Here is a 57671-nt window from a genome sequence, read left to right as displayed (position 1 = left end):
CTGGAGCTGCTGGAGCTGGTGGGCATCCCTGAGCCGCTCAAGCGCCTTAAAGCCCTGCCCCACGAACTCTCGGGTGGCCAGCGCCAGCGGGTGATGATCGCCATGGCCCTGGCCAACGAGCCGGAACTGCTGATCGCCGACGAGCCAACCACCGCGCTGGACGTCACGGTGCAGCTGAAAATCCTCGAACTGCTCAAGGATTTGCAGGCCCGTTTGGGTATGGCATTGCTGTTGATCAGTCACGACTTGAACGTGGTTCGACAAATTGCCAACCGAGTATGTGTCATGCAGCGCGGATGCATCGTCGAACAGGCATCGTGCGAAGAACTGTTCCGTGCGCCGCAGCATTCGTACACCATCGAACTGCTCAGTGCCGAGCCAAAAGGCGGTCCGGCGAGCAATGCTCCGGGCGCGCCAATGCTGGAAGTCGAAGACCTGCGAGTCTGGTTTCCGATCAAGAAAGGCGTGTTCAAGCGTACCGTCGATTACGTCAAGGCTGTGGACGGCATCCACTTCAGTTTGCCCAAGGGACAGACGCTGGGGATTGTCGGCGAAAGCGGATCGGGCAAATCGACGTTGGGCCTGGCGATTCTCAGGTTGATTCGCAGCGAAGGCGAGATACGCTTTCAGGGCCATTCGCTGGCGGCGCTGAAGGAGGATCAGGTGCGGCCTTTAAGGCGTCAGATGCAGGTGGTGTTTCAGGATCCCTTCGGCAGCCTGAGCCCGCGTATGTCGGTGTGCGATATCGTTGGCGAAGGTTTACGCATCCATAAGATCGGAACAACCGTAGAACAGGAAGCTGCAGTGATCGAAGCGCTCAAGGAGGTAGGCCTGGACCCGGAGACCCGGCACCGCTATCCCCATGAATTTTCCGGCGGACAGCGGCAAAGGATCGCCATCGCACGGGCATTAGTGTTAAAACCGGCGCTGATTTTACTGGACGAGCCCACTTCGGCACTCGACCGGACCGTTCAGCGTCAAGTGGTGGAGCTTTTGCGCTCCCTGCAAATCAAGTACAACCTCACGTATTTGTTTATCAGCCATGACCTGGCGGTAGTCAAAGCGCTTAGCCACCAACTGATGGTGGTCAAGCAAGGCCAAGTGGTCGAACAGGGTGTGGCAGAAGACATCTTTGCCGCGCCGCAACATCCTTATACACAGCAGCTGCTGGAGGCCGCTTTTCTGGCACCAGCCGCTGTCGATTAACCTGAAGAGGAACAAACCATGGGTTTTCTCGCCGGTAAGCGCGTCCTGATCGTCGGTGTCGCCAGTAAATTGTCCATCGCATCCGGTATCGCTGCCGCCATGCACCGCGAGGGCGCGGAGCTTGCCTTCACCTACCAGAACGAAAAACTTAAAGGTCGCGTCGAAGAATTCGCTGCCGGCTGGGGTTCGAGCGCTGATCTGTGCTTCCCTTGCGACGTCGCCAGCGACGAAGAAATCGCCAAGGTCTTCGAACAGCTGAGCCAGAAGTGGAATGGCCTGGACTGCATCGTACACTCCGTGGGCTTCGCGCCTGGCGACCAGTTGGACGGCGACTTCACCCAGGCCACCACCCGTGAAGGTTTCCGCATCGCTCACGACATCAGCGCCTACAGCTTCGTGGCTCTGGCCAAGGCCGGTCGCGAGATGATGAAAGGCCGCAACGGCAGCCTGCTGACCCTGTCGTACCTGGGTGCTGAACGCACCATGCCCAACTACAACGTGATGGGCATGGCCAAGGCCAGCCTGGAAGCCGGCGTACGTTACCTGGCTGGCAGCCTGGGCCCGGAAGGCACCCGCGTCAACGCCGTGTCGGCAGGCCCCATCCGCACCCTGGCCGCTTCCGGCATCAAGAACTTCCGCAAGATGCTGGCCGCTAACGAAGCTCAGACTCCATTGCGTCGCAACGTGACCATCGACGAAGTCGGCAATGCCGGGGCCTTCCTGTGCTCCGATCTGGCTTCGGGCGTGAGCGGTGAGATCATGTATGTCGACGGTGGCTTCAACACCACGGCAATGGGTGATCTGGAAGATTGATTCCTTAAACCTCCGTGCACTATCTGTAGCAGCCGGCTTGCTGGCGAATGCGGTGGGTCAGGCAGCCAGGTGCTGAATGACCTGCCGTTTTTTTGCGCTGGGTTTTGGATGTACATGCGAGTTCCCACGCAGAGCATGCGAACGATCAGGATGTGCATAGGCAGAACAGCGGTGCGCAGCGCGACCTTGTGGGACAAGCCGGAGTTACGACGGCCGCGAACCCGGTAGGCTATTGACAGCCAGGTTGCCTGCCACTGCGCCTTCCCCCGAGCGCGGTCCGCACGCCAGAAGCTCTGACCACCCGCTGCCAGTGCCAGACCTAAAAACCAAAAAGCCCCGACTCTCACGAGCCGGGGCTTTTCGTTTTCAGCATTTAGCCAGGATCAATACTTCTCGATCTTCGCCTTCGCTTGCAGCTGCGCCTGATACGACTCAAAGTCCTGACGCCCCTCACGCGATGCCAGGAAACGACGATACTGAGTCTTCTCCGCATCCGTGGCCGGCGCGGCCTGATTCACGCCATTGAGACGCACAATCACAAAGCTGCCGTCAGCTGCAGTGAGGCTGGAGTAAGCCGGCTTGTCCTTGCCTTCAGGTTTAGGCATACGGAACAGCGCCTGCAGAACCTGAGGATCGACACCCTCCTGACCTCGGGCCGCCGCTTCCACCAGCTTCCAGTTCTGCCCGTCTTGCTTGGTGGCAGCGTAAGGCACCTTGCCATCGCGCAAGCCGGCCAACAGAGCCTCCCCCTTGACTTTCACGGCATCACTGGCGCGTTCCTTGACCAGTTGCGCTCGAATGGCATCGGAAACGGCTTCCAGAGGCAATTGCTCGGGCTGACGATGTTCCTTCACGTGCACGACCACCACCGTCTCAGGATCGAGCTCCAGTGCCGAACTGTTGGAGCCCTCTTCCATCACTTCCGGGCTGAACGCAGCCTGGATCACGGCACGGTTGGCCGCGATGCCTTCGCCGCCTTCACGACCGAATGGGGCGGCAGTCTGCACCTTCAGGCCCAGATCCTGCGCAGGTTGAACCAGGTCCGAAGCTTCGTACGCTGCATCTTGCAGCTTTTTGCCGGCATCGACGTACATCTGCTCTACCTGCTGCGACTTCAGCTCGTGGGTGAGCTTGCCTTTCAGGCTGGCAAGGGTCGGAACCGACGGGGCTTCAACGCCCAGTAGCTTGATCAGGTGCCAGCCAAACTGGCTGCGAACCGGAGCCGATACCTGATCCTTGTTCAACGCATACAGCGCGTCTTCGAAGGCCGGGTCGTAAACGCCCTTGCCGGCGTAGCCCAGATCCCCGCCCTTGCTCGCGGAACCCGGGTCCTGCGACAGTTCCTTGGCCAGGGCTGCGAAGTCTTCGCCTTTAGCCACACGCTGCTGGATCTCTTCGATCTTCGCCTTGGCCTGGGCATCGGTGGTCTTGTCGTTGATTTCGATCAGGATGTGCGCAGCCCGACGCTGCTCGGCCAGGTTGGCAATCTCTTTCTGATAGGCAGCCTGCAGGTCTTCATCCTTGACCGACACTTTGTCGAAGAACGAGGATTTCTTCAGTTCGATGTAATCCAGCACAACCTGCTCAGGACTAAGGAATTCCTTGCCGTGCTGATCATAGTGCGCCTTGATTTCGTCGTCGGTCACTTTCACGTTGGACGGATCGGCCGGCAGGGTCAACGTTGCGAAATCGCGGGTCTGTTTTTCCAGACGAGCGAACGCATCGACCTGCGCGTCGGTGACAAACGCACTGCCGCCAATGCCCGCACGGATCTGGCCGATCAGCATTTCCTGACCAAGGATCTGACGGAACTGAAGACGGCTGTAGCCGAGCTGGCGAACAACCTGGTCGAAACGGTCGGCATTGAATTTGCCGTCCACTTGAAACTCAGGCGTCAGGAGGATTTGCTGATCAAGCGCTGCTTCGGAGAAGCCGAATTTGGCGTCCGCCGCACCTTGCAGCAGCAGTTTGCGACCGATCAGACCTTTGAGAGCAGAATCGCGCAGCATCTTTTCATCAAGCATCGACGGATCGAAATCCTTGCCCAATTGCTGCGCAAGCTGACGGCGTTGCGCTTCAACGGCCTGGCCCAGTTCTGTCTGAGTGATCTCGTCACCGTTGACCTTGGCAGCATCCTGGCTGTGGCTGGTGGCCCTGAAAATGGCATCGAAGCCGGTCAGGGCCATCAGCGCCATGACAACGCCGATGATGGTTTTGGCAATCCAGCCTTGTGAATTGTCCCTGATATTCTGCAGCATGCGTCCCCCAGAGGGTTGTACTCAACTCACAAAGCTGCGACACACGGAGCGGAGCGTGGATGAAATCCGGATAGAAGAAAGGCGCATCCGAGGATGCGCCTTCTCGTAACGTTCAAAGCGGACAGGGTTCGGACGTGCGTCCCCCCAGGTGACAGGCCAGCGCTTGCCCAACCGCACTTGCCGCTTTACACCTGGGCAGAGGCAACGCTGTCCCAGGCGAGTAAACATAAATAAGAAACTTAGTTGACTGCTTCTTTCAGCGCTTTACCGGCTTTGAAGCCTGGTTTTTTTGCAGCTGCGATCTCCAGTGTTTTACCGGTCTGAGGGTTGCGGCCGATACGAGCAGGACGATCGGTCACGGAGAAGGTGCCGAAGCCCACCAGTACAACGGAGTCGCCGGCCTTCAGAGCGCCAGTGACGGATTCGATTACTGCGTCCAGCGCACGGCCAGCAGCAGCTTTCGGGATGTCAGCGGATGCGGCGATAGCATCAATCAGTTCCGACTTGTTCACTCTAAGTCCCCTTATATCTATCTATATTGAGTATATTTTCTAAGTTTTTGGTAAAGCCAAACAAACGCTGAATGGCCTTCTGACACTGGAAAGAGCCGCTTTATAACAAGGGCTCTAAAAAGCTGTCAAGGAAGGCCCCCCAGACTAATGCGTGCTAATTCTTTCCTTGGAGTCAGACTCGCGTTTTTCATCCTTTGCAACCATCTCGGGAGCCACATCCGGCAAGGGCTCCGGCGCGTATTGCAGCGCAATTTGCAGGACTTCGTCAATCCATTTAACAGGTTTGATCTGCAGATCCTGCTTGATGTTGTCAGGGATTTCCTTCAAGTCACGTACGTTCTCTTCAGGAATGATCACCGTTTTAATACCACCACGGTGTGCGGCCAGCAATTTTTCCTTCAAGCCGCCGATTGCCAGCACCTGGCCACGAAGGGTGATTTCACCCGTCATTGCGACGTCCGCGCGCACCGGAATCTGGGTCAGCGCCGAAACCAGCGCCGTGCACATGCCTACGCCCGCGCTGGGGCCGTCTTTTGGCGTCGCCCCTTCCGGCATATGGATGTGCGTGTCGCGCTTCTCGTGGAAGTCCAGAGGGATGCCCAGGCTCTTGGCGCGGCTACGAACCACGGTGAGGGCGGCAGTGATCGATTCGACCATCACATCACCCAACGAACCGGTCTTGATCAGCTGCCCCTTGCCCGGCACTACGGCCGCTTCGATGGTCAGCAATTCACCACCGACCTGCGTCCACGCAAGACCGGTCACCTGACCGATCTGATCCTGCTGCTCGGCAAGGCCGTAGCGGAATTTGCGCACGCCGAGATAATTTTCCAGCATCGCGGCAGTAACCACCATGGAAAAACGTTTCTCGGCCGCGTGCTCCTTGACTGCCTTGCGGCACACTTTGGCGATCTGACGCTCCAGGCTCCGTACACCCGCTTCGCGCGTGTAGTACCGGATGATGTCGCGTATGGCCTCTTGCTCGAACTCGATTTCGCCTTTTTTCAGGCCATTGGCAGCAATTTGCTTGGGCGAGAGATACTTGGTGGCGATGTTGATCTTCTCGTCTTCGGTGTAACCCGGCAGACGAATGACTTCCATACGGTCCAGAAGGGCCGCAGGGATGTTCATCGAGTTAGCGGTGCAGAGGAACATGACGTCCGAGAGGTCGTAATCGACCTCAAGGTAATGGTCATTGAAATTGTGGTTCTGCTCGGGATCGAGCACTTCCAGCAACGCCGATGCCGGGTCGCCGCGCATGTCGCTGCCCATCTTGTCGATTTCGTCGAGCAGGAACAGCGGGTTACGCACGCCAACCTTGGTCATTTTCTGGATCAGCCGACCCGGCATTGAGCCGATGTAGGTGCGGCGGTGGCCACGAATTTCAGCTTCATCGCGCACACCGCCCAAGGCCATGCGTACGAACTTGCGATTGGTAGCATTAGCGATGGACTCGGCCAGCGAGGTTTTACCCACGCCAGGAGGTCCGACCAGACACAGTACCGGACCACGAATCTTCTTCACGCGTTTTTGCACAGCGAGGTATTCAAGAATCCGCTCCTTGACTTCCTCAAGGCCGTAGTGATCAGCGTCAAGGATATCCTCGGCACGTGCCAGATCCAGCCGAACCTTGCTCTGAGCCTTCCACGGCACCTGAACCAGCCAGTCGATGTAGGAACGCACCACGGTAGCTTCAGCAGACATCGGCGACATCTGCTTGAGCTTGTTCAACTCGGCAGTGGCCTTGGTCATGGCATCTTTTGGCAGGCCAGCAGCATCGATGCGCTTTTTCAGCTCCTCGATTTCATTGTGGCCTTCGTCACCGTCGCCGAGCTCTTTCTGAATGGCCTTCATTTGCTCATTCAGGTAGTACTCGCGCTGGCTGCGCTCCATCTGCTTTTTGACGCGGCCGCGAATACGCTTCTCGACCTGCAGCAAATCGATTTCGGCATCCAGCAAAGCCAGCACGTGCTCAACGCGAGCACCCAGATCGATGATCTCGAGAATTTCCTGTTTCTGCTCGATCTTCAGCGCCATATGCGCAGCCATGGTGTCGACTAGGCGGCCCGGCTCGTCGATGCTGTTAAGCGAGGACAGGACTTCAGCCGGGACTTTCTTGCCCAGCTGCACGTATTGCTCGAACTGCGCCAGCAGGCTACGTACGAACACCTCGGACTCGCGATCGGGAGCATCGACCTCATCGATCAACGCCACTTCGGCGCGGTAATGGCCATCCACCTCGATGAAACGTTCGACGGAACCGCGCTGCTCGCCCTCGACCAGCACCTTGACAGTACCGTCCGGCAACTTGAGCAACTGCAATACGGTTGCAACCGTACCTACGCTATAAAGAGCGTCTTCACCAGGATCATCGTCTGCGGGATTTCTTTGCGCCAGAAGCAGGATCTGCTTGTCACCGGTCATCGCAGCTTCAAGGGCTTCGATGGACTTCTCGCGACCCACAAACAGTGGGATAACCATATGCGGATACACCACAACATCGCGCAATGGCAAAAGAGGCAATTCAATGGTCGTCTTCATGATTTCGCCTCTACAGCGGCCTTCAGGCCATGGACAGATAAAGTAAGCTGAAAACCAAGATGGGGGTAGGCACCCAAAAAAACAAGCATAGGTTGGTGTTAATACGAAAGAGGGATAAATGCAAAAAGGGCCCGAGGGCCCCTTTCGTTTTCCAGTCGCCCGGTACGAAGCCCTCAGGCTTACGCGTCGGGAGCCGCCTTGGCAGGTGGCTCGCTGTTTTCGTAGATCAACAGCGGCTTGGAGGTTCCTTCGATCACGCTCTCGTCGATCACCACTTTGCTCACGTCCGATTGCGACGGGATTTCATACATGGTGTCGAGCAGGACGCCTTCGAGAATGGACCGCAGACCACGGGCACCGGTCTTGCGCTCCAACGCACGACGGGCAACCGACTTGAGTGCGTCAGCGCGGAACTCCAGATCCACACCTTCCATTTCGAACAGCTTGGCGTACTGCTTGGTCAGCGCATTCTTCGGCTCGGTGAGAATCTGCATCAGCGCAGCTTCGTCGAGCTCGTCAAGGGTCGCCAGGACCGGCAGACGGCCTACGAACTCGGGGATCAGACCGAACTTGACCAGATCGTCAGGTTCGACTTCACGCAGGGACTCGCCAACCTTCTTGCCCTCTTCCTTGCTGCGAACTTCGGCGTTGAAGCCGATGCCACCTTTGGTAGAGCGATTCTGGATGACCTTTTCGAGCCCGGAGAACGCACCGCCACAGATGAACAGGATGTTGCGCGTATCCACTTGCAGGAATTCCTGCTGCGGGTGTTTACGACCACCCTGCGGCGGAACCGACGCTACAGTCCCCTCGATCAGCTTCAGCAAGGCTTGCTGCACGCCCTCGCCGGAAACGTCACGAGTAATGGAAGGGTTGTCGGATTTGCGCGAAATCTTGTCGATTTCGTCAATGTAGACAATGCCCATCTGGGCCTTCTCGACATCGTAATCGCATTTCTGCAACAGCTTCTGGATGATGTTTTCCACATCCTCACCCACATAACCAGCTTCGGTCAGGGTAGTGGCGTCGGCGATGGTGAATGGTACGTTGAGCAAACGTGCCAGCGTTTCAGCCAGCAGGGTCTTGCCGGAGCCCGTCGGGCCGATCAGCAGGATGTTGCTCTTACCCAGTTCAACGTCGTCATTTTTCTTGTCACGCTGGTTCAGACGCTTGTAGTGGTTGTACACCGCTACTGCGAGAACCTTCTTGGCACGCTCCTGACCAATGACGTACTGGTCAAGGATGCCGCTGATTTCTTTTGGCGATGGCAATTTATGCGCGCTGCTTTCTGCCTGTGCTTCCTGCACCTCCTCGCGGATGATGTCATTGCACAGGTCGACGCACTCGTCACAGATAAATACCGAGGGGCCGGCAATCAACTTGCGCACTTCATGCTGGCTTTTGCCGCAGAAGGAGCAATAAAGCAGTTTGCCGTTGTCCTCGCCGTTGCGGGTGTCAGTCATTCGATCGATCCAATCCGGTAGGCTTGCAACACAAGATGAAGGCAATTGCGGGCTTTTTCAAGTCCGCAGGTGGCGCGCAGATCGCGACCACCCGGGATTACTGCCTATCTAGCAATCATTTGATCATTTGACGTTTGTCGAGCACCGCGTCTACCAGACCGTATTCAGCAGCGCGCTCGGCGCTCATGAAGTTGTCGCGGTTGGTATCGCGTTCGATAGCCTCCAGCGACTGACCGGTATGGTGAGCCAGCAGCTCGTTCAGACGCTGGCGAATGTACAGGATTTCCTTGGCGTGAATATCGATGTCCGACGCCTGCCCCTGGAAACCGCCCAGTGGCTGGTGAATCATCACGCGGGAATTCGGCAGGGCGAAACGCTTGCCCTTGGCACCGCCTGCCAGCAGGAACGCGCCCATGCTGCAAGCCTGACCCATTACAGTGGTCGACACGTCGGGTTTGATGAACTGCATGGTGTCGTAAATCGCCATGCCAGCCGTCACCGAACCGCCTGGAGAGTTGATGTAGAGATGGATGTCCTTGTCCGGGTTTTCCGCTTCAAGGAAGAGCAACTGCGCCGAGATGAGGTTGGCCATGTAGTCTTCAACCGGCCCGACCAGGAATATGACGCGTTCCTTGAGCAGGCGGGAATAGATGTCATAGGCGCGTTCGCCACGGGCGGACTGCTCGATAACCATCGGGACCAGACCGCCAGCGGCCTGGATGTCAGAGTTCTGCTGAATATAAGAATTGCGGGACATGTCTCGCATTCACTCCCAAATAGTCATGTCTTGAATACGCATAAGCCAGCGCGAAGGCTGGCTCATGGTGTTTTCGAACGAGAGAAGGAATCAGTCGGCTTGTGGAGCTTCTACCGGCTTGACTGCCTCTTCGTACGAGACCGCTTTATCGGTCACGCTCGCTTTCTGCAAAACAGTATCCACAACTTGTTCTTCAAGCACAACCGAACGCACTTCGTTCATCTGCTGTTCGTTCTTGTAGTACCAGGCAACAACCTGCTCCGGCTCCTGATAAGCGGACGCCATTTCCTGGATCATTTCACGAACGCGGGCGTCGTCAGGCTTGAGGTCGAACTGCTTGACCACTTCAGCAACGATCAGGCCCAGCTCGACGCGGCGCTTGGCCTGCTCTTCGAACAGCTCGGCTGGCAGTTGATCAGGCTTGATGTTGCCGCCGAACTGTTGAACTGCCTGAACGCGCAGACGGTTCACTTCGTTTTCCAGCAGAGCCTTGGGCACTTCGATCGGGTTGGCGGCCAGCAGACCGTCCATTACCTGATTCTTGAGCTTGGACTTGATGGCCTGACGCAGTTCGCGCTGCATGTTCTTGCGAACTTCGGTGCGGAAGCCTTCGATACCGGTTTCCTTGATGCCGAACTGGTTGAAGAAAGCTTCGTTCAGCTCTGGCAGGGTCGGTGCCGATACGGTGTTGACGGTGACGGTGAACTCGGCGATTTTGCCAGCCAGTTCCAGATTCTGATAGTCCTCGGGGAAAGTCAGATTCAGAACGCGCTCTTCACCGGCCTTGGCGCCAACCAGACCGTCTTCGAAACCAGGGATCATACGGCCCGAACCCAGCACCAGCTGAGTGCCGGTCGCCGAACCGCCAGCGAATGCTTCACCGTCGATCTTGCCCACGAAGTCGATGTTCAACTGATCTTCGTTGGCAGCGGCACGGTCGGCCACTTCGAAACGGACGTTCTGCTTGCGCAGGATTTCCAGCATGTTGTCCAGGTCGGAATCAGCAACGTCAGCGGAAAGACGCTCAACGGAAACGGATTCGAAACCTGCGACGGAGAATTCAGGGAACACCTCGAAAGTAGCGATGTACTCCAGGTCCTTGCCTTTTTCGAAGGTTTTTGGCTCGACGGAAGGTGCGCCAGCCGGGTTCAGCTTTTGCTCTACGACAGCTTCGTAGAAGGTCGCCTGGATCAGATCGCCCAGTGCTTCCTGACGGGCACCGTCTTCATAACGCTGGCGGATCACGCTCATAGGCACTTTGCCAGGGCGGAAGCCCGGGATCTTGGCTTTACGTGCGGTCTGCTGCAGACGCTTGTTGACTTCAGTCTCGATGCGCTCAGCTGGCACGCCGATGGTCATGCGGCGCTCGAGAGCGGAAGTGTTTTCAACAGAAACTTGCATGGATATTCCTCGTTGCACAGACGTTAGCCGGCCGTTTCCGACCCCAGAATCAAGGGCAAGCATTCTAGTGGGTCAAACTCAAGAAGTCACCCTGCCGAAGCAGGGTAAGTACAGTGGAGTGCAACCAGTGCCGCGAGGAAGAACAGTCAGACCAGCGCGAGCGGTCTGGGACGCACCTTGCGCGCACCTATATAAGGAAGCGAGGTACAACCGAACATCAATCCCGCCCCTGGAAGCACCCCGGAAAAGATCACCATGAAAAACATGACGAGCTTCTGCCCAGCGCGAAACCGATACTCTGAAACAAAAAAAGCCGCACTAGGCGGCTTTTCGATCCCCGGGAAGGCGCGAGGCACCTCTCAGGGTTTGTAGCTGGTGCGGACGAAGAGACTCGAACTCTTACACCTCGCGGCGCTGGAACCTAAATCCAGTGTGTCTACCAATTCCACCACGTCCGCATTTGAAACGCTTAAAGCAAAGGCGCCAGACTATGAATCTGGCGCCTTTTCGAATATGGGGTGGACGAAGGGGATCGAACCCTCGACAACGGGAGTCACAATCCCGTGCTCTACCAACTGAGCTACGCCCACCATATTGCGTTGTAACCGACGCACTCAAATTGAATGCTACTTGTGCCAAAGCTGCCGTAATGGCGCACCCGGCAGGACTCGAACCTGCGACCATCCGCTTAGAAGGCGGATGCTCTATCCAGCTGAGCTACGGGCGCTTGATTAATTTGTATTCTTGCGACTACAAATCAAGAGCTTTCAATCACGCTGAGCCGTTCTAAACTCTACCTGACTTAATCAACCTTTCGACTTGATATTCCGTTTCCGGCCTATCCTGTGTGGGGTAGTGCCCGACAAGTGCGACGAATCTTATAGACCGCCTTTAAAGTCGTCAACACTTTTTTCTAAAAAATTCAGTTAATTAAAGGGCTTAGCTTATTAAGCGGACCAATCGCCTTTGCCCTTGCGTCTGGTCATGCGAGAATGCGCGCTCTTTTTTCCTCCCTTCCGATGGTTAATCACGCGTAATGACTGCAAAACTAATAGACGGCAAAGCGATCGCAGCCAACCTGCGCCAGCAGATCGCCAAACGAGTCGCTGAACGTCGCGAGCAAGGGCTACGCACGCCGGGCCTCGCGGTGATTCTGGTCGGTAGCGACCCGGCCTCTCAGGTTTACGTCTCGCACAAACGCAAAGACTGTGAAGAGGTCGGCTTCATCTCCCGGGCCTACGACCTGCCCAGCGAAACCACCCAGACCCAACTGACCGATCTGATCGACAGCCTCAACGACGATCCGGTCATCGATGGCATCCTGCTGCAGTTGCCTCTGCCCGCGCATCTGGAGTCTTCCAGACTGCTGGAGCGCATTCGTCCAGACAAGGATGTCGATGGCTTCCATCCTTATAACGTCGGTCGTCTGGCCCAGCGCATTCCGCTGCTGCGCCCCTGCACCCCGAAAGGCATCATGACCCTGCTGGAAAGCACCGGCGTCGACCTGTACGGCAAGGATGCAGTGGTTGTGGGCGCTTCCAACATTGTCGGCCGCCCGATGGCCATGGAGCTTCTGCTGGCGGGCTGTACTGTCACCGTGACTCACCGCTTCACGCAGGATCTGGCAGGCCATGTCGGCCGTGCCGATCTAGTGGTCGTGGCGGCGGGCAAACCGGGGCTGGTCAAGGGTGAGTGGATCAAGGAAGGCGCGATCGTCATCGATGTCGGCATCAATCGTCAGGACGACGGCAAACTCGTCGGCGACGTGGTTTACGAGACTGCCCTGCCCCGCGCTGGCTGGATCACGCCGGTGCCAGGCGGCGTAGGGCCAATGACCCGCGCCTGCCTGCTGGAAAATACGCTGTACGCGGCTGAGACGCTGCACGGTTGATCGAGAGGCGTATCCATGAAAAACAGCACCCGAGGTTCCGTTTTTTGTGCGCGGCATTAGTCAAATCCGTGAGTAACCAGCGGGAGCGAATTTATTCACGTCTAGGGGTACATCCAGCACCTTCTCCGCGGATGTACCCTTTTTCGCGTAGGCATTCGCTCCCACAGGTTTAGTTCGTGATCGCCCCCAAAGGGCAGGAGCGATCAGCGCATTATTTCCTGGCGTCCTCCCAGCTTTTCAGCAGGTCCGAGTAAGCGATGGTTTCGCCCTTCGGTTTCTCGTTGGCCAATTTGCGTTGTGGCGCAACGAACGCACCGTTGCTCTTCTCGGCCTTGGCGTACCACTCCTCAGCCGAGGTTTCCGGGTTCATCTTCGGTGCACAACCGCTGGCTTCCTGGACCTTGGAGCGCTCGATCCGCGTCATGATCGCGTCCTGATCCTTGGCCAGCCCGTCCAGCGCCGCTTGCGCGGTTTTCTCGCCGGTCACTGCCTCAGCCACATGGCTCCACCACAGCTGTGCCAGTTTCGGGTAGTCCGGAACGTTGGTGCCGGTTGGAGACCACTGGACCCGGGCCGGGCTGCGATAGAACTCCACCAGACCACCGAGTTTGGGGGCCAGCGCAGTCATCTCCTTGGAGTTGATATCCGACTCGCGAATCGGCGTCAGACCGACGATGGTTTTCTTCAGCGATACCGATTTTGACGTCACGAACTGCGCATAAAGCCAGGCGGCATTGCGACGTTTTTCGTCAGAGGACTTGAGGAAGGTCCACGACCCCACGTCCTGATAGCCCAGCTTCATCCCCTCTTTCCAGTAAGGTCCTTTGGGCGACGGCGCCATCCGCCATTTCGGCGTGCCGTCGGCATTCATTACCGGCAGACCTGCTTTGGTCATGTCGGCAGTGAAGGCGGTGTACCAGAAAATCTGCTGCGCGACGTTGCCTTGCGCCGGCACAGGCCCCGACTCAGAGAACGTCATGCCCGCAGCCTCCGGCGGCGCGTAGGCTTTAAGCCAGTCGATGTACTTCTGGGTTGCGTAAACAGCGGCCGGGCCGTTGGTATCGCCGCCACGGGTAATGCTCGATCCGACCGGGTGGCAGTCCTCGACTCGAATCCCCCACTCGTCCACCGGCAGACCATTTGGCAGTCCCTTGTCGCCGCTGCCTGCCATGGAAAACCAGGCATCGGTAAAGCGCCAGCCCAGGGAGGGGTCTTTCTTGCCGTAGTCCATGTGACCGTAGACTTTCTTGCCGTCGATTTCCTTGACGTCTTCGCTGAAGAATTGGGCGATGTCTTCATATGCCGACCAGTTCACCGGCACGCCCAGCTCATAGCCGTACCTGGCCTTGAACTTCTGTTTCAGGTCCGCACGTTCGAACCAGTCGGCGCGGAACCAGTAAAGGTTGGCGAACTGCTGGTCGGGCAACTGATAAAGCTTGCCATCGGGTGCGGTGGTGAACGACGTGCCGATGAAGTCCTTGATATCCAGCGTAGGAGACGTAACCTTCGCGCCTTCCGGGCTGGCCATCAGGTCTGTCAGGGACAGCGCCTTTCCGTAGCGGAAGTGCGTACCGATCAGGTCGGAGTCGTTAACCCAACCGTCATAGATACTCTTGTCGGACTGCATGGCCGTCTGCAGTTTCTCGATGACGTCGCCCTCCTGAAGCAGGTCGTGCGTCACCTTGATGCCAGTGATTTCGGTAAAAGCCTTGGCCAGCGTCTTAGACTCGTATTCGTGGGTGGTCAGGGTTTCCGAAACCACCTTGATGTCCATGCCGCGAAACGGCTCAGCTGCCTTGATAAACCACTCCAGTTCCTTGAGCTGGTCCGCGTCGGACAGGGTGGTCGGCTTGAATTCGCTGGCCGCCCATTTCTTTGCCGCGTCCTCGTACTGATCAGCCCACGCGGTAATGCTCAAACCGCTGAGCATTACCATGGTCGCTACCGTCACACTATGTCGCAGCTTGTTTTTCTTATTGAACATAGACACCTCCAGTGTTGATTCTTATGTAGTCCCGCGTTTCAACCCATTTGCATTTTGTTGGCAGGAGCGTGTTTGCCTTCCTGCCGCCAACGCCTTTCACCCCCATCGCATCACCACCAACAGCCAGACCAGAGACAGCCCGGAGGCGACCCAGATGTTCCAGTCGGTCGCCCCAACCACCAGCAGATGCAGGTAGGCGCTGCCGAGAAGACCGATAAACAGCCGGTCGCCGCGGGTGGTGGAAATCGGCAGAAAACCACGACGTTCGATACTCGCCGAGCGCAGCTCCCAGACGGTCATTGCCACCAGAATGGCGGCAATGGACGCAAAGAAAATCGCGGTCGGTAATGTCCAGGACATCCACTCCATTTTTCGACTCCTCAGACACGACCAAGGGCAAAACCCTTGACCACGTGATTGCGAACGAACCAGATCACCAGCATGCCCGGCAGGATCGTCAACACCCCCGCCGCCGCCAGCACGCCCCAATCGATCCCCGATGCCGATACCGTGCGCGTCATGACCGCGGCAATCGGCTTGGCGTTGACCGATGTCAGGGTCCGCGCCAGCAACAGCTCTACCCAGGAAAACATGAAGCAGAAGAACGCCGTCACACCGATGCCCGAGCCAATCAGCGGAATGAAAATCTTGCCGAAGAATTTGGGAAAGCTGTAACCGTCGATGTAGGCCGTTTCGTCGATTTCCTTCGGCACCCCGGACATGAAGCCTTCGAGAATCCACACCGCCAGCGGTACGTTAAACAGGCAGTGCGCCAGTGCCACCGCAATGTGGGTATCGAACAGTCCGATGGACGAATAAAGCTGGAAAAACGGCAGCAAGAACACCGCAGGTGGCGCCATGCGGTTGGTCAGCAGCCAGAAGAACAGGTGCTTATCGCCGAGAAAACGATAGCGGGAAAACGCGTAAGCCGCGGGCAGTGCCACGCTCAGCGAAATCACGGTGTTCAGGCAAACGTAGTACAGCGAGTTGATGTAACCGCTGTACCAGCTCTCATCGGTGAAGATGACCTTGTAGTTGGCGAGGGTAAAGTCCTGTGGGAACAGCGTCAGGCCGCCGAGGATTTCAGTGTTGGTCTTGAACGACATGTTCACCAGCCAGTAGATCGGCACCAGCAGAAACAACAGGTAAATCCACAACGGCACGATCTTTTTCAACGACAGTTTTTCGCGCTTGCTCATGGGCCGCTCCTCAGTTCTTTTCGCCGTGGGTCATGGCGGTGTAAAACACCCACGACACCAGCAGGATGATCAGGAAATACACCAGCGAGAATGCCGCCGCCGGGCCCAGGTCGAACTGGCCGAGGGCCATGGTAGTCAGGGTCTGGCTGAGGAAGGTCGTTGAATTGCCCGGCCCGCCGCCGGTTAATACGAACGGCTCGGTGTAAATCATGAAGCTGTCCATGAAGCGCAACATCACCGCGATCAGCAGCACGCTCTTCATCTTGGGCAACTGGATATGTCGGAACACCGCCCAGCTGGATGCCCGATCAATGCGTGCGGCCTGGTAGTACACGTCCGGAATTGCCCGCAGACCCGAATAGCAAAGCAGCGCCACCAACGAGGTCCAGTGCCAGACATCGATCACCAACACAGTCACCCAAGCGTCCGATGCATTGGCGGCGTAGTTGTAGTTGATGTGCAAGACATTGTTCAGCGCATAACCGAGCAGGCCGATGTCGCCACGGCCGAAAATCTGCCAGATGGTGCCGACTACGTTCCAGGGGATCAGCAGCGGGATGGTCATCACGATCAGGCACAATGAAGACCAGCGGCCCTTGGTCGGCATGGTCAGGGCGATACCGATACCCAGCGGAATCTCGATCAGCAACACGCAGAACGAATAGATGAACTGGCGTAACAGCGAGTCATGCAGGCGCGGGTCCTGCAACACCTGCCTGAACCAGTCGGCGCCCACGAAGTAACGGCTGGACTGGTCGAAGATGTCCTGCACCGAGTAATTGACTACGGTCATCATCGGAATGATGGCGCTGAACGCCACCAGCAGAAACACCGGCAATACCAACCACCAGGCCTTGTTGTTCTGCACCTTAGTCATGGGGCACCTCATTGGCGGGCGTGTGATTGGCGGCTTCCAGCAGAAATTCATCGGCGTAGAGCATCAGCCACTGCGCCGGGAAACTGATCCAGGCCTGGCCCTGAGGCACAGGTTTGTCTTCCTGCAGGCGAACCTTGAGCGACTGGCCGGCCAGGTTCAGGGTAAGGATCTTGTAGGTCCCCAGATCCTCGACATAGGTCACGTCGGCGCACATGGCTTCGCCGAAAGAGCCGTCCCAGACATGCACGAACTCCGGTCGAATCCCGACTTTCAGCGTGCTCCATTGCGTTGCCGCCAGGCGCTGTTGCAAGGCTTCGGGCAAAGGCAGATGGATGCCCCCAAAACCAACGCCGCCTGCCTCGGGCCTGACCTCGATGAGGTTCATGCCGGGGCTGCCGATAAAGTAGCCGACGAAGGTGTGATGAGGTTTTTCGAACAGCTCTCGCGGGGTGCCGAACTGCACGATCTGGCCGCCGTACATCACTGCGATCTTGTCGGCGAAGGTCGAAGCCTCCAGCTGATCGTGGGTGACGTAGACCATGGTGATGTTGAACTGCTCGTGGATCTGCTTGAGCTTGCGTCGCAGTTTCCACTTCAGGTGAGGGTCGATCACGGTCAGTGGCTCATCGAACAGAATCGCCGACACGTCGTCGCGTACCAGCCCGCGCCCCATCGAAACCTTCTGTTTCTCGTCGGCAGTGAGGTTTTTGGCTTTCTTCTTCAGCAGCGGCTGCAGGTCCAGCACATCGGCAATTTCCTGCACCTTGGTCTGAACCTTCGCTTCGCTCATGCCTTGGTTACGCAGGGGAAACGCCAGGTTGTCGAACACCGTCATGGTGTCGTAGACCACCGGAAACTGAAAAACCTGAGCAATGTTGCGCTGCTCCGGTGACAGGTCGTTGACCACTGTGGAATCAAACATCACCTTGCCTTCCGACGGGCTGAGCAGGCCGGAAATGATGTTGAGCAAGGTCGATTTGCCGCAGCCGGACGGCCCGAGCAAGGCATACGCCCCTCCCTGCTCCCAGATGTGGGTCATCTCGCGGATCGCGTAGTCCTCAGGGCCACTGGGGCTTGCGCTGTAGCTATGCGCGAGGTGTTGCAAGCGAATCTCAGCCATCAGGCAACCCTCGCCATGCGCAGGCCCGGCGCCTGGATAAGGCCGCCCTGCTGATCGAATACAAACAATTTGTGAGTCGGGATGTACACGCGGATCGGCGTATCGACGTCGTACTCGTGAACGCCCGGCAAATGCAGCACTAGCGCGAAATGTTCGTTGCGCACATGCAGGAAGGTTTCCGAGCCGCTGATTTCCGCCAGCTCCACGGTCACCGCCAGTTCCAGATCGTCGTCGTTGGACGGCACCAGGCTCAAATGACTGGGACGTACGCCGAAACCGTACTCGCCATCGCCGATCTTGCGCAGATCAACGTTGAGCGGGAAATGCACGAAGTTGGCAAAACTCACTTCGTTGCCGTCGATGCGGCCCGGCATCAGATTGATCGGCGGCTCGGAGAACAACTCGGCGGCCAGCACGGTTTTGGGCTGGTGATAGACCTCGGGGGTCCTGCCGCTCTGGATAAGTCGGCCCTCGTGCAGGATCGTTGTGGTCCCGCCCAGGGCCAACGCTTCGTTGGGCTCGGTGGTTGCGTACACCGCAATGGTGTTACGGGTCTCGAACAACTGGCGCATTTCCTGGCGCAGTTCTTCGCGCAACTTGTAATCGAGATTGACCAGCGGCTCGTCGAACAGGATCAGTTCGGCATCCTTGACCAATGCGCGAGCCATGGCCGTGCGTTGCTGCTGACCGCCGGAAAGTTCAAGCGGGTGGCGAGTGAGGAATGTTTCGATGCGCAGCATCCTGGCGGTCTCACGCACGCGGCTTTCGACTTCTTCCCTGGACATCTTCGCCTGACGCAGCGGCGAGGCGATATTGTCGAAAACGGTCATGCTCGGGTAATTGATGAACTGCTGATAAACCATGGAAACGTTGCGATGACGAACCGCAACCTGGGTGACATCTTTGCCATTCATCAGTACCCGACCGCTGTCTGGCTTGTCCAGACCGGCCATCAAGCGCATCAGGCTGGTCTTGCCTGATAAGGTGCGCCCCAGCAATACGTTGAATGAGCCAGGTTCGAAGCTCAGTGAAACATCGTCGATCCAGATCTGACCGTCGACGGCTCGGCTGACGTGCTCAAGCGTGAGAGACATGGCGTGCCCTTTTTATTTGTCTTGTTCGGGGTGTTGCACTGGGTCGGGATATTCATCGACCGCCTGTTGGATAGCGAAAATCGTGCCAGTCGACATTCGTTAGCGAACAATCACCCTTAAGGCCCAGCCTAGAGTGCTCGAACCAACATGCAGGATGAACTGATCTTCGATGATGAACAAAAATGAACAGTAAAGACTGAACACCTGAACACATTGAACGTTGACTTTGAACAATCCTCAACAACAATGGATGGACGCTTCGAGCACGGATGCTCCGCCGAAAAGCTGTATCCCAATAACAATAAAAGCTCGCGCACGGAATACCGCCATGGCCATACACGCCGCATCCCTCGCTCACGACACCATCATTCAGGACTCTTGGGCACGCTGCCGTGAATTCGGCCTCGATCACCAGTCCAGCCCGGCCTATGGCCGCTTGCCCGAGCAGCAGGTTGCACTCTTGCTGGAGCGCCATCACGCACTGGTGCAGACCACCCATCAACAAGTCCTGCCGTTCTACGAAAATATTCTCAGCAACTCCAATTGCCTGATTCTGCTGGCCGACCAACAGGGCCAGGTGCTCAATTCCTGGGGCACCAAGCGCTTCATCGAGCCGGCTCAGCAAAAGGGCTTCGTCGCCGGAGCCAACTGGCTCGAACAGGGGGTCGGCACCAACGCCATCGGCACTGCGCTGGCTTGTGAACAGGCCGTTCACATCGAGCACCACGAACACTTTCTCAAGGCCAACCGCTTCATGACCGGCTCTGCGGCACCGATCTTCGATGCCTCGCGGCGGATGGTTGCGGTGCTCGATGTGTCCAGCGACAGCTTCCTGCCACCCTCCCACACCCTGGGGATGGTGAAGATGATGAGCCAGACCATCGAAAACCGGCTGATCCTCGACCAGTTCCAGAACGGCTACTTTCAGCTGATTTTCAACACGGGTCTGAACAACCTCGACAGTCAGTGGGCCGGACTGTTGGTGTTCGATGAGAGCGGCCGCATCCTCTGCGCCAATCGCCGCGCCGACACGCTACTGGGCGTGAGTCTGCTGCACGTGAATATCGAGAACCTGTTCAAGGCACCGGTCGCGCATTTGCTTGATCAACAGGAGGGCCTGCCCTTTCCTCTGCAGGCCTCGGGGCATAACCGTTTTCACTGTCTGATCAAACGACCGAAAGCGGCAGTGCTGAAATTTAGAACGGTGTCCGCGCCGGGGAAAGCCCAATGTCAGGTATCCACAGCCTTGGGCACTGGCGATGAGAAGGTCGCCAAAGCCTCGCGTCAGGCCCAGCGTCTGCTGGAGAAAAACGTTCCGCTGTTGATTCTCGGCGAGACCGGCGCGGGCAAAGAGGTCTTCGTCCGAAACCTGCATCAGGCCAGTTCTCGGGCCGACCAGCCGTTTATCGCGGTGAACTGTGCAGCGATCCCTTCGGAACTGGTCGAGGCCCAATTGTTCGGTTATGAAAAGGGCGCGTTCACTGGCGCGCACCACAAAGGCAGCATCGGCCTGATTCGCAAAGCCGACAAAGGCACCTTGTTCCTCGACGAAATCGGCGACATGCCGCTGACCGTTCAGGCGCGGCTGCTGCGGGTTTTGCAGGAGCGCTGTGTACAGCCGCTGGGCAGCAGCGAACTGTTCCCCGTGGATATCCGTGTCATCTCGGCCACCCATTGCTCATTACGCGAACAGGTGCAAAACGGGCGGTTTCGCCAAGACCTGTATTACCGCATCAGTGGCCTGAACCTCGAACTGCCAGCGCTGCGCGAGCGCACCGATAAGGCAGAACTGGTGCAGGCAATTTGGCAACAGCATCGCGAACCCCAGCAGACGGCAGGGTTCGACGCCTCAGTCCTGGCGCTGTTCGACAGGCACCCCTGGCCCGGTAATTTGCGTCAGTTGAGCAACGTGATTCAGGTGGCCCTGGCGCTGGCCGACGAGCAGCCGATTTCCATTGAGCACCTGCCAGCAGATTTCTTCGCCGATCTGGACATAGACAACGACAACGGCCAACCGCAAATCGCCTTTAACCCCAAGGCTGCGCTGGAGACACCTGAGGAGTTGAACGAGTTGCTGCAGGCCGCTGGCGGCAACATCTCCCAGTTGGCCAAGAGGCTGGGGGTCAGTCGTAATACGCTTTATAAGCGCCTAAGAGAGCAAGGTTTCTAGTCAAAAGCGATGATCGTTCCCACGCTGCGCGTGGTAACGATCAGGACGCCATCCCCTCAAGAACGCGCTTGCGGGGATAGCGACCCATCAGGCACAGACGGTCAGTCCGCCAATCGCCAGGTGGTGCCGCCTTTGCCATCCTCCAGCACCACACCCAAGGCCGTAAGCTGGTCGCGAATGCGGTCGGATTCGGCCCAGTTCTTGTCGGCTCGGGCCTGTAGGCGCGCAGCGATCAGCGCTTCCACTTCTGCCGCATCAACACGGCCTTCGGCGCCTGCGCGCAGGAAGTCGTCGGCTTTGAGCTGCAACACACCCAGCACGCAGGCCAGTTGCTTCAAGCGCGCCGCCAAACCTGCGGCTGCCGTGACATCGCTGTCACGCAGACGATTGATTTCGCGCACCATCTCGAACAGCACCGCGCAGGCTTCCGGGGTGCCGAAGTCGTCGTTCATGGCCGCGGAGAACCGCTCGACGAATGCGTCGCCACCCGCAGGCGCGGCGGCTGGCAGGCCTTTGAGCGCGTGGTAGAAACGCTCCAGCGCGCCCTTCGATTCTTTCAGGCTGTCTTCGGAATAGTTGATCGCGCTGCGGTAGTGGCTCGACACCAGCAGATAACGCACCACCTCCGGATGGTATTTATCCAGCACGTCGCGGATGGTGAAGAAGTTGTTCAAAGACTTGGACATCTTCTCGCCGTTGATGCGAATCATGCCGCAATGCATCCAGGCATTGGCGTAGGTCTTGCCGGTGGCGGCTTCGCTCTGGGCGATCTCGTTTTCGTGGTGCGGGAACTCCAGATCACTGCCGCCGCCATGAATGTCGAAGGTCTCGCCCAGGCAGCAGGTGGACATCACCGAGCATTCAATGTGCCAGCCTGGACGACCTGCGCCCCACGGCGAGTCCCAACTCGGCTCGCCCGGCTTGACGCCTTTCCACAGTACGAAGTCCAGTGGGTCTTCCTTGGCTTCGTCGACCTCAATCCGCGCACCAATGCGCAAATCTTCGATCTTCTTGCGCGACAGTTTGCCGTAGCCCAGGAATTTGCCGACACGGTAGTACACGTCGCCATTGCCGGGTGCGTAGGCGTAACCCTTGTCTATCAGGGCCTGGATCATGTCGTGCATGCCGCCGATATAGTCGGTGGCGCGCGGTTCGATGTCCGGCTTGAGAATGTTCAGGCGCGCTTCGTCTTCGTGCATCGCGTCGATCATTCGCGCGGTCAGGGCATCGTAAGGCTCGCCATTCTGGCGGGCGCGGTTGATGATCTTATCGTCGATGTCGGTAATGTTGCGCACGTAGGTCAGGTCATAGCCGCTAAAACGCAGCCAGCGGGTCACCAGATCAAAGGCGACCATGCTGCGGCCGTGGCCAATGTGGCAGTAGTCATACACGGTCATGCCGCAGACGTACATGCGCACCTTGTTGCCATCCAGCGGTTTGAAGACTTCTTTGCTCTTGGTGAGCGTGTTGTAGATAGAAAGCACGACGATTGCCTATTTATCAGAGCCGGTCAGGCCCGTACTCACTGGCCCCACGAATCGCGCAGGGTGACAGTGCGGTTGAATACCGGTTTACCGGGTTTCGAGTCCTTGATGTCCGCGCAGAAATAACCTTCGCGTTCGAACTGGAAACGGTCTTCCGGCGCAGCTTCGGCCAACGACGGTTCAGCCCGACAACCGGTCAGCACCTGCAGCGAATCCGGGTTGATGTTGTCCAGGAAGGTGGTGCCCTCTTCGGCTTTCTCAGGATTGGCCGAGCGGAACAGACGATCGTACAGACGCACTTCGCATTCGATGCTTTCAGCAGCCGGCACCCAGTGGATCACACCCTTGACCTTGCGCCCTTCGGGGTTCTTGCCCAGGGTTTGCGGATCGTAGGAGCAACGCAGCTCGACGATATTGCCGTCGGCATCCTTGATCGCCTCATCGGCACGAATCACGTAGCTGCCACGCAGGCGCACTTCGCCATTTGGCTCCAGACGCTTGTAGCCCTTTGGCGGCTCTTCCATGAAGTCATCGCGATCGATGTAGATCTCACGGGAGAACGGCAGCTTGCGTACGCCCAGTTCTTCTTTCTGCGGATGACGTGGCAGTTCGAGTTGATCGACCCTGTCTTGCGGGTAGTTGGTGATGACCACTTTCAACGGGCGCAGCACGCACATGGCGCGCGGTGCATTGTGGTCCAGGTCCTGACGGATGCTGAATTCGAGCATGCCGAAGTCGACCACGCCGTCGGAACGGTTGGTGCCGATCATTTCGCAGAAACTGCGGATCGACGCCGGGGTGTAGCCGCGACGACGGAAGCCCGACAGAGTCGACATGCGCGGGTCGTCCCAACCATGAACGTGCTTCTCATCGACCAGTTGCTTGAGCTTGCGCTTGCTGGTGATGGTGTAGTTCAGGTTCAGACGGGAAAACTCGTACTGACGCGGCTTGCTCGGCACAGACAGGTTGTCGAGGAACCACTCATACAGAGGACGATGGCTTTCGAATTCCAGGGTGCAGATCGAATGGGTAATGCCTTCGATGGCGTCCGACTGCCCGTGGGTGAAGTCATAGATCGGGTAGATGCACCAGGTGTCGCCGGTCTGATGGTGATGGGCGTGGCGGATGCGGTACAGGATCGGGTCGCGCAGGTTCATGTTCGGCGAGGCCATGTCGATCTTGGCGCGCAGCACGCGGGCGCCGTCTTCGAACTCACCGGCCTTCATGCGGGCGAACAGGTCCAGGTTTTCCTCGACGCTGCGCTCGCGGAACGGGCTGTTCTTGCCCGGTTCGGTCAGGGTGCCACGGTATTCGCGGGCCTGCTCGGGGGTCAGGTCATCGACATAGGCCTTGCCCGCCTTGATCAGCTCGACCGCCCAGTCGTGCAGTTGATCGAAATACTGCGAGGCGTAACGCACTTCACCGGACCACTCAAAGCCCAGCCATTTGACGTCGCTTTCGATGGCGTCGATGTATTCCTGGTCTTCCTTGGCCGGGTTGGTGTCGTCGAAGCGCAGATGCGTGACGCCACCGAACTCCTGAGCCAGACCAAAGTTGACGCAGATCGACTTGGCATGACCGATGTGCAGGTAGCCGTTGGGCTCCGGCGGAAAACGGGTCACGATCTTGGTGTGCTTACCCGAATCCAGGTCTGCCTGCACGATCGGGCGCAGAAAGTTGGTTGGAATTGCAGGGCCTGCCTTTGAATTCGCAGCGGCGTCTTGAGTGGGCTTGCTCATAGGATCCTTGAAAACCTAACTGTCTTGGCCAAGGTAGGCCGAATAAATCAAAGCGCCTATCATAGCCGAACCTGTCAAGCCCCTGACAGCGCGCAGTGACAAAACTGCCGAGATACGCCTTCCGTCATTTGCACCACGGGTATTGATCGCAACTTCCCGTTGCACGTCTAGCCTCTGTAAACTGCGCGCCAGGGTGAAATCGCCAGCCTCTATACGCTGCACGCTGCGATCGACACGTCCAACTTCGAATTCCCTATAAGAGTAGCCAAGATGACTCATGTAAAACTGACCACCAACCACGGCGACATCGTCCTGCAACTGGACGCTGAAAAAGCGCCGATCACCGTCGCCAACTTCATCGAATATGTGAAGGCGGGCCACTACGAGAACACCGTATTCCACCGCGTCATCGGCAACTTCATGGTTCAGGGCGGCGGTTTCGAGCCAGGCATGAAGGAGAAGAAAGACAAGCGCCCAAGCATCCAGAACGAAGCCGACAACGGCCTGCCGAACAACAAATACAGCGTCGCCATGGCCCGCACCATGGAGCCGCATTCAGCTTCGGCGCAGTTCTTCATCAACGTCGCTGACAACGGCTTCCTCAACCACAGCGCCAAGACCGTGCAGGGCTGGGGCTACGCAGTGTTCGGTGAAGTGGTCGAAGGTATGGACGTCGTTGACAGGATCAAAGGCGTTGCTACAACTTCCAAGGCTGGCCACCAGGATGTTCCGGCTGAAGACGTCATCATCGAGAAAGCAGAGATCGTTGAGTGATACTGCTGATCTCCGATCTGCATCTGGAAGAAGATCGCCCGGACATCACCCGGGCGTTTCTGGATCTGCTGAGTGACCGGGCGCGTGACGCCGAGTCGCTGTATATCCTCGGGGATTTTTTCGAAGCCTGGATCGGTGATGACGCGATGTCGCCGTTCCAGCGCTTGATCTGCCAAGCCCTGCGCGCGCTGAGCGACAGTGGCACGCAGGTATTTCTGATGCACGGCAATCGCGACTTCATGATTGGCAAAGCCTTTTGCACGGCGGCGGGTTGCACCCTGCTCCGCGACCCCAGTGTCGTGCAGTTCAACGGTGAGCCGGTGTTGCTGATGCACGGCGACAGCCTGTGTACCCGTGACGAAGCCTACATGCGCATGCGCCGCTATCTGCGCAATCCACTGACTTTATGGGTCCTGCGTCATCTGCCCTTGAGCACCCGGCACAAGCTGGCGCGCAAGCTGCGCAGCGAAAGCCGTGCGCAGACCCGCATGAAAGCCAATGCCATCGTCGATGTGACCCCCGAAGAAGTACCGCGAATCATGTCCGAGTACGGGGTAAAAACCCTGATTCACGGCCACACCCACCGCCCCGCCATTCATAAGCTGCAGATCGGCGACGACACCGCGCAGCGGATCGTACTTGGGGACTGGGACCGCGAGGGCTGGGCGTTACAAATCGACGAACAGGGCTTTCAACTGACATCTTTCGCGTTTGTGCCGCAGCAGCCGTTGGCGATTGGGCATACCCAAAGCCAGGGCTGAATACGATCAATCATCTGGGACTCTGTGGGGTTGAGCGTGTTCGTCAATGCTGAGCGCCAGGCGCGGCAGTTGATCGTTCCCACGCTGCGTGGGAACGGCGGGCAAAGCGCTCTGCGTCCAGGACCAGAAACGCAGAGCGTCGATCATCGCGCTACCACGCAGAGCGTGGGAGCAATCGCTATCGTCGCCCGAGTGGGTGCGCAATCATGCCTCTGACATGACCGCCCATCTAGTGCCCTGCCCCGGGTCCGGGCTTGGCCGAAAACGGTGGCTTGGCCATCCAGATCACCAGAATCAACGCAAAGAACAGCCAGCCCATCATGTAGAAATAATCCACCGTCGACATCATGTAGGCCTGACTGCTCACCATGCTGTCGAGCTGTGCATAGGCCTGATTGCTTGCCCCGCCGAGGGTTTCCAGTGCCTGGCGTGTGGTGGGCTCGTAGTTGTTCACACTTTCACTGAGATACGCGTGATGCATGTTGGCCCGACGAATCCAGATCCACGTAGTCAGCGACGCCGCGAAACTGCCGCCCAGATTACGCAGAAATGTCGCAAGCCCCGAACCATCGGCGATCTGCGAAGGTGGCAGGTCCGACAGCAGGATGCTCAGGGTCGGCATGAAGAACAGCGCAATCCCTGCCCCCATAAACAGCTGCACCAGGGCGATGTGTTCGAAGTCCACCTGACTGGTGAAGTTCGCACGCATGAAGCAGCTCAGCCCGATGCCGAAAAATGCCAGGCCCGCCAGCACCCGCAAGTCGAATTTGGGCGCGTACTTGCCCACCAACGGTGACAGCAATACCGGCAGCACGCCGATCGGGGCCACTGCAAGCCCGGCGTAGGTGGGGGTATACCCCATCTGCGTTTGCAACCACTGAGGGAGGATCAGGTTGATACCGAAGAATCCTGCGTAACCCAGTACCAGACAAATCGTCCCGGCCCGGAAGTTACGGAAGGCAAACAACCGCAGGTTGACCACCGGATGCTCGTCGGTCATCTCCCAGATCACGAACGCTGCCAGGCCGATCACCGAAATCACCGTGCCGATAATAATGAAGTTCGACGAGAACCAATCCAGGTCATTGCCTTTGTCGAGCACGATCTGCAGCGCGCCCACGCCGATGATCAAGGTTATGAGCCCCACGTAATCCATGGGTTGTCGGCTGGTGGTCACCGGCCGTGCGGCCATTTGCGTGCGCACCACAAAGGCTGCGAACAGACCGATCGGCACGTTAATGAAGAAGATCCAGGGCCAGGTGTAACTGTCAGTGATCCAACCTCCCAGAATCGGCCCGGCGATGGGCGCCACCACCGTCACCATCGCCAGCAATGCCAATGCCATCCCCCTTTTCGCCGGAGGGTAAACGGCAATCAGCAGCGTCTGGGTCATCGGGTAAAGCGGACCGGCAACCACACCCTGCAACACACGAAAGCCCACCAGCTCAGGCATGGACCTGGAAATACCGCAGAGAAACGAAGCCATCACGAACAGCACGGTGGCCCAGATGAACAGCTTCACCTCGCCGAAACGCCGACTTAGCCAGCCCGTCAGCGGCAGCGCGATCGCATTACTGACGGCAAACGAGGTAATCACCCACGTGCCCTGTTCGGAGCTCACCCCCAGGTTGCCGGAAATCGTCGGCAATGCGACGTTGGCAATGGTGGTGTCGAGCACCTGCATGAACGTCGCCAGCGACAGGCCAATGGTGGTCAACACCAGGCTTGGCGGCGTAAACGAAGCGGCAGCGTTGTTACTCATCGCGAATCCTTTGACACTCAGAAAGCGTTCCGGCCGGTCAGCCGGAACGAATGGATTGGCGGGTCAGCGCTGTGCCGCTTTGCTCGGCCCGGATGCGCTGTTTTCGTGGATGACGCGAGTGATCAGTGCGTCGGCCTCGGCTAGCTGTGTGCTGTACACATCAGTGGTGTACGAGGCCTGCTTGGGCGGCTGTTGCGCCAGCACCGGGCCGCTCTGGTCGTGCAGGTTGACGTCGACCACCGTCGAAAGACCGATACGCAGTGGATTCTTCGTCAGTTCATCGGCATTGATGTGGATCCGCACGGGCACCCGTTGCACGATCTTGATCCAGTTACCGGTCGCATTCTGCGCAGGCAGCAACGCGAACGCACTGCCCGTACCGGCGCCTACGCTGTCGACGGTGCCGCTGTACTTCACGTCGCCGCCGTACAGGTCGGCCTCGATATCCACCGGCTGACCGATGCGCATCTTGCCCAACTGGGTTTCCTTGAAGTTGGCGTCGATCCACAGCTGATTCAGCGGGATCACGGCCATCAGCGCAGTACCCGGCTGCACGCGTTGCCCCAGTTGCACCGTGCGCTTGGCGACGTAGCCGGTGACGGGCGCGATCAGTGTGCTTCGGGCACTGGACAGGTAAGCCTGACGCAGCTGAGCGGCGGCCGCTTTCACATCCGGGTGCGAGGACACTTGCGTGTCGTCGACCAATGCCGTGCTGGTCACCAATTGCTGCTGGACATTGGCCAGGGCACTTTGCGCGCTGGTCAGGTCATCCTTGGCGTGGGACAGCTCTTCCTGGGAAATCGCACCACCGGCGGCCAGATTACGCCGACGGTTGTAGTTGTCCTGAGCCCGTTGCACTTCGGCGCGCTGGGCCGCCAGTTGCGCCTTGAGGCCATCGACATTGCTGTACAAGCCACGCACCTGACGCACCACCTTGCCCAGATTGGCCTCGGCGCTTTGCTGCGCGACTTCGGCGTCGTTGGGGTCGAACTGCACCAGTACCTGGCCTTCGCGGACCAGATCACCATCGTCGGCACCAATGCTGACGACCGTTCCCGTCACTTGCGGAGTGATTTCCACCACGTTGCCATTGACGTAGGCATCGTCGGTGCTCTCGCTCCACTGCCCCCAGATTTCATACCAGGCCCAGACGCCCAGGCCCGCAAGAATCACGACGATCGCCAGACCGATCAGCAGCAGCTTGCGCTTGCGCGGATTTTTCTGCGGCTGACCCGGCTTGCCATCCTGCTGTTTGGCGTCCTGGGCGTCCTTTTGTTCGTTTGCAGCGTTGTTTTCGCTAGTGGCAGTAGCCATGACGATTACCTTAATGAGTCAGCGAAGCAGTTGACGGGACGGCCGGGGCGGAATTTTCGCCGGGTTTGCTCTCTTCGAAGCCTCCCCCCAGGGCCTGCATCAACTGGATCGAAAGATCGATTCGTTCCGCGTTGAGATCAGCCAGTTGGCGTTGTGACTGCAGCAATTGCTGCTCCACGGACAGCACGTCCAGGTAGTTACCGATTCCCGATGAATAGCGCTGAACCGCGGTGTTATAGGATTTCTGAATGACATCGGTTGCCTGCTGACGGGCATCGAGCTGCCCACCAATGGCCTGCAACTGACCGATGTTGTCGCTGACATCGCCCAAGGCCCGAACCAGGCTTTTGTTGTACTGCGCGACTGCCAGGTCATAGTCGGCATCGCGGGCATCCAGGTCGGCGCGACGACGGCCGCCATCGAAGAGCGGCAGCGAGACCGTTGGCGCTACATTGAAGAAGCGGCTGGCCGAGCCAAACATCGCGTCACCGAGCAACGACTCCACGCCCGCCGAAGCGCTGAGGTTCAGGTTGGGATAGAAGTTGGTCTTGCTGGCCGAGATGTCCTTGTTGGCCGCCTCGACCCGCCAGCGCGCCGCGACCAGATCAGGGCGGCGACCGAGCAGTTCGGCGGGCACCACCGAAGGCAAGGCCACTACGGCAGGCTTGAGCGCATTTGGCCGCTCCAGTGCCTCGCCGCGATCAGGGCCTTTGCCCATCAAAACAGCGAGGCTGATCTTCGCCGTACGCATGCGCCTGTCGGCGTCGACCAATGCTTCGCGGGAGCCCGCTTCCAGGCTTTCGGTCTGCTGATACTGGTACTCGCTGTCGATGCCGGACCTGAAGCGCTGCGCGCCCAGTTCCAGCAACTGCCGGGTACGCTTGAGGTCGTCGGCCGCCAGATCACGGATGACATAGGCTTGGCCGAGATCGCTGTAGGCGCGGGCGACATCGGCCGCCAGGGTCAACCGAGCGGCGCGCTGATCGATTTCATAGGCACGCACCTGCCCCACTGCTGCTTCCCAGGCCGCACGCTGGCCGCCCCACAGGTCGAAGTTGTAATTGAAGCTGGCACCCAGGCTGCGCAAGGTGCTGTAGCGGCCACCCTGGCCCGTCGGATCCTGATCCTTGGCCAGACGCGAACGGCTGACGCTGGCGTCGGCATCGACGGTCGGCATGCGATCGGCGTCAGCAGCATAGGCGGTAGCGGTGGCCTGATGCGTACGCGCGGCGGCGATCTGCATATCCGGGCTGTCACGCAGCGCTTCGCTGATCAGCGCGTTGAGCTGAGGGTCGCCAAGGCTGGTCCACCAGTCAGGTTTGGGCCAGGCGACCGGAGACAGGTTGATACCCTTGAGGCTTTGTCCGGCTTGCAGGCTGTTGGCATCGATACCGACGCCCTCGGTGTTCAGGCCCCTGGAACTGGCGCAGCCAGCCATGACCAGGGCGAAAAATACCAGACTTAAGGAAGTGCGCAGGGCAGGGCCCTGCTTGGGTCGAATGTTCATTGTCGTGCAATCCGGGCGAGCGTGATGGGGTCCGCTGAAGCAACCAGAATCTTGGTGAGGATCTTCTCGAGCGTAAGCAGCTCACTGTGTTCGAGCACACCGACCATTTCGTTCATCGCCTGAGCGCCGATCAGCGGCAACAGATCCGATAGTGCTTGACCGGCCCGCGTCAACGCCAAGCGCACTTGACGACGATCCGACTCGGATCGCGCACGGCTCAGCAAGCCTTTCTGTTCCAGCCGGTCGAGCATGCGAGTCATGGAGCCGCTGTCAAGCGACAGCATGCGACACAGGTCCGCCGGCGTCTCAGCGCAGAACCTGGCGATCATGATCAGCACCTTAAACTGCTGGGCAGTGACCCCCTGCGGCTCCAGATGCTTGTCGAGGATGCGGTTTTTCAGGTTTTCTGTACGGCCGAGCAGCATGCCAAACAGGCTTTCATTAAACGTCTCGGAAGTGAAATGCGCCATGGATTGCCACCCAATATCTGCCTAGGCAGTGAATTGGGGGCGATGTTACTGCCTAGGCAGCAAACACACAATGAAACATTTTTTAAGATGTGCTTTTACGGCCGGGTGTGCTTATCGGTGGCCGAATTTGTGGAGCGTTCAATCCCGCAGCGTTCAGATCACCCACCCGCAAACGAGGAAGCTCCATAATTTTCCTTTCCGGTTTTGGCGCCTATCATCGACCGGTCGCCGGTCGTGGCGACAATCCGGCGTGCCCGTGGCGCACGTATGCACTTTCATTTGAAGCAGGCAAACAGATGATCACTCTCCAAGACCTCAACGATTTCATCGGCAAGCCGGATCTCAGCGAAAGCGTGACGCAGGTCTGGGACTTGATCGGTGCGCGTTTCGAGCAAGCACAGGCCATGCTTGCCCCTGAACATGCTATGCCTCGCCGCGAGCTGTCATTCCACGATCATGTACGACTGCTGGGTTATCTCGCATTGCTCATCGAAGGGATACCCGGTGACGTGGTAGAAATTGGTGTCTGGAAAGGTAAATCGCTGGTTCTGATGAACGAGGTCTGCAATCACAAGCGCCGTGTCATTGGCATTGACCCGTTCGAACTCCCCAACCAGTTCGAAGAATTCAGCCACTACAAGGACGCATTTCTCCCAAACGCACACATACTCAGAGGTTATTCGGAGTTATGTGCCGAACGTTTCTACCGCCTCTCGCCCAAGGTTGCGTTGCTGCATATCGACGGCGGTCACACCGGGCGCAACGTTCTGCTCGATTTCCTGCTGTATTCCCCGACCGTGGTGACGGAGGGATTCATCGTATTCGACGACTACAGTGATTACCTGCACTCGCCCGAAGTAGGGCCAGCGGTCGACTTGCTCAGGGCCACCGGTTACTTCAAAGGTTTTCACGTGCTGGGCTGCGTACGCGGTTTCGAGAGCAGCTATGTCATCCAGCGCGTGAGCTGACTGCTAATTCGCAGGTCTGCACAAAGCCTTGCCGATCGTCGTTCCGAAGCCTATTGCGCGGGCACACCGCTGTGAAACCGGAAATCCTCGTCCGGGCTTTCGATCAACTCACGCTCGGCCAGACGGACTTCTTCGATCTTGGCGCCCACATCCGCCTGTTCTCCGTAGAGATAGGCCAGTTTCAGGTAGTCCTGAAAATGTCGGGCTTCGGATTTGAGCAGGCTGGCGTAGAACTTCGACAGGTCGGCGTCCAGATGGGGGACCAGCGCGGCGAAGCGCTCACACGACCTTGCCTCGACGATGGCACCAATGATCAGCGCATCGGTCAGGCGATAAGGGTTGTGATTGCGCACGAGTTTGCGCAGCGATCCGGCATAGCGAGCCGAACTGATGTTGGCCATCGGAATGCCGCGCTTTTTGATAATGCCGATCACCTGCTCGAAATGGCGCAGTTCCTCACGAGCCAGGCGGGACATCTTGGCCAGCAGGTCGAACTTGTCGTTGTACTGGAACATGAACTGAAACGCCGCGCCGGCGGCTTTCTTCTCATTGTTCGCGTGGTCGATCAGGAGAATATCCAGATTCTGCAAGGCCGCCTGAACCCATGCGTCCGGGGTCGGGCAAAGCAGGAAAGCGTCGATTTCTGGATAGATGTGCATGAGTTTCACGAATGGATGGCTAGGCAAGGCGCAGCATTATACGGACCTCGCAACGCAGAATCAGCCTCTTGCCGGGTAAAATCCAAGACGCCAGGCACTTTTTGATGCGCAGCGCGCACAGAGTCGCGAAGTCAGCGACATGGATGAGCACAATCGAAACTTCCTACAACATTTTCGGAAGCAGTCCGCTGGAAGGCCCACAGCGATTACAAGGATAATGCGCGCCCGCAAAAACTCCCGGAGCCGTCCCATGCGCTCACTTCAAAACGCCAGCCTTTGGATTGCCGTCGCCCTGCTCGCCTGCCTTACGATTTTGGTGAGTCATGCAGCGGACGATAATGTACCCCGGGTACAGGCCATCGTGGACTCGGCGTTGCGGCCGGTAATGGAAAAGTACGCGATTGCCGGGATGTCCGTCGGCTTGGTGGTCGCGGGCGAGCCTCACTTTTTCAATTATGGAATAGCATCGAAGGAAACCGGCCAGCCTGTCAGCCAGGACACCTTGTTCGAGCTAGGGTCCATCAGCAAGACCTTCACGGCAACTGCCGCTGCTTATGCTCAACTCAAAGGCCAACTGTCTTTGGCCGACCCGATCAGCAAATACCTGCCCTCGCTGACCCACCATCCGTTCGGCGACGTCAAGCTGCTCAGCCTCGGCACCCACACACCTGGCGGACTGCCGCTGCAGGTGCCGGACAACATCCGCAACGAGCAGCAACTGATGAACTATTTTCGGGAATGGCAACCGACTTGCGCGCAAGGAACGTGCCGCACCTATGCCAACCCGGGAATCGGCACCCTGGGCCTGATCACCGCCAAGGCTGCCGGCATGGATTTTCCAACCCTGATGGAGCAGCACCTGTTTCCGGCACTGGGTCTGGAAAACAGCTATATACATGTACCCGAAGCCAAACGTCCTCTTTACGCTCAGGGCTACACAGCAGAAGACGAGCCTGCACGCATGACAGCGGCCGTTTTGTCCTCGCAGGCCTATGGGGTCAAATCCAGTGCCACTGATCTGACACATTTCATGCAGGCCAACATGCGGCAGATAAAGATGGCCCAGAAGCTGCAACAGGCGATTACTGACACCCACACAGGTTATTTTCAGGCAGGAGGCATGACTCAGGACCTGATCTGGGAGCAATATCCAATGCCCGTCACACTGGATGCCCTGCAAGCGGGCAACTCATCGTCCATGATCTACAATGCCATCCCTGTGACTGCTCTCTTGCCGCCGCAGAAACCGCGCGCTGACGTGTGGATCAACAAGACCGGCGGCACTCGAGGGTTCGGAAGCTATATGGCTTTCATACCGCAAAGGCAGCTCGGGATCGTCATATTGGCCAACAAGAACTACCCCAACGCAGCACGCATAGACGCGGCCTACCGGATTCTCATGGCACTCGCCAAGGACTGATCACGGCGTCGAAGGCTGCAAGGCATCCTGCAAAAAGCCGGGGGCGATGTAACGCTCGTAGTGCGCTTCGGACAAAAGGAAGAATTCCCGATCAATGGCATCGCGTAATTCGGGCAGTCCCCAGTCGCGAAATTCGGGTAACAGGACCATCCCATAGGCTTCAAGGTTGCTGATTACTCGTGCGCCCCGCGCAATTAGCTGGTAAGCCCAGCAATATTCCGACTGCCGCGGCACGAAACGGATCTTGCGTTGTTCCAGCTGTTGGCGCAGCTTGTCTGCATCAAAGACTTCGACCTTCGCCGTCATCACCTGCACCAGCAATTGTTCAAGGCGCAGCCAGACCGCACGTTTTTCGTCTTCGTTGTAGCCATTCCAGTGAATCACCTCATGGTGAAAACGCTTGCACCCGCGGCACACAAGATCGCCGTAGACGGTGGAACACAAGCCCACGCAGGGCGTCTTGATGATGTGATTGGGCATGGCGGGACAACACGGCAGCAGACGAAACGAGGTCGCATGTTAGCCCTTTGTCTAACGGGGTACACCCCTGAAGATGTAGGGGCTAACTTACCTTTACCTTTTTTTTGCCGTAGAATCACCGGGCCTTTTAAGGCGCCAATGTCCGTTGGAAGCTGTTTTCAAAGCGTCACGAGCACAGTCAGGGCTCTCTAACGAGAGCCTACCCCGCAGTACGGTTCTAGACGCAGGCTGCGTCCCCTCCTTCAGAACCGCCCACGCAGGCGTAAAACTTTGAAAACAGCTTCTGTTGGAAATCGTCAGCTGCCTGCCATAAGACTCAAAAAGCTTTAACGCGCCAGGCTGCGGACTTTTTCTGGATGAGCGTCCCGGACACCCATTTGGGACCACTGATGAGGGTAATACTGTGCTTGAAGCCTACCGTAAACACATCGAAGAGCGTGCCGCCCAGGGTATCGTGCCCCAGCCGCTTAACGCCGAACAAACCGCAGGGCTGGTCGAGCTGCTGAAAAACCCACCGGCTGGCGAAGAAGCTTTCCTGCTTGATCTGATCACCAACCGCGTTCCGCCTGGCGTTGACGAAGCTGCCTACGTCAAGGCCGCTTTCCTCTCCGCTCTGGCCAAGGGCGAAATCTCCTCCCCCCTGCTGGACAGCAAGCGCGCGGTAGAACTGCTCGGCACCATGCAGGGCGGTTACAACATCGTGACCATGGTTGATCTGCTGGACGATGCCGAACTGGCACCGGTCGCCGCAGTACAACTGAAGCACACCCTGCTGATGTTCGACGCCTTCCATGACGTCGCTGAAAAAGCCAGGAACGGCAATGCACTCGCTCAAGCGGTCATGCAGTCCTGGGCTGATGGCGAGTGGTTCCAGAAGCGTGCGACCCTGGCCGACAAGATCAGCCTGCGCGTATACAAAGTCACCGGCGAAACCAACACCGATGACCTGTCGCCCGCGACCGATGCATGGTCCCGTCCTGACATCCCGCTGCACGCCCTGGCCATGCTGAAAATGGCCCGTGAGGGCATCGTGCCTGATATACAAGGCTCCATCGGTCCGATGAAGCAGATCGAAGAAATGCGCGGTCAGGGCTTTCCTATCGCCTACGTCGGCGACGTGGTCGGTACCGGTTCCTCGCGCAAATCGGCAACCAACTCGGTGCTGTGGTTCTTCGGCGACGACATCCCTAACGTGCCGAACAAGCGCGCTGGCGGCTTCTGCTTCGGCAGCAAGATCGCTCCGATCTTCTACAACACCATGGAAGATGCGGGCGCACTGCCGATCGAATTCGATGTCTCGAACATCAACATGGGCGACGTCATCGACGTTTATCCCTATGAAGGCAAAGTCACCAAGCACGACAGCGACGAAGTGATCACTACTTTCGAACTGAAGACCCCGGTGCTGCTGGACGAAGTCCGCGCTGGCGGTCGTATTCCACTGATCGTGGGCCGCGGCCTGACCAGCAAGGCGCGCGCCGAACTGGGTCTGCCACCTTCGACGCTGTTCAAACTGCCTGAAGTACCGGCTGCCAGCACCAAGGGTTTCACCCTGGCGCAGAAGATGGTCGGCAAGGCATGCGGCACCGAAGGCATCCGTCCGGGCACCTACTGCGAACCGAAGATGACTACCGTAGGTTCTCAGGACACCACCGGGCCAATGACCCGTGATGAACTCAAAGACCTGGCGTGCCTGGGCTTCTCCGCCGATCTGGTAATGCAGTCGTTCTGCCACACCGCTGCTTATCCGAAGCCGATCGACGTCAAGACCCACCACACCCTGCCTGACTTCATCATGACCCGCGGCGGCGTTTCGCTGCGTCCGGGCGACGGCATCATCCACAGCTGGCTGAACCGCATGCTGCTGCCGGACACCGTCGGTACCGGTGGTGACTCGCACACCCGTTTCCCGATCGGTATCTCATTCCCGGCCGGTTCCGGTCTGGTCGCGTTCGCCGCAGCCACCGGCGTCATGCCGCTGGACATGCCGGAGTCGATCCTGGTTCGTTTCAAAGGCAAGCTGCAACCGGGCGTCACCCTGCGTGACCTGGTTCACGCGATTCCTTACTACGCGATCCAGAAAGGCCTGCTGACGGTCGAGAAGAAAGGCAAGAAAAACGCCTTCTCCGGTCGCATCCTGGAAATCGAAGGTCTGGAAACCCTGACCGTCGAGCAAGCCTTCGAATTGTCCGATGCCTCGGCAGAACGTTCGGCCGCCGGTTGCACCATCAAACTGTCGAAAGAGTCGATCACCGAGTACCTGAACTCCAACATCACCCTGCTGCGCTGGATGATCGCGCAAGGCTACGGTGACCCACGTACGCTGGAACGCCGCGCTCAAGCGATGGAAGCCTGGGTTGCCAACCCTGAACTGCTGGTAGCCGATGCCGACGCCGAATACGCTGAAATCATCGAGATCGACCTGGCCGACGTCAAAGAGCCTGTGCTCTGCGCGCCGAACGACCCGGACGACGCCCGTCTGCTGTCCAGCGTTGCTGGCCAGAAGATCGACGAAGTGTTCATCGGCTCGTGCATGACCAACATCGGTCACTTCCGCGCGGCGGGTAAGTTGCTGGATCAGGTCAAGGGCCAGCTTCCAACTCGTCTGTGGCTGTCGCCTCCAACCAAGATGGATGCTCACCAACTGACCGAGGAAGGCTACTACGGTATTTACGGCAAGGCCGGCGCACGCATGGAAATGCCGGGTTGCTCGCTGTGCATGGGTAACCAGGCACGTGTCGAGCCGAACGCAACCGTGGTTTCGACCTCTACCCGTAACTTCCCGAACCGTCTGGGTGATGGCGCGAACGTTTATCTGGCTTCGGCTGAGCTGGCGTCCGTGGCGTCGATCCTGGGCCGTCTGCCGACGGTCGAGGAGTACATGGAGTACGCGGGCAAGATCGACAGCATGTCTGCTGATGTGTATCGGTACCTGAGCTTCGATCAGATTGCCGAGTTCCGTGAGTCCGCTGCGAACGCCAATATTCCGGTCGTTCAAGCGTAAGATCGAAACAGGCGTTGAAAGAACCCCGCTTCGGCGGGGTTTTTTTATGGCTGGATTAGTCGTTTGGCCCTACTTCGTCGGGCTCCCTCACGCAGGCGACGCTCCGTGAGACTGTATCCAAGTCGCGATTGGGTCGTCTGGACAAGCAAAAGCAACAGCTGGAGCATAAGAGCTCCGAGAGCTGGGGCGATCACTGTGGGACTGTTATTGAAGCTATACGGGATAAGTCACCTCTTCAGGGCGGACCGTCTAAACTCAATCCACTCTCGAAAGCTGATGCGTTAGTGGCTACACAGGCAGCCCGACATTACACTGGCACGCCATCTGTTTTCAAAGGACGAATACAGTGAATCCCGCATCTACTCAGATCGTGATCCAACGCTTCACCGAAATTCATATCGAAGGCGTTAACGCGCTTTATAGCGACCCGGAAGTCTGCCGTCAGGTGTTGCAGATGCCCTATCAGTCTGCGGAGGTCTGGCGCAAGCGACTGGCGGCCAGCGATGAGCGGGCCGTCAAGCTGGTCGCCCTGCACGAGGGTGAGGTGATCGGCAACATTGGGCTTGAGCAGTATTCACGCATCCGACAACGCCACGTTGGCTCCATCGGCATGGGCATTGCGGTGCAATGGCAAGGCAGAGGGGTTGGATCGAAACTGATGGCGGCTGTGCTTGAAGTGGCGGACAACTGGATGAATTTGCACAGGGTGGAACTGACCGTCTTTTCCGACAACGAAGCCGCGCTGGGCTTATACCGCAAGTTCGGCTTCGAAACAGAAGGTCGTCTGCGCAACTACGCAGTGCGCGACGGCGTATACGTCGACGCCATCAGCATGGCCCGGCTGCGCTGATGGCAAGCCCTGAGCCTATCTGGATCCGGAACATAATCATCGAGCCACGCACAATCCACGGTCGGAGCGCATTCATTCACGATAAGCCCTTACAGCCCCGCTGACTGCATCGCGGTCGCGCGAATGAATTCGCAGAAAAACCCAGTCACGGCGCAGAATCGTGCTCATCTTAAAAAGCGCGTAGCGCTTCGCTGTTGCTTTTCATACGCAATAGACCAGACGACACAAATCGCGACTTGGGTGCAGGCCAAACGCAGGCGGCGCGCAGTGGGCCGAGCGGCATGGATGGCCGATGGCGGCGGGCCCCCGGAGCGTCGCCTGCGTGAGGGAACTCCGACGCAGGAGGTGCCAAGCCAGGAGCAAATGGTTTTGGTTACTTTTCCCGAAAGAAAAGTGACCCGCCGTAAGGGCAGAACGGTGAATAAGCGGCACCCCAGATACGGGATATACACACAAAACCCAGCGCCCCAACACCCATAAAAAAGCCCCGCATCTTTCAATGCGGGGCTTCTTCTTACCACTCAAGCAAACCCATCAAACCACAGCAGTCTGCCCACTCATGGCCAGATCCAGCAGCTCCCGGTTGGCAACCGCATACATCGCATAATCATTGCCACTCGCCGCCCGCAGCTCCACCAGCATCGCGCGCCAGCGCTCAACCATTGGCAGGTGTTGCTCAAGCCACAGATTCAAACGCTCCTCCACATCCGCAGGACCATTGGCCATCTGCAGCACAGAAACGGTAATCGCCCGTTGCTGCCAGTCGATATCATCACGGAACGCCTCGCGGGCCAGGGCCTGCCAATTGTTCTCCACCGGCAGCGCACTGATCTGCTGCAGGTACCAGGTCACATCCAGCGAACTGCCCACGGCGAAGTACACCTTGGCCACGTCCGCCGCATTCTGACCGGTAACATCAGACGCTTCGATGATCGGCAGCAGCGTGTACAAGTGCGTCGTGCCCGCCACCATACGCGCCAGCAACTCAGGCACGCCCGCCTCGACATACTCCTGATAACGCGCCTGCCAGACGTCGCGGGTCGCGCCTTCCAGCAACTCGTCCAGTTTCAGACCCAGTGCAGCGATGTGCGGACCGAAATGCGCTACGTCACGCCCTGCGTCCAGTTCATTGCGGCGGCTGCGCAGGAACCAGCGTGTGGCACGACGGCCAAGGCGCATCAGTTCATCCATCAGCGCCAGCTGTATTTCAGCCGGGACCTTGTGATCCAGCGCCTCGATCTGCCGGAACCAGTGCGGCAGGTGGAAGATGTCCCGCACGATGACGTACGCACCGGCCACGTTGGCCGCACTCATGCCCGTCGACTCTTTGAGACGCTGGACGAAGGTGATGCCCATGTGATTCACCAGGTCGTTGGCGATCTGGGTGCTGACGATTTCACGCTTCAGACGGTGGCGACGCATGGACTCCGAGAACTTCGCAGCCAGCGAAGGCGGGAAGGCGGTTTCCATGTCGCGCACCAGATAGTCGTCATCCGGTACGCGGGATTCGAGCAGCGCTTCCTTGAGATCGATCTTGCTGTAGGAGATCAGCACCGACAGCTCGGCACGGGTCAAGCCCTTCTTCTCGGCAACACGTTCGGCGATCTGATCCTCGGCCGGCAGGAACTCGATGGCACGGTCCAGCTTGCCACGGGCTTCGAGGTCACTCATCAGACGCTTGTATTCGGCAATCCGCTCGTAGGCACGGCGGGCCGCCAGCGACAGCGCCTGGGTCTGCTTGTAGTTGTTGCCAAGTACCAGATTGCCCACTTCGTCGGTCATGCTTTCGAGCAGCAGGTTGCGCTGCTTCTCGGTCATGTCGCCGGCCTGCACCACTTCGTTGAGCAGGATCTTGATGTTCACTTCGTGGTCGGAGCAGTCAACACCACCGGCATTGTCGATGAAGTCGGTGTTGGTTGCGCCGCCCAGCAGGCCGAATTCGACGCGGCCCAGTTGGGTCATGCCCAGGTTGCCGCCCTCGCCCACCACCTTGCAGCGCAGCTGGTTGCCGTTGACGCGCAAGGCGTCGTTGGCCTTGTCGCCGACGTCGGCGTGGCTTTCGGAGCTGGCCTTGACGTACGTACCGATACCGCCGTTCCACAACAGATCCACAGGCGCCTTGAGCAAGGCGTGCATCAGTTCGGTCGGGGTCAGTTTGTCGGCGCTGATGTCAAAGCGCTCTTTCATCTGCGGGGAAATGGCGATGCTCTTCGCGCTACGCGGAAAGATCCCACCGCCTGCGGACATGATGCTGGTGTCGTAATCGGTCCAGGCCGAACGCGGCAGATCAAACAGACGCTGACGCTCGGCAAAGCTGGTGGCCGGATCCGGATTCGGGTCGATGAAAATATGCAGGTGGTTGAAGGCCGCCACCAGTTGCAACTGATCGGACATCAGCAAGCCGTTACCGAACACGTCACCGGCCATGTCACCGACGCCGATCACACTAATGCTGTCCTGCTGAACATCGATGCCGCGCTCGCGGAAGTGGCGCTGCACGCCGACCCATGCGCCTTTGGCGGTGATGCCCATTTTCTTGTGATCGTAGCCAGCCGAGCCACCGGAGGCGAACGCATCGCCCAGCCAGAAGCCGTAGTCGATGGCAATGCCGTTGGCGATGTCGGAGAACGTCGCGGTGCCTTTGTCCGCGGCCACCACCAGATACGGGTCATCGTCGTCATGGCGCACGACGTTGACCGGCGGCACCAGCGCGCCCTCTTTCAGGTTGTCGGTGATGTCCAGCAAGCCGGAAATGAAGATGCGATAGCAGGCGATGGCTTCGGCCTGAATCTCATCGCGGGTGCCGGTGGTCGGCAGACGACGAGGCAGGAAGCCGCCCTTGGCGCCCACCGGCACGATGACCGAGTTCTTCACTTGCTGGGCTTTTACCAGACCCAGCACTTCAGTGCGGAAGTCTTCTTCCCGGTCAGACCAGCGCAGCCCGCCGCGAGCGACGTTGCCGAAGCGCAGGTGCACACCTTCGACCCGTGGCGAGTAGACGAAGATTTCGAACTTCGGCACCGGCTTGGGCAGTTCAGGGATCAAACGCGGGTTGAACTTGAAGCTGAAATAGCTCTTGCTCTGGCCGTTGGCATCAGTCTGGTAGAAGTTGGTGCGCATGGTCGCCTTGATCAGATCAAGGTAGCGACGCAGGATGCGGTCTTCGTTGAGCACCTGAACGTCGTCCAGGGCCGAAAGAATGGCCGTTTCCAGACGCTGTTGCATGTCGTCCAGATCGCCGCCAGACAGCTTGCGCGCCAGATAGAAGCGGGTTTTGAACAGACGGGTCAGTTCACGGGCGATGTCGGCGTGATTGTTGAGGGTGCTGGCGATGTAGCCCAGGTCGAAGCCCAGACGGATCTGTTTCAGGTAGCGCGCATAGGCACGCAGCAGCGCCACATCACGCCATGGCAGACCGGCAGTCAGTACCAGACGGTTGAACGCGTCGTTTTCGGCCTCGCCCCGCACGATGTGCACGAAAGCGTCCTGCAGCGTGTCGTTGAGCTGCTGCAGGTCGAGCTTCAGACCTTCGCCGTAGGTGAAGGCGAAGTCGTGAATCCAGAACTCGCGGCCCTTGGTGTGACGCAGGCGGTACGGGAATTCGCCCAGCACCCGCAGACCGAGGTTTTCCAGAATCGGCAGTACGTCGGACAACGCCAGTGGGGTGTCGGCGTGGTACAGCTTGCAGTGCAACTGCGCCTTATCGCCCGACAATGGCTGATAGAAGCTCATGACCAGCGGATTGGCTTCGGACAGGCTCAGTACGTGTTGCATGTCGACGACGGCCGAGTGAGCGGCGAAACGCTCGCGGTAACCGGCCGGGAAGCCTTTGGGGAAGTCGGCCAGCACATTGGTGCCCTGTGCCTCGCCAAAACTGTCAATCACCAGACTCGCGTAATCGTCCTTCCACGAGCGGCAGGCCTGGATGACTTCGTTTTCCAGTTGCTGCGGGTCGATGTCGAGGGCGACTTTCGGGTCCACACGCAGGATCAGCTGCACCCGGGCCAGCACCGACTCGGAGAAGAAGGTCCAGAACTCGCAGTCGCTGGCCTTCAGGCGCTCCATCAGCACATGCTGGATTTTCTGGCGCACTTCGGTGGAGTAGACATCGCGTGGCACGTACGCCAGGCAGTAGCAGAACCGACCGTACGGATCCTTGCGCAGGAACACGCGAATCTTGTTGCGCTCCTGGATCTGCACGATGGACATGACGGTGGTGAACAACTCGTCCACCGGGGTCTGGAACAGGTCGTCACGGGGCAGCACTTCGACGACTTGCGCCAGCTCCTTGCCCAGGTGCGCCTTGGCGTCGAAACCGGAACGGCGCTCGACTTCAGCGACCTTGCGGCGAATATACGGGATCGCCCGCACGCTTTCGCCATACACCGAGGAGGTGTACAGGCCCATGAAGCGCGATTCCTTGATGACCTTGCCGCTGGCATCGATCTGGCGGATCGATACGTAGTCCGGGTATGCCGGACGGTGCACGCGACTGGGGTGCGCAGCCTTGGCGAACGACAGCAGGGTCGGCTCCTGCAGATAATTCACCGCATAGCCTTCGATGTGCAGGTCTTCGACCGTCAGGCCGGCACGCAACAGCTTGGTCAAGCCCAGGAACGAGGACTGATCGTAATTCAGCTGGCCGCCATCAGCGCCGGCATCAACGGTGAACTCTTCATAGCCCAGGAAGGTAAAGTGGTTGTCCACCAACCACTCCAGGAACACTTTGACTTCGGCCTTTTCGTCCGGGTCGACGTTGTATTCGACCGCATCGACGCCGGCCAGCAGATCATGCAGCTTGGCTTTCATCGGTTCGAAATCTTCAACCGCCACACGCACTTCACCTAGCACCTGTTCCAGCTCGCGGGCCAGCACGTTCAGCTCGGCAGCGTTGGCACAACGGTCGATTTCCAGGTACATCAGCGATTCTTGCAGCACGCCATCGCCGCTGGTGCCTTTTGACAGCAGCTCGACCAACTGACCCTTCTGGTCGCGACGCACACTCAATACGGTGGTTTGCAAGGTGTGGATGCTGTAGCCGCGGCGGTTCAGCTCGGTGCGGACCGAGTCCACCAGGAACGGCAGGTCGTGGTGCAACACTTCAACGGCGGTATGGGTGGATTGCCAGCCATGACGCTCGTAATCAGGGTTGTAGACCCGCACCTGCGGTGCGCTGTGCTCGAAACGCTCCAGCAGACGCCAGGCTGACAGGGTGCAACCGGCAAGGTCGGATAGCCTGCGCTGGGTCAGTTCATCGAGGGAAATGATGCCGAAGAATTGATCGGCGAACAGCGCCACTTGTGGCAGTGCCTGTTCACTGATGTGCTGAGCCAGTGCCGCTCGCAGTTGATGCTGAAAGTCGGACTTGCTGGCTGCGGTGAAGAACGCCATCTGTGGTACTCCGCTTGGCTTGGCTTTTATATAGGAGAGATGCGTGTTTCGGGGTGGTGCAGCATGTGTGCTCTGCGTTGCGCCTGTCCGATGATAGTCGGCAGATCGTGACAGGACGCCGTAGCGCTGCGCATGCCTTAGTAGTAACGCTCGTCGTGTGTGCGTCGTCACATTCGAGTGAGCCGAATGAAGACCGCAAAGGCGTCTGCCCTGGCAGGCTCGGCTTCACGTCCGTTCATCTGCTGCGCAGCTTAACGAGAGCAGCCACGCGCCTGCTTGCGACGCTGCGACATATTCGGACATCGGCTTGTAGCCTAATGTTTCGTCAAGCTACGGAATGGGCTGAAGGCCAGCATGGGGGAGGGTGAATTTGCTGCCGCAGGTCTGTGGGAACCCGCAGGTCGGTTCATGCAATGACAGGGTGTCGCTCGTCAGGCAGGCAAAATTTGTTCAGGACTGGCAAAATCCCACCCTGCCCCGAGCCCCACCACAGGAACCCCGCCATGCACATGACCACTGACAGTTTCATCTACAACCCCTGCGATGAGGAAGAGGATGACATGGCGCTGGCGTGCTGCCATGCCAGCAATGGCGACCTCTTCCTCCTGGCGCGCTTCCCGGATGAGGACGAGGTCGATATCACCTTCCGCGACGACACCATTCATGTCGGTGCCGACCTGAAAGTCACCCTGAGCGCTACCGGCCTGCTAGTGGAAATCGCTGCAACAGATGCCAAACCGCTCGGTGGCGACACCACCTACGAAATCAGCCACAGCACCCCATCTAGCGAACTCAAAGAGCTGGACGACACGTTGCGCATCATCCTCACCGGGGTGGGCAGCTACGTCAGCGAGCTCTGAGCGGCAGCCCATCCAAACGAGGGCGCCACCGAGGCGTCCATCGCCGGCGTGCAGCTGCCGCTAAGCCAGAACAGCGAGAAACCTGCACCTTGTCCGACAAATCTGCGGTTTTGCCCGGTAAACGCCGCAAAACACTGAAAAAACCACCTGCTCGTTAGTCGTCGCCCCCTCTGATGCATTAAAGTGACGCCCCCTGCTTCAGTACCATTCTGGTGCTGCGCTCACCCTGCCAGGAATCGTCATCGATGGAACATCGTGAAGCGTTGATCGCGCTGCGAACCTTTCTCTCAACACAGATTCTCGGGCAGGAGAAACTGGTCGAGCGCCTGCTGATCGCGCTGCTTGCCGATGGCCACATGCTGGTCGAAGGCGCGCCGGGCCTGGCCAAGACCAAGGCGATCAAAGAGCTGGCCGAAGGCATCGAAGCCCAGTTCCATCGCATCCAGTTCACCCCGGACCTGTTACCCGCCGACATCACCGGCACCGAGATCTACCGGCCGGAAACCGGCAGCTTCGTGTTCCAGCAGGGGCCGATTTTTCACAACCTTGTGCTGGCGGATGAAATCAACCGCGCCCCGGCCAAGGTGCAATCGGCGCTGCTGGAGGCCATGGCCGAGCGCCAGGTCAGCGTGGGGCGCAGCACCTACGATCTGTCGCCATTGTTTCTGGTGATGGCCACGCAGAACCCCATCGAGCAGGAAGGCACCTATCCGCTGCCCGAAGCCCAGCTCGACCGTTTCCTGATGCACGTGAAAATCGGCTTCCCGGATGCCAACGTCGAACGCAAGATCCTGCAGCAGGCCCGTGGCGAGGCGTTGAATGGCGAGACCAAGCCGGAGCGGCGGGTCACTCAGCAGGCTATCTTTGCCGCGCGCAAGGAAATACTTGGGTTGTACATGGCCGATGCCGTGGAGGAATACTTGGTGCAACTGGTGATGGCCACCCGCACTCCGGCCAAGTTCGACGCCGAGCTGGCCGAGTGGATCGGTTATGGCGCCAGTCCCCGGGGGTCGATTTCGCTGGACCGTTGCGCCCGCGCCCATGCGTGGCTGGCCGGTCGCGACTTCGTCAGCCCGGAAGACATTCAGGCAATGGTCTTCGATGTGTTGCGCCATCGCATCATTCTGTCGTTCGAAGCCGAAGCAGCGGGCATCGATCAGGACCGCGTAATCCAGCGCATTCTCGACGTTGTTGCCGTCGCCTGAGCCCATGCAGCCCTATCTGATCTCCCAACCGGGCATCCGTATCAGCCTTGCCGAGCTGATCGAGATGCGTCATCGCGTGCGGGAAGTGCAGCTGTTTTCATCCCCCGGTCGGCGCAGCCCGTTGATCGGCCTGCACCACTCCAAGTTGCGCGGTCGCGGCATGGATTTCGATCAGGTGCGGGTGTATCAAGCGGGCGACGATGTACGCACCATCGATTGGCGCGTCACGGCGCGAACCCAGGAGCCGCACACCAAGCTGTTTCATGAGGAACGCGAGCGGCCGATTTTCATCATGGTCGAGCAAAGCCGTCGGCTGTTCTTCGGCTCGGGCGTGATGTTCAAGTCAGTGCTGGCCGCGCAGGCTGCAGCCCTGATCGGGTGGGCGGCATTGGGCCACAACGACCGCGTGGGCGGGTTGGTGTTCGGCGATAACGAGCACTACGAAATCAAACCGCGACGCAGCAAGCAGAGCCTGTTGCAGTTGCTCAACCGGCTGGTGCGGGTCAATCAGTCACTGCACACCGAAGCCGTGGCCGACCGGGACAGCTTCGGCGTGGCCCTGCGCCGGGCCCGGGAAGTGTTGCGTCCCGGGAGTCTGGTATTCATCCTCTGCGACGAGCGCGCCCTTACCGACTCTGCCGAACAGCAACTGTCCCTGCTCTCGCGCCACTGTGACCTGTTGCTGCTGCCATTGTCCGACCCGCTTGATCATGCACTGCCTGCTGCCGGGCTGCTCAGGTTCGCCGATCGCGGTGCGCAGCTGGAGCTGGACACCCTGAACCCCGACCTGCGTCAGACCTACCGTGCGCAAGGCCAGGCGCGGCAGGCTCGCTGGGAGCTGCTGGCCAAGAAGCTGCGAGTGCTGATGATCCCGCTGAGTACTCAACAGGGGATGATCGAGCAACTGCGCGACTACCTCAATGAGCAGCAACCGGGGAAACACAAATGAGCCTGCTGGATCAGCTGCAACCGATGATCCGGCCTGCCCCCATCAGCATCTGGCCGCCCGCGCCCGGCTGGTGGGTGCTGTTGGCGCTGCTGCCGTTGTTGGGCTACGGCCTGTGGCGCGCTCGCGTGCTACTGCCACAACGTGCGCAGGGCGAGACGACCGAGCAGCCCCTGGACCCGCTGCGTCAGGCGGCGCTGATCGAACTGGCACAGATGCCCAAACCCTATGACGGCGCCCCGGCCGGTGCCTGGCTGCAACAGATCAACGGCCTGCTCAAGCGACTGTGCCGCAACGACTATCCCTACAGCCAAAGCCACACCCTCAACGGCCGTAAATGGCTGGCATTTCTCGACAACCGCTGCCCGGCGGCCGGCCTAACCCGCTGGATGATTTTGGTAGAAGGCGCCTACAAGCCCGAATGCAAGCTCGACGACAAAGCCATTACCGGCTTGACGCAGTCGGTCGAAACCTGGATTCGCAAGCATGTTTGAATTCGCCTGGCCGTGGGTCTTTGCGCTGGTGCCGCTGCCGTGGCTGCTGCGCTTGGTGCTGCCGGTCGCCGACAGTGGCGAAGCCGCGCTCAAGGTCAGCTTTCTCAACGAGCTGGAAGGTCTGACCGGCCGTCGGGCCCGGGCTCTGCTGCCCGGCTGGCGTCGGCAGCTGCCGTTCGTGGTGTTGTGGCTGTTGCTGCTGCTGGCCGCTGCACGCCCCCAATGGCTCGGCGAGCCTTTGCCGGTCGCCGCCAGCGGACGGGATCTGCTGGTGGCGGTGGACGTGTCCGGATCGATGGATTATCCGGACATGGTCTGGAAGAACGATGAAGTGAGTCGCCTGACCCTGGTCAAACAACTGCTTGGCGACTTTCTCGAACACCGCAAGGGCGATCGCGTCGGGCTGATCCTGTTCGGCAGTCAGGCCTACATGCAGGCGCCGCTGACCTTCGACCGCAGAACGGTGCGCGTCTGGCTGGATGAAGCGCGGGTCGGCATCGCCGGTAAAAACACCGCCATCGGCGATGCCATCGGTCTTGCGCTCAAGCGCTTGCGGCTGCGTCCGGCACAGAGTCGGGTGCTGATTCTGGTGACCGACGGTGCCAACAACGCAGGGCAGATCGATCCCGCCACGGCTGCACGACTGGCAGCGGGCGAAGGCGTGAAGATCTACCCGATCGGCATCGGTGCCGACCCGGACAAGGGCGCGACCAGCATTCTGGGCCTCAACCCGAGCCTGGACCTGGACGAGCCGGCACTGCGCGAAATCGCGGACATCACTGGTGGCCAATACTTTCGCGCCCGCGACGGCGCGCAACTGGAAAAAATCGGCAAGGCCCTGGACACGCTGGAACCGGTGACGCAGCAACCGACTCAGGCACGCCCTGCCTTGGCGCTTTACCATTGGCCGCTGGGGCTGGCGCTGCTGCTGAGCGTGCTGCTGGTGGTTCACGAGCGCTGGCCGCATAACCCTCTGTATCGCTTTCTCGCCCGTCAGCCGGCGCTGCATCAAGGCCCGCAATGGCGTCAGCGTTTCGAGCGCTTGCGGAGGCGTCGATGAGCGCCGTGCCATTCGCACTCTGGCCCCACTGGTTGCGCCCCGCCTGGCTGCTGCTTCTGCCGCTGCTCGGCTGGCTGATCTGGCGCCTGTGGAATCGGCGCAAACGTGTTGGTCGCTGGCAGATGATTCTGCCCAGTGCCTTTCATTCCGTGTTGCTCAGTGGTGGCAACGGCCGCGAAAGCAAGCTGCCCTGGATCGCTCTGGCTTGCGGATGGCTGCTGGCGCTGCTGGCACTGCTCGGTCCAAGCTGGCAAAGGGTCGAACAGAGCAGTCAGAAACCAGTGGATCCGCTGGTGGTATTGCTCGAGCTGACCCCGGAAATGCTCGCCGCCGACAGCCCGCCCTCTCGTCTGGAGCAGGCAAAACGCAAGCTGCTGGACCTGCTGCAGGCCCGAGGCGATTCGCAGACGGCGATCATCGTCTATGCAGGCAGCGCGCACACGCTGGTGCCCTTGTCCGACGACCTGGGCACCAGCAAAAATCTGCTGGACGCGATCAAACCGTCGATCATGCCTGAAAGTGGCCAGCGCGCCGATCTGGCCGTCCGCAAGGCGCTCGATCTGCTTGAACAGGGCGATCTGGGGACTGGACGCCTGCTGTGGATGGGCTCATCTGTCAGCGAAACCGAGCGCCAGGGTATTCGTCAGGCCCTGACCGGGCATGCTCCGCAGCTTTTGATGCTCGGGGTCGGCACCGCCGAGGGTGCACCGGTGGCGCAGGAAAAAGGCGGTTTCCTCAAGGATGCCCAGGGCGGCATTCTGGTGCCACGTCTGGACAGCGCCAGCCTCAAGGATTTCGCAGAGACGCTCGGCGGTCAGTACAGCCAGTTGCGCCTGACCGAGGACGATCTGCATGAGCTGGGTTTGCTCGACGGTCCGCGGGAGCTACGCAGTCAGGGCCAGACTGTGCAGCTCGACAGTTGGGCCGATCAGGGTTACTGGCTGCTGTTGCCGCTGTTATTGCTGGCCGCCTGTGCCGGTCGTCGCGGTTGGTTGCTGTGCCTGCCCTTGCTGATGCTGATGCCGCAACACAGCTATGCGTTCGACTTCAAGGATCTGTTCCAGCGCCCCGATCAACAGGGCCAGCGCCTGCTTCAGCACCATCGCCCCGCCGAAGCCGCGCAGCATTTCGAGGACATCCAGTGGCAAGGCATCGCGCTGTATGAAGCAGGCGAATACGCCGCTGCCGCCCAGCGCTTCGCTCAAGGCAACAGTGCCGCCGACCACTACAATCGCGCAAATGCGCTGGCTAAAAGCGGCGAGCTGGAGGCTGCCATCGATGCCTATGAACAAGCACTGGAACGCCAGCCGGACTTCCCTGCGGCCGCCGCCAACAAGGCGCTGATCGAAGACATGCTCGAGCAGAACAGGCGAGCTGCAGCCGAAGATGCCAGCGAAGGCAAGACCGACGGCGACCACGATGCCGACAACTCGGGCAGCGACCGCGCCGGACAACAGCAGCCGAGCCAGCAGGCGTCGGGGCAAAACGACGAAGCAAACCACACCGCTAGCGCGCAGTCAGCGTCTGGCGCCAGCGATGCCACCGGCCCGTCACCGGATGACGATGAACCTGCCCGCGCACCCAGCCGCCCCGCCGACAGTCAGATCAATGGCGAACAGCGTCAGGCGCTCGAGCAATGGTTGCGTCAGATCCCGGATGAACCTGGCGAGCTGCTGCGGCGCAAATTCTGGTATGAACAACAGCAGCATCAGGAAAAAGCCCGATGAGTCATGTGCACACTGTGGTAATCGCGTGGCTGCTGTGCCTGTCTGCCCCGATGGCGCAGGCCGATGCGCCCGCTTCGACGTTGCAGGCCAGCGTCGACCGCACTCGCGTAAACACCGGGGAAACCGTCGAGCTGACCCTGGAGTCCGACGACGCCACGCTGTTCGGCAAACCCGACATGAGCGCGCTGGGCACGGACTTCGAAGTCCGTGACACCCGCCAGCTCAACAGCCTGACCACCTTGGAGGGCAACGTTCACGCCACCACCCGCTGGCTGATCACACTGATGCCGCGTCGCAGTGGCTCGATCGAGATTCCGCCGCTCAAGCTGGGCGAGCTGATCAGCCAGCCGATTGCTTTGCAGGTGGTGGAGGTTGAGCCTTCAGCGCAGTCCCAGGATCAGAAACTCGCCCCGGTGTTCATGGAAGCGAGCCTGGATCAGGACACGGTGTACGTGCAGGCCCAAGCGGTACTGACCGTGCGCATCTACCACTCAGTGTCGTTGTTCGACGACAGCAACCTGACGCCCCTGCAGGTACCGGACACCCGTATCGAAAAGCTTGGAGACACCCGCACCTATGAGAAGCAGATCAACGGCATCCGCCACGGCGTGATCGAGATGCGCTACGCGCTGTATCCGCAGCAGAGCGGCGACATGACCCTCCCGGCGCAGGAATTCAGCGCAACGATGGTGCAAGACGTTCCGCAGGTCAGTCAGGCCGCCGCCACCAGCCAGCCCGCGGTGGCCACCAGTCCGAAACCGGGCAAGCTGATGCGCGTGATATCCGATCCGCTGCCACTGAAAGTCAAACCGCAACCGGTGCATTACCCGGCCAATACCCCGTGGCTGCCGGCGCGCAGCATCAGCCTGAGCGAGGGCTGGAGCCCGGATCCGGCCCACACCCGGATCGGCGACTCTTTGACCCGAACTCTAATGGTCAAGGCCGAGGGTCTGTCCAGTGCCCAGCTACCGCCACTGCCTGCCACCGAAGTCAGTGCGTTGCGGCGCTATCCCGATCAACCGCGGTTGAGCAATCAGGCCAATGAGCGCGGCCTGGTGGGCAGCCGCGAAGAACGCGAGGCGCTGGTGCCCAATCGTCCAGGCGCCATCGAGATTCCGGCTGTGGACCTGGTGTGGTGGAACACGCTGGAAGATCATCTGGAGCACAGCGCCCTGCCCGCCCGTACCTTGCAGGTCAGCATCAACCCGGCGCTGTCGGTGGACATGCCGGTCAGCGACGACTCGGGCCTGACGGCCATCGGTGCGCCTGTGTGGCCGTGGCAATTGAGTACGGTGCTGCTGAGTTTCAGCACACTGCTGGGCTTCGGCCTGTGGTGGCGCGCGCGCTGGCAGCCGGCCCTGACCCGTGTCGCACAGGCCGGGCCAAGCCCGCGCACCGTGCTGGACGACCTTAAGCGCGCCAGCCTGGCCAATGATCCGCAGGCAACCCGGCAGGCGCTGGACGCCTGGGCCCGTCAGCAACCGGAAACCCTGGCCGACATGGCCGCCCGATTCGTGCCGTTGTCCGATGCCCTCGATGGCCTGAACGGCGCGCTGTACAGCGAGACCGGCACGTTGTGGCTGGGCGAAGATTTATGGAAGGCAGTCAAGGCACTGCCCGCCGTTGAAAAACCCGTTGACCCGAACGGTGGCGAGAGCCTGCCGCCGCTTTATCCGAAGTGATTTATACCGATCAATGGCCGCAACGCGACCGACCCGGCATTCCCACGCAGAGCACGGGAACGATCAAGGGCCTCGGCGCGGACCACATGACACCATTCGAACCAAGGTACTCCAATGCGTCTGTTCCACACCTCCGACTGGCACCTGGGCCAGAACCTGCATGGCCAGGAGCGGGACTTCGAACACCGCAGCTTTCTCCAATGGCTGCTGGCCCGTCTGGCCGAGCGCAAACCTGATGTGCTGCTGATCGCGGGCGACATCTTCGACACGGTCAACCCGCCAGTCAAAGCCCAGGAACAGCTGTACGACTTCATCGTCAGCGCCCATGACCAAAGCCCGCAATTGACCATCGTGATGATCGCTGGCAATCACGATTCCGGCTCGCGCATCGAACTGCCTGCGCCGCTGATGCGGCGTCTGCGCACCCACGCGCTGGGCCGTGTGTTGTGGCTGGACGACGGGGTACTCGATGTCGAACGTCTGTTGCTGCCATTGCCCAATGCCAAGGGCAAGGTCCTTGGCTGGTGCCTGGCACTGCCGTTTCTACGTCCGGCCGAAGTCACCGGCCTGACGCTGGGCGACAACTACCTGCGCGGCATCGGTCAGGTTCACGAAATGCTCATCGCCGCCGCCAACCAGAAACGCAAGAAAGGCCAGGCCCTGATCGCCATCAGCCACGCGCACATGGCTGGCGGCTCGGTGTCGGAAGACTCCGAACGCAGCCTGATCATCGGCAATGTCGAGGCACTGCCAGCCAGCCTGTTCGACGACACCATCACTTACGTTGCTCTGGGCCACTTGCACAAGCCGCAACGGGTCAATGGCGAAGACAGAATTCGCTACAGCGGCTCGCCGATTCCCCTGTCGTTTTCGGAAATCGGTTACCCGCACCAGATTCTCGAAATCGACTGCGAAGGCGACAAGCTGGTCAGCGTCAAACCGTTGCTGATTCCGCGCGCCGTCAACCTGCAACGGGTCGGCCCGGCGCCGCTGGTCGAACTGCTGCTGCAACTCAAGGCGCTGCCGGACATCGACCTGCTGGCCGATATCGACCGCCAACCCTGGCTCGAAGTCCGCGTGCGCCTGGACGAACCGCAACCGGACCTGCGCAACCAGATCGAATCCGCGCTGACCGGCAAAGCCGTGCGCCTGGTGCGCATCGCCGCCGAGTACGCGGGCAAAGGCAGCGGCGATGATGAGAATGAACGTGAACTGATCGAACTGGATCAACTCAGCCCGCAGGAACTGTTCAGCCGCGCCTGGCTCGACAATTACGGCAGCGAGGTCGACGAACAGACGTTGCAGGACTTCGCCAGCCTGCTGCAAGACGTGCAACTGGAGAGCGAACAGCCATGAAGATTCTTGCCATTCGCCTGAAAAACCTCGCTTCACTGGCCGGTCCGTTCGAGCTCGATTTCACCGCAGAACCGCTGGCCAGTGCCGGGCTGTTCGCGATCACCGGTCCCACTGGCGCCGGCAAAAGTACGTTGCTCGACGCCTTGTGTCTTGCGCTGTTCGGCGCGATTCCGAGACTGAACAACGTCGGCCAATCCAAGGTGCCGGAGGTCGATGGCGACATCAGCACCAACGACCCGCGCAACCTGCTGCGTCGCGGCACCGGCAGCGGCTATGCGGAAGTGGACTTCGTCGGCATCGACAAGCGTCGTTACCGCGCACGCTGGGAGACCAACCGCGCCCGTGACAACGCGACGAAAAAGCTGCAGGCCAGTCGCCAGACCCTGACCGACCTGGACAGCGAGCAGATCCTCAGCACCCAGAACAAAACCGAATACAAAACCCTGCTCGAAGCGCGACTGGGGCTCAATTTCGAGCAGTTCACCCGCGCCGTGATGTTGGCCCAAAGTGAATTCAGCGCCTTCCTGAAAGCGGACGACAAAGAGCGCAGCGAGTTGCTGGAAAAGCTCACCGACACGGCGATTTACAGCCAGCTCGGCCGTCGCGCCTACAGCAAGTGCAAGGAAGCCGAAGAAGCGCTGAAGATCCTCAATGCCCAGGCCGGTAACCTGACGCCCCTTGAGCCAGAGCTGCGCGCGGAGCTGGAACTGCGCTTCACCGAAGCGCAACAGCAAATGAAGCTGGCACAGGCGCAACTGCGTCAACTGGAGATGAAACAGCAATGGTTCGGTGAGTTGAAGCGATTGCGCGACAGCCATCTGGCCGCCAATGAACAGTTGAACAGCGCGCAGCACACCTGGGATCACCAAGCGAGCGAGCGCCAGCAACTGGCTCAGCTGGACCGCCTGGCGCCGCAACGGCATGTGTTCGCCCAGCGCAACAAACTCCACGCGCAACTGGCGCCATTGGCTGCAAGCATTCAGAGGCAGGGCCAGTTGCAGGCGCAAATCCAGGCCACTCTGACTGATCTGCAAAGCCAGGTCGTGGCCGCACAGAGCGGCCTGCAGCAGGCTCAGGAACATCAACAAAACGCCAAACCATCGTTGAGTCAGGCTTTCGAACAGCAACTCCAGCTCAATCACCTGAACGATCAACTACAGCAGATCAGCGAACAGGCACGCAATGCCGAGCAGGCCAACAAAGACGCACAGGCCGCGCTCGATCAACTGAACGAGCAGCAACGACAGGTCCAAACACGTCTGCAATCGATCACCGAACAGCTGCAGGGCAGCGCGGCGCTGGACTCGCTGAGCCAGTCGTGGACGGCCTATCGCCCTCGCCTGCAGCAGATCGTGCTGATCAGTTCGCGGCTGAACAAAGGACGCGAAGAGCTTCCCGCACTTGAGCAGGGTTCGACCCGCGCCGAGCAGACCCTGAGCGAACGTCGCAGCGCGCTGCAAGCGCTGTACGACGATGCTCAAGTCAAGGCCGACGCCGTGAGTCAGGAAATCGAACGGCTCGGCCAGCTGTTACAGGACAACCGTCAGCAGCACAGCGCCAGCGATTCACTGGAGCGCCTGTGGCAGCGGCATCAGGACGTCGCCGCTCGTCTGCAACAGGTACAGACGCAGCAGCAACAGGCCACCGAACGGCGCGCGCAGAGCATCGCCAAAGGGCTGCAACTCAAGGGTGAACACGAGGCGGCCGAGCAGGCGCTGAAGGTGACGGTGGACTTGCTGCAACGCCAGCGTCTGGCCCGCAGCGCCAGCGTCGAACAACTGCGCGAGCAACTGGTAGATGATCAGCCGTGCCCGGTGTGCGGCAGCGAGGAGCATCCCTATCACCAGGTCGAGGCCCTGCTTGAGGCGCTTTCCGGCCACGATGACAACGAAGAAACCACAGCACGGCTGAAGGTCAGCCAGCTGAGCGAGAAGCTTGCCGAACTGCGCGCCGAAGTCGCCGAGCTGAACCATCAGCTCAAGCAGTCCAAACCACAACAGGACCAACTGGGCGAGCAACTGCAAACCCTCACACCGGATCTCGAAACCCATGAGCTTTACTCGCGTCTGCTGGAGCAGCCTGGACACCTGCGCGGTGACTGGCTCAGCGAGCGACTGCATCAGCTGGCACAGGAAATCCTCAGTACCGAACAACGCCAGACGCGGTTGCTGAAAGTACAACGCGACGCTGAGTCCCTGCAGCAACAGGTGCAGGACGCGCGCGAAGCGAGCCAGCAGGCCATGAAGGTGCTGGACGATCAGCAGCGCAACATCTCGCTGGACAATCAGGCGTTCGAGACCGCGTTGCAGGAATTCGAGCCGCTACTGCCCGCCGAGAGCCTGGCCTTGTGGCGTGAATCGGCCACCGAGAGCTTCATGCAACTGGACAACGATATTGCCCGCCGCGTCGAACAGCTCGAACAGCAGAAGGACGAGCAGCAGGAGCACAGCGAACGCGCGCTGAACATCGAGCGCGAACAGATCGCTCAGCAGGGGCGTCAGCAACAGCATCAGCAGCTGCAGACTCGTCTCGCAGAGAGCCAGCAGCAACAGGCCGCAGTGAAGCAGCGGTTGCAGGATCTGCTCGGCGATCACCCAAGCGCAGAGCACTGGCAGCAACAACTGGAGCAAGCCGTTGAACAGGCACGACAGGCTCAGGCCACGACATCAGAGGCCTTGCAAACGGCACGCAGCGGGCTGATCAAACTGACCGCCGAGCTTGAGGGTGAACGGCACAGACAGCAGGCACTGGAACAGGAGGTTGTTGACCTTGATCGGCAGATCAACGAGTGGCGCAGCCAGCACAGCGAACTGGACGACGCCGCCCTCGATGCGCTGCTGGCCTTGAGCGACGGGAACGTCAATGCGTTGCGCCACCGCCTGCAACAAAGCGAAAAATCCCTGGAGCAGTCCAGGGTTCTGGTGCAGGAACGCGAGGCTCAACTGCAGCAACATCAGGCACAGCACAGCAATATCAACGATGCCGAGCAACTGACCAGCGCCTTGAGCGAGGCGCAGGCACAGTCGGCGACTCACGAGCAACTGTGCGCCGACTTGCGCGCGCAGGTCAGCGAAGACGAACGCCGTCGCAACGCCAACAGCGAGTTGCAGGAAAGGATCAAAGCAGCTCACAACGAATACCTGCGTTGGGGCCGTCTGGCGACCCTGATCGGCTCAGCCGAAGGCGACAAATTCCGCAAGATCGCACAAGCCTATAACCTCGATCTGCTGGTGCATCACGCCAACGTTCAGCTTAAACAGCTGGTACGCCGGTATCGTCTCAAGCGCGGCGGCAGCATGCTCGGCCTGCTGGTGATGGACACGGAAATGGGCGACGAACTGCGCTCGGTGCATTCGCTGTCCGGCGGCGAAACCTTCCTGGTGTCGCTGGCACTGGCGCTGGGATTGGCGTCGATGGCCTCAAGCACCCTGAAGATCGAATCGCTGTTCATCGACGAAGGCTTCGGCAGCCTTGACCCCGAGTCGCTGCAACTGGCGATGGATGCGCTGGATGGCTTGCAGGCTCAGGGGCGTAAAGTCGGGGTGATTTCCCATGTTCAGGAAATGCACGAGCGGATTCCGGTACAGATTCAAGTGCGTCGCCAGGGCAATGGCCTCAGCACCCTTGAGGTCAACTGATGGCCGCCCTGCTCTACTCCTTCCGCCGCTGCCCTTATGCCATGCGGGCGCGCATGGCACTGGCCTACTCGGGCGTACCGGTCGACACGGTGGAAGTCAGCCTCAAGGCCAAACCGGCGCAAATGCTGGAGCGCTCGCCGAAAGGCACGGTCCCTGTGCTGGTCCTTGATGACCAGGTGCTGAAGCAGAGCCTGGACATCATGCGCTGGGCCCTGGCGCAGCATGACCCTGACGACTGGTCCTTGGGCGCAGACCCTGCAGGACAACGGCAAATTGCCGAACTGATCGCCGAAAACGACAGCACGTTCAAGACCGATCTGGACCACTACAAATACGCCGTGCGCTACCCCGAGTTCACTCAGCAGGAATACCGCGTCCGGGGTGAAGCGTTTCTGCGCAAGCTGGAAGCGCTGCTGAGCGAGCATGAGTGTTTGCTCAAAAACCGCCTGACTCTGGCCGATCTCGCGCTGGCACCTTTCGTACGTCAGTTCTGCTCTGTCGACCCGGACTGGTTCTGGCAAAGCCCATATCCGAAATTGCAGGCGTGGTTGAAGCGGTTTCTGGAGTCGGCGCTGTTCTTGAACGCCATGGCAAAGCTCAGCCCTTGAGCCGCAGACCGCCTTGGCCTCTGCCGTACAGCTCAAGAAGCTTGTGTCTTTAGCGGGGATACAGTCATAGGTGGGAGGGGTGGATCGCAAGCTGACCAGAAGCGGTGCCTGAGCACATGCGGGAGCCAAGCTGCCATCCCTGTATTGGCACGACCGCATGAATCTGGTGCAAAAAAAATCCCCATCGCTATTCAGCAGACGGGGACCAAAGGGAGGGAATCCAACG

The 57671-nt window shown here is 59.4% G+C and carries 41 protein-coding genes and 3 tRNA genes (1 of these 44 only partly in view); 20 read left to right on the top strand and 24 right to left on the bottom strand.

Annotation, left to right across the window (positions count from 1 at the left end; translation table 11 throughout):
- Both EC915_RS16305 and fabI read left to right on the top strand, forming a co-directional pair.
- On the top strand, positions 1-1206 hold the 3' portion of the coding sequence (locus tag EC915_RS16305; protein WP_133751559.1) for an ABC transporter ATP-binding protein. The gene continues 405 nt to the left of window position 1, outside the view; the window shows 1206 of its 1611 coding nt (coding positions 406-1611); the start codon falls outside the window, past its left edge; the stop codon is at positions 1204-1206.
- Positions 1207-1224: 18 nt separating this feature from the next.
- On the top strand, positions 1225-2019 hold the full coding sequence (fabI, locus tag EC915_RS16300; RefSeq protein WP_133751558.1) for an enoyl-ACP reductase FabI: 795 nt from the start codon (positions 1225-1227) through the stop codon (positions 2017-2019).
- Positions 2020-2402: 383 nt separating this feature from the next.
- On the opposite strand, the gene EC915_RS16295 is transcribed toward fabI, so the two are convergent.
- From EC915_RS16295 to EC915_RS16255, 9 genes are all read right to left on the bottom strand, one after another.
- Positions 2403-4277, bottom strand: coding sequence for a SurA N-terminal domain-containing protein (locus EC915_RS16295; protein ID WP_133751557.1), 1875 nt, complete (start codon positions 4275-4277; stop codon positions 2403-2405).
- Between the two features lie 239 nt (positions 4278-4516).
- On the bottom strand, positions 4517-4789 hold the full coding sequence (locus EC915_RS16290) for an HU family DNA-binding protein (protein WP_002552737.1): 273 nt from the start codon (positions 4787-4789) through the stop codon (positions 4517-4519).
- Between the two features lie 144 nt (positions 4790-4933).
- On the bottom strand, positions 4934-7330 hold the full coding sequence (gene lon / locus EC915_RS16285; protein WP_133751556.1) for an endopeptidase La: 2397 nt from the start codon (positions 7328-7330) through the stop codon (positions 4934-4936).
- Between the two features lie 179 nt (positions 7331-7509).
- A complete protein-coding gene (gene clpX / locus EC915_RS16280; protein ID WP_133751555.1) occupies positions 7510-8793 on the bottom strand; it encodes an ATP-dependent Clp protease ATP-binding subunit ClpX in 1284 nt (427 codons plus the stop codon).
- A gap of 115 nt (positions 8794-8908) precedes the next feature.
- On the bottom strand, positions 8909-9550 hold the full coding sequence (gene clpP / locus EC915_RS16275; protein ID WP_133751554.1) for an ATP-dependent Clp endopeptidase proteolytic subunit ClpP: 642 nt from the start codon (positions 9548-9550) through the stop codon (positions 8909-8911).
- 90 nt (positions 9551-9640) lie between these two features.
- The gene (gene tig / locus EC915_RS16270; protein WP_133751553.1) at positions 9641-10951 is read right to left on the bottom strand and encodes a trigger factor; all 1311 of its coding nucleotides are present in this window, start codon (positions 10949-10951) and stop codon (positions 9641-9643) included.
- Between the two features lie 373 nt (positions 10952-11324).
- Positions 11325-11409 (bottom strand) — tRNA-Leu (locus tag EC915_RS16265).
- Positions 11410-11465: 56 nt separating this feature from the next.
- A tRNA-His gene (locus tag EC915_RS16260) sits at positions 11466-11541 on the bottom strand.
- Between the two features lie 60 nt (positions 11542-11601).
- Positions 11602-11678: transfer RNA gene (locus EC915_RS16255), tRNA-Arg, on the bottom strand.
- 309 nt (positions 11679-11987) lie between these two features.
- Here EC915_RS16255 and folD point away from each other — a divergent pair.
- Positions 11988-12842, top strand: coding sequence for a bifunctional methylenetetrahydrofolate dehydrogenase/methenyltetrahydrofolate cyclohydrolase FolD (gene folD, locus EC915_RS16250; protein WP_133751552.1), 855 nt, complete (start codon positions 11988-11990; stop codon positions 12840-12842).
- A 211-nt stretch (positions 12843-13053) separates the two neighbouring features.
- Here folD and EC915_RS16245 read toward each other — a convergent pair whose 3' ends face one another.
- From EC915_RS16245 to EC915_RS16220, 6 genes are all read right to left on the bottom strand, one after another.
- Entirely contained in the window at positions 13054-14826 is a 1773-nt protein-coding gene (locus EC915_RS16245; protein WP_133751551.1) for an ABC transporter substrate-binding protein, read from the bottom strand.
- 96 nt (positions 14827-14922) lie between these two features.
- Positions 14923-15195, bottom strand: coding sequence for a DUF2160 domain-containing protein (locus EC915_RS16240; protein WP_133751550.1), 273 nt, complete (start codon positions 15193-15195; stop codon positions 14923-14925).
- 11 nt (positions 15196-15206) lie between these two features.
- Positions 15207-16025 (bottom strand): carbohydrate ABC transporter permease, encoded by an 819-nt coding sequence (locus EC915_RS16235; RefSeq protein WP_372237907.1) that lies wholly within the window; start codon positions 16023-16025, stop codon positions 15207-15209.
- 10 nt (positions 16026-16035) lie between these two features.
- Complete coding sequence (locus tag EC915_RS16230; RefSeq protein WP_133751549.1) at positions 16036-16902, bottom strand: carbohydrate ABC transporter permease; 867 nt, start codon at positions 16900-16902, stop codon at positions 16036-16038.
- Complete coding sequence (locus EC915_RS16225; RefSeq protein ID WP_133751548.1) at positions 16895-18022, bottom strand: ABC transporter ATP-binding protein; 1128 nt, start codon at positions 18020-18022, stop codon at positions 16895-16897. The genes EC915_RS16230 and EC915_RS16225 overlap by 8 nt, the downstream gene beginning before the upstream one ends.
- The gene (locus EC915_RS16220; RefSeq protein WP_133751547.1) at positions 18022-19116 is read right to left on the bottom strand and encodes an ABC transporter ATP-binding protein; all 1095 of its coding nucleotides are present in this window, start codon (positions 19114-19116) and stop codon (positions 18022-18024) included. The genes EC915_RS16225 and EC915_RS16220 overlap by 1 nt, the downstream gene beginning before the upstream one ends.
- Before the next feature lie 328 nt (positions 19117-19444).
- Here EC915_RS16220 and EC915_RS16215 point away from each other — a divergent pair, with 328 nt between their 5' ends.
- Complete coding sequence (locus EC915_RS16215; protein ID WP_133751546.1) at positions 19445-21286, top strand: sigma-54-dependent Fis family transcriptional regulator; 1842 nt, start codon at positions 19445-19447, stop codon at positions 21284-21286.
- 101 nt (positions 21287-21387) lie between these two features.
- Here EC915_RS16215 and cysS read toward each other — a convergent pair whose 3' ends face one another.
- Both cysS and EC915_RS16205 read right to left on the bottom strand, forming a co-directional pair.
- Positions 21388-22770: a cysteine--tRNA ligase gene (cysS, locus tag EC915_RS16210; protein WP_133751545.1), complete on the bottom strand. Its 1383-nt coding sequence runs from the start codon at positions 22768-22770 to the stop codon at positions 21388-21390.
- A gap of 38 nt (positions 22771-22808) precedes the next feature.
- The gene (locus EC915_RS16205; RefSeq protein ID WP_133751544.1) at positions 22809-24509 is read right to left on the bottom strand and encodes a glutamine--tRNA ligase/YqeY domain fusion protein; all 1701 of its coding nucleotides are present in this window, start codon (positions 24507-24509) and stop codon (positions 22809-22811) included.
- A gap of 270 nt (positions 24510-24779) precedes the next feature.
- Between EC915_RS16205 and EC915_RS16200 the strand changes: the two genes are divergently transcribed.
- Positions 24780-25283: a peptidylprolyl isomerase gene (locus EC915_RS16200; RefSeq protein ID WP_133751543.1), complete on the top strand. Its 504-nt coding sequence runs from the start codon at positions 24780-24782 to the stop codon at positions 25281-25283.
- Entirely contained in the window at positions 25280-26044 is a 765-nt protein-coding gene (gene lpxH, locus EC915_RS16195) for a UDP-2,3-diacylglucosamine diphosphatase (RefSeq protein WP_133751542.1), read from the top strand. Before EC915_RS16200 ends, lpxH begins: the two co-directional genes overlap by 4 nt.
- 229 nt (positions 26045-26273) lie before the next feature.
- Here lpxH and EC915_RS16190 read toward each other — a convergent pair whose 3' ends face one another.
- The 4 genes from EC915_RS16190 to EC915_RS16175 all read right to left on the bottom strand — a co-directional run bounded on the left by EC915_RS16190 (position 26274) and on the right by EC915_RS16175 (position 31097).
- Complete coding sequence (locus EC915_RS16190) at positions 26274-27806, bottom strand: DHA2 family efflux MFS transporter permease subunit (protein ID WP_133751541.1); 1533 nt, start codon at positions 27804-27806, stop codon at positions 26274-26276.
- A 63-nt stretch (positions 27807-27869) separates the two neighbouring features.
- Positions 27870-29120, bottom strand: a complete 1251-nt coding sequence (locus tag EC915_RS16185; RefSeq protein ID WP_133751540.1) for an efflux RND transporter periplasmic adaptor subunit — start codon at positions 29118-29120, stop codon at positions 27870-27872.
- Between the two features lie 10 nt (positions 29121-29130).
- A complete protein-coding gene (locus EC915_RS16180) occupies positions 29131-30627 on the bottom strand; it encodes an efflux transporter outer membrane subunit (protein WP_133751539.1) in 1497 nt (498 codons plus the stop codon).
- Positions 30624-31097: a MarR family winged helix-turn-helix transcriptional regulator gene (locus tag EC915_RS16175; RefSeq protein ID WP_133751538.1), complete on the bottom strand. Its 474-nt coding sequence runs from the start codon at positions 31095-31097 to the stop codon at positions 30624-30626. Before EC915_RS16175 ends, EC915_RS16180 begins: the two co-directional genes overlap by 4 nt.
- Positions 31098-31393: 296 nt before the next feature.
- Between EC915_RS16175 and EC915_RS16170 the strand changes: the two genes are divergently transcribed.
- Entirely contained in the window at positions 31394-32065 is a 672-nt protein-coding gene (locus EC915_RS16170; protein ID WP_133751537.1) for a class I SAM-dependent methyltransferase, read from the top strand.
- A gap of 50 nt (positions 32066-32115) precedes the next feature.
- Here the strand turns inward: EC915_RS16170 and EC915_RS16165 are convergent, their stop codons facing one another.
- Positions 32116-32724 carry a tRNA-(ms[2]io[6]A)-hydroxylase gene (locus EC915_RS16165; RefSeq protein ID WP_133751536.1) on the bottom strand — a complete coding sequence of 203 codons (609 nt, stop codon included), beginning with the start codon at positions 32722-32724 and terminating at the stop codon, positions 32116-32118.
- A gap of 250 nt (positions 32725-32974) precedes the next feature.
- Between EC915_RS16165 and ampC the strand changes: the two genes are divergently transcribed.
- A complete protein-coding gene (ampC, locus tag EC915_RS16160) occupies positions 32975-34144 on the top strand; it encodes a class C beta-lactamase (RefSeq protein ID WP_133751535.1) in 1170 nt (389 codons plus the stop codon).
- Here the strand turns inward: ampC and EC915_RS16155 are convergent, their stop codons facing one another.
- On the bottom strand, positions 34145-34624 hold the full coding sequence (locus tag EC915_RS16155) for a DUF1289 domain-containing protein (RefSeq protein ID WP_133751534.1): 480 nt from the start codon (positions 34622-34624) through the stop codon (positions 34145-34147).
- A gap of 403 nt (positions 34625-35027) precedes the next feature.
- Between EC915_RS16155 and acnB the strand changes: the two genes are divergently transcribed.
- Together acnB and EC915_RS16145 are read left to right on the top strand one after the other, a co-directional pair.
- Positions 35028-37628 (top strand): bifunctional aconitate hydratase 2/2-methylisocitrate dehydratase, encoded by a 2601-nt coding sequence (gene acnB, locus EC915_RS16150; RefSeq protein WP_133751533.1) that lies wholly within the window; start codon positions 35028-35030, stop codon positions 37626-37628.
- Positions 37629-37974: 346 nt separating this feature from the next.
- A complete protein-coding gene (locus EC915_RS16145; protein ID WP_133751532.1) occupies positions 37975-38478 on the top strand; it encodes a GNAT family N-acetyltransferase in 504 nt (167 codons plus the stop codon).
- A 534-nt stretch (positions 38479-39012) separates the two neighbouring features.
- Here EC915_RS16145 and EC915_RS16140 read toward each other — a convergent pair.
- Positions 39013-43869 (bottom strand): NAD-glutamate dehydrogenase, encoded by a 4857-nt coding sequence (locus EC915_RS16140; protein ID WP_133751531.1) that lies wholly within the window; start codon positions 43867-43869, stop codon positions 39013-39015.
- 503 nt (positions 43870-44372) lie between these two features.
- On the opposite strand from EC915_RS16140, the gene EC915_RS16135 reads away from it, so the two are divergent.
- The 10 genes from EC915_RS16135 to EC915_RS16090 all read left to right on the top strand — a co-directional run bounded on the left by EC915_RS16135 (position 44373) and on the right by EC915_RS16090 (position 57445).
- Positions 44373-44729, top strand: coding sequence for a hypothetical protein (locus EC915_RS16135; protein WP_133751530.1), 357 nt, complete (start codon positions 44373-44375; stop codon positions 44727-44729).
- 245 nt (positions 44730-44974) lie between these two features.
- Positions 44975-45934 carry a MoxR family ATPase gene (locus EC915_RS16130; protein WP_062390247.1) on the top strand — a complete coding sequence of 320 codons (960 nt, stop codon included), beginning with the start codon at positions 44975-44977 and terminating at the stop codon, positions 45932-45934.
- A 4-nt stretch (positions 45935-45938) separates the two neighbouring features.
- Positions 45939-46883 (top strand): DUF58 domain-containing protein, encoded by a 945-nt coding sequence (locus EC915_RS16125; protein ID WP_133751529.1) that lies wholly within the window; start codon positions 45939-45941, stop codon positions 46881-46883.
- Positions 46880-47374, top strand: coding sequence for a DUF4381 domain-containing protein (locus EC915_RS16120; protein ID WP_133751528.1), 495 nt, complete (start codon positions 46880-46882; stop codon positions 47372-47374). Before EC915_RS16125 ends, EC915_RS16120 begins: the two co-directional genes overlap by 4 nt.
- Positions 47367-48434: a VWA domain-containing protein gene (locus tag EC915_RS16115; RefSeq protein ID WP_133751527.1), complete on the top strand. Its 1068-nt coding sequence runs from the start codon at positions 47367-47369 to the stop codon at positions 48432-48434. Before EC915_RS16120 ends, EC915_RS16115 begins: the two co-directional genes overlap by 8 nt.
- Positions 48431-50161, top strand: a complete 1731-nt coding sequence (locus EC915_RS16110; RefSeq protein WP_133751526.1) for a VWA domain-containing protein — start codon at positions 48431-48433, stop codon at positions 50159-50161. Before EC915_RS16115 ends, EC915_RS16110 begins: the two co-directional genes overlap by 4 nt.
- Positions 50158-51843: a BatD family protein gene (locus EC915_RS16105; protein ID WP_133751525.1), complete on the top strand. Its 1686-nt coding sequence runs from the start codon at positions 50158-50160 to the stop codon at positions 51841-51843. Before EC915_RS16110 ends, EC915_RS16105 begins: the two co-directional genes overlap by 4 nt.
- A gap of 114 nt (positions 51844-51957) precedes the next feature.
- Positions 51958-53199 carry an exonuclease SbcCD subunit D C-terminal domain-containing protein gene (locus EC915_RS16100; protein ID WP_133751524.1) on the top strand — a complete coding sequence of 414 codons (1242 nt, stop codon included), beginning with the start codon at positions 51958-51960 and terminating at the stop codon, positions 53197-53199.
- The gene (locus EC915_RS16095) at positions 53196-56837 is read left to right on the top strand and encodes an AAA family ATPase (RefSeq protein ID WP_133751523.1); all 3642 of its coding nucleotides are present in this window, start codon (positions 53196-53198) and stop codon (positions 56835-56837) included. The genes EC915_RS16100 and EC915_RS16095 overlap by 4 nt, the downstream gene beginning before the upstream one ends.
- Positions 56837-57445 carry a glutathione S-transferase gene (locus EC915_RS16090; protein ID WP_133751522.1) on the top strand — a complete coding sequence of 203 codons (609 nt, stop codon included), beginning with the start codon at positions 56837-56839 and terminating at the stop codon, positions 57443-57445. The genes EC915_RS16095 and EC915_RS16090 overlap by 1 nt, the downstream gene beginning before the upstream one ends.
- Positions 57446-57671: the final 226 nt, after the last annotated feature.

Origin of the sequence: Pseudomonas sp. LP_7_YM, from assembly GCF_004364435.1 — a bacterium.
In the GTDB taxonomy this organism is placed as follows: Bacteria; Pseudomonadota; Gammaproteobacteria; order Pseudomonadales; family Pseudomonadaceae; genus Aquipseudomonas.
This window is presented reverse-complemented; position numbering and strand designations above follow the sequence as displayed.

Excerpts from the sequence above, each read along its gene's own strand:
- EC915_RS16235 (WP_372237907.1), bottom strand. The coding sequence starts at position 16,025 with ATGAGCAAGCGCGAAAAACTGTCGTTGAAAAAGATCGTGCCGTTGTGG.
- EC915_RS16230 (WP_133751549.1), bottom strand. The coding sequence starts at position 16,902 with ATGACTAAGGTGCAGAACAACAAGGCCTGGTGGTTGGTATTGCCGGTG.
- clpX (WP_133751555.1), bottom strand. The coding sequence starts at position 8,793 with ATGACTGACACCCGCAACGGCGAGGACAACGGCAAACTGCTTTATTGC.
- ampC (WP_133751535.1), top strand. The coding sequence starts at position 32,975 with ATGCGCTCACTTCAAAACGCCAGCCTTTGGATTGCCGTCGCCCTGCTC.
- EC915_RS16245 (WP_133751551.1), bottom strand. The coding sequence starts at position 14,826 with ATGTTCAATAAGAAAAACAAGCTGCGACATAGTGTGACGGTAGCGACC.
- EC915_RS16295 (WP_133751557.1), bottom strand. The coding sequence starts at position 4,277 with ATGCTGCAGAATATCAGGGACAATTCACAAGGCTGGATTGCCAAAACC.
- EC915_RS16185 (WP_133751540.1), bottom strand. The coding sequence starts at position 29,120 with ATGGCTACTGCCACTAGCGAAAACAACGCTGCAAACGAACAAAAGGAC.
- EC915_RS16135 (WP_133751530.1), top strand. The coding sequence starts at position 44,373 with ATGCACATGACCACTGACAGTTTCATCTACAACCCCTGCGATGAGGAA.
- EC915_RS16215 (WP_133751546.1), top strand. The coding sequence starts at position 19,445 with ATGGCCATACACGCCGCATCCCTCGCTCACGACACCATCATTCAGGAC.
- EC915_RS16090 (WP_133751522.1), top strand. The coding sequence starts at position 56,837 with ATGGCCGCCCTGCTCTACTCCTTCCGCCGCTGCCCTTATGCCATGCGG.
- fabI (WP_133751558.1), top strand. The coding sequence starts at position 1,225 with ATGGGTTTTCTCGCCGGTAAGCGCGTCCTGATCGTCGGTGTCGCCAGT.
- EC915_RS16125 (WP_133751529.1), top strand. The coding sequence starts at position 45,939 with ATGCAGCCCTATCTGATCTCCCAACCGGGCATCCGTATCAGCCTTGCC.
- EC915_RS16095 (WP_133751523.1), top strand. The coding sequence starts at position 53,196 with ATGAAGATTCTTGCCATTCGCCTGAAAAACCTCGCTTCACTGGCCGGT.
- folD (WP_133751552.1), top strand. The coding sequence starts at position 11,988 with ATGACTGCAAAACTAATAGACGGCAAAGCGATCGCAGCCAACCTGCGC.
- EC915_RS16130 (WP_062390247.1), top strand. The coding sequence starts at position 44,975 with ATGGAACATCGTGAAGCGTTGATCGCGCTGCGAACCTTTCTCTCAACA.
- EC915_RS16165 (WP_133751536.1), bottom strand. The coding sequence starts at position 32,724 with ATGCACATCTATCCAGAAATCGACGCTTTCCTGCTTTGCCCGACCCCG.
- EC915_RS16200 (WP_133751543.1), top strand. The coding sequence starts at position 24,780 with ATGACTCATGTAAAACTGACCACCAACCACGGCGACATCGTCCTGCAA.
- EC915_RS16205 (WP_133751544.1), bottom strand. The coding sequence starts at position 24,509 with ATGAGCAAGCCCACTCAAGACGCCGCTGCGAATTCAAAGGCAGGCCCT.
- EC915_RS16240 (WP_133751550.1), bottom strand. The coding sequence starts at position 15,195 with ATGGAGTGGATGTCCTGGACATTACCGACCGCGATTTTCTTTGCGTCC.
- EC915_RS16100 (WP_133751524.1), top strand. The coding sequence starts at position 51,958 with ATGCGTCTGTTCCACACCTCCGACTGGCACCTGGGCCAGAACCTGCAT.
- clpP (WP_133751554.1), bottom strand. The coding sequence starts at position 9,550 with ATGTCCCGCAATTCTTATATTCAGCAGAACTCTGACATCCAGGCCGCT.
- EC915_RS16120 (WP_133751528.1), top strand. The coding sequence starts at position 46,880 with ATGAGCCTGCTGGATCAGCTGCAACCGATGATCCGGCCTGCCCCCATC.
- EC915_RS16110 (WP_133751526.1), top strand. The coding sequence starts at position 48,431 with ATGAGCGCCGTGCCATTCGCACTCTGGCCCCACTGGTTGCGCCCCGCC.
- EC915_RS16190 (WP_133751541.1), bottom strand. The coding sequence starts at position 27,806 with ATGAGTAACAACGCTGCCGCTTCGTTTACGCCGCCAAGCCTGGTGTTG.
- EC915_RS16175 (WP_133751538.1), bottom strand. The coding sequence starts at position 31,097 with ATGGCGCATTTCACTTCCGAGACGTTTAATGAAAGCCTGTTTGGCATG.
- tig (WP_133751553.1), bottom strand. The coding sequence starts at position 10,951 with ATGCAAGTTTCTGTTGAAAACACTTCCGCTCTCGAGCGCCGCATGACC.
- EC915_RS16220 (WP_133751547.1), bottom strand. The coding sequence starts at position 19,116 with ATGTCTCTCACGCTTGAGCACGTCAGCCGAGCCGTCGACGGTCAGATC.
- EC915_RS16180 (WP_133751539.1), bottom strand. The coding sequence starts at position 30,627 with ATGAACATTCGACCCAAGCAGGGCCCTGCCCTGCGCACTTCCTTAAGT.
- EC915_RS16155 (WP_133751534.1), bottom strand. The coding sequence starts at position 34,624 with ATGCCCAATCACATCATCAAGACGCCCTGCGTGGGCTTGTGTTCCACC.
- EC915_RS16140 (WP_133751531.1), bottom strand. The coding sequence starts at position 43,869 with ATGGCGTTCTTCACCGCAGCCAGCAAGTCCGACTTTCAGCATCAACTG.
- EC915_RS16170 (WP_133751537.1), top strand. The coding sequence starts at position 31,394 with ATGATCACTCTCCAAGACCTCAACGATTTCATCGGCAAGCCGGATCTC.
- lon (WP_133751556.1), bottom strand. The coding sequence starts at position 7,330 with ATGAAGACGACCATTGAATTGCCTCTTTTGCCATTGCGCGATGTTGTG.
- EC915_RS16115 (WP_133751527.1), top strand. The coding sequence starts at position 47,367 with ATGTTTGAATTCGCCTGGCCGTGGGTCTTTGCGCTGGTGCCGCTGCCG.
- EC915_RS16225 (WP_133751548.1), bottom strand. The coding sequence starts at position 18,022 with ATGGCTGAGATTCGCTTGCAACACCTCGCGCATAGCTACAGCGCAAGC.
- EC915_RS16105 (WP_133751525.1), top strand. The coding sequence starts at position 50,158 with ATGAGTCATGTGCACACTGTGGTAATCGCGTGGCTGCTGTGCCTGTCT.